The 57,228-nt window shown below is 69.8% G+C and carries 48 protein-coding genes and 1 tRNA gene (2 of these 49 running past the window's edge); 19 read left to right on the top strand and 30 right to left on the bottom strand.

The genetic code is table 11. The features are described 5' to 3' along the window. Positions 1-132: the final stretch of a hypothetical protein gene (locus NFR49_RS06910; protein ID WP_251158871.1), read on the top strand. It extends 372 nt beyond the left edge of the window; the window shows 132 of its 504 coding nt (coding positions 373-504); the start codon falls outside the window, past its left edge; its stop codon occupies positions 130-132. A gap of 95 nt (positions 133-227) precedes the next feature. On the opposite strand, the gene NFR49_RS06905 is transcribed toward NFR49_RS06910, so the two are convergent. The 4 genes from NFR49_RS06905 to NFR49_RS06890 form a co-directional block, all read right to left on the bottom strand. After that, complete coding sequence (locus tag NFR49_RS06905) at positions 228-2,111, bottom strand: BglG family transcription antiterminator (RefSeq protein WP_251158870.1); 1,884 nt, start codon at positions 2,109-2,111, stop codon at positions 228-230. Then, entirely contained in the window at positions 2,108-2,884 is a 777-nt protein-coding gene (locus NFR49_RS06900) for an exodeoxyribonuclease III (RefSeq protein ID WP_251158869.1), read from the bottom strand. Before NFR49_RS06900 ends, NFR49_RS06905 begins: the two co-directional genes overlap by 4 nt. Positions 2,885-3,015: 131 nt before the next feature. Beyond that, entirely contained in the window at positions 3,016-3,819 is an 804-nt protein-coding gene (locus NFR49_RS06895; RefSeq protein ID WP_251158868.1) for a PHP domain-containing protein, read from the bottom strand. Between the two features lie 35 nt (positions 3,820-3,854). Continuing rightward, positions 3,855-5,033 carry a pyridoxal phosphate-dependent aminotransferase gene (locus tag NFR49_RS06890; RefSeq protein WP_251158867.1) on the bottom strand — a complete coding sequence of 393 codons (1,179 nt, stop codon included), beginning with the start codon at positions 5,031-5,033 and terminating at the stop codon, positions 3,855-3,857. 218 nt (positions 5,034-5,251) lie between these two features. Between NFR49_RS06890 and NFR49_RS06885 the strand changes: the two genes are divergently transcribed. Next, complete coding sequence (locus NFR49_RS06885; RefSeq protein ID WP_251158866.1) at positions 5,252-6,364, top strand: glycerol dehydrogenase; 1,113 nt, start codon at positions 5,252-5,254, stop codon at positions 6,362-6,364. A 370-nt stretch (positions 6,365-6,734) separates the two neighbouring features. Next, positions 6,735-7,688, top strand: coding sequence for an NAD(P)-dependent oxidoreductase (locus tag NFR49_RS06880; protein ID WP_251158865.1), 954 nt, complete (start codon positions 6,735-6,737; stop codon positions 7,686-7,688). Between the two features lie 146 nt (positions 7,689-7,834). Here the strand turns inward: NFR49_RS06880 and ftsH are convergent, their stop codons facing one another. From ftsH to tilS, 3 genes are read right to left on the bottom strand one after another with little or no spacing between them, the layout of a single operon-like run. Beyond that, the gene (gene ftsH / locus NFR49_RS06875) at positions 7,835-9,973 is read right to left on the bottom strand and encodes an ATP-dependent zinc metalloprotease FtsH (protein WP_251158864.1); all 2,139 of its coding nucleotides are present in this window, start codon (positions 9,971-9,973) and stop codon (positions 7,835-7,837) included. Positions 9,974-10,027: 54 nt separating this feature from the next. Continuing rightward, positions 10,028-10,576, bottom strand: coding sequence for a hypoxanthine phosphoribosyltransferase (gene hpt / locus NFR49_RS06870; RefSeq protein ID WP_251158863.1), 549 nt, complete (start codon positions 10,574-10,576; stop codon positions 10,028-10,030). A gap of 26 nt (positions 10,577-10,602) precedes the next feature. After that, positions 10,603-12,105 carry a tRNA lysidine(34) synthetase TilS gene (gene tilS / locus NFR49_RS06865; protein WP_251158862.1) on the bottom strand — a complete coding sequence of 501 codons (1,503 nt, stop codon included), beginning with the start codon at positions 12,103-12,105 and terminating at the stop codon, positions 10,603-10,605. 93 nt (positions 12,106-12,198) lie between these two features. Here tilS and NFR49_RS06860 point away from each other — a divergent pair, with 93 nt between their 5' ends. Both NFR49_RS06860 and NFR49_RS06855 read left to right on the top strand, forming a co-directional pair. Further along, positions 12,199-13,005 (top strand): MBL fold metallo-hydrolase, encoded by an 807-nt coding sequence (locus NFR49_RS06860; protein ID WP_251158861.1) that lies wholly within the window; start codon positions 12,199-12,201, stop codon positions 13,003-13,005. A 90-nt stretch (positions 13,006-13,095) separates the two neighbouring features. Next, the gene (locus NFR49_RS06855) at positions 13,096-13,704 is read left to right on the top strand and encodes a hypothetical protein (RefSeq protein ID WP_251158860.1); all 609 of its coding nucleotides are present in this window, start codon (positions 13,096-13,098) and stop codon (positions 13,702-13,704) included. 126 nt (positions 13,705-13,830) lie between these two features. On the opposite strand, the gene NFR49_RS06850 is transcribed toward NFR49_RS06855, so the two are convergent. From NFR49_RS06850 to dnaK, 7 genes are all read right to left on the bottom strand, one after another. Then, entirely contained in the window at positions 13,831-14,040 is a 210-nt protein-coding gene (locus NFR49_RS06850) for a hypothetical protein (RefSeq protein WP_251158859.1), read from the bottom strand. Continuing rightward, positions 14,037-15,761, bottom strand: coding sequence for a PASTA domain-containing protein (locus NFR49_RS06845; protein ID WP_251158858.1), 1,725 nt, complete (start codon positions 15,759-15,761; stop codon positions 14,037-14,039). Before NFR49_RS06845 ends, NFR49_RS06850 begins: the two co-directional genes overlap by 4 nt. 222 nt (positions 15,762-15,983) lie before the next feature. Next, on the bottom strand, positions 15,984-18,644 hold the full coding sequence (clpB, locus tag NFR49_RS06840; RefSeq protein ID WP_251158857.1) for an ATP-dependent chaperone ClpB: 2,661 nt from the start codon (positions 18,642-18,644) through the stop codon (positions 15,984-15,986). A 71-nt stretch (positions 18,645-18,715) separates the two neighbouring features. Continuing rightward, positions 18,716-19,144: a heat shock protein transcriptional repressor HspR gene (locus NFR49_RS06835; protein ID WP_251158856.1), complete on the bottom strand. Its 429-nt coding sequence runs from the start codon at positions 19,142-19,144 to the stop codon at positions 18,716-18,718. A gap of 40 nt (positions 19,145-19,184) precedes the next feature. Further along, positions 19,185-20,180 (bottom strand): DnaJ C-terminal domain-containing protein, encoded by a 996-nt coding sequence (locus NFR49_RS06830; protein WP_251158855.1) that lies wholly within the window; start codon positions 20,178-20,180, stop codon positions 19,185-19,187. A gap of 151 nt (positions 20,181-20,331) precedes the next feature. After that, positions 20,332-20,979 (bottom strand): nucleotide exchange factor GrpE, encoded by a 648-nt coding sequence (locus tag NFR49_RS06825; RefSeq protein WP_251158854.1) that lies wholly within the window; start codon positions 20,977-20,979, stop codon positions 20,332-20,334. A gap of 74 nt (positions 20,980-21,053) precedes the next feature. Further along, on the bottom strand, positions 21,054-22,964 hold the full coding sequence (gene dnaK / locus NFR49_RS06820) for a molecular chaperone DnaK (RefSeq protein WP_265590449.1): 1,911 nt from the start codon (positions 22,962-22,964) through the stop codon (positions 21,054-21,056). A gap of 427 nt (positions 22,965-23,391) precedes the next feature. Here dnaK and NFR49_RS06815 point away from each other — a divergent pair, with 427 nt between their 5' ends. From NFR49_RS06815 to NFR49_RS06790, 6 genes are all read left to right on the top strand, one after another. Beyond that, the gene (locus NFR49_RS06815) at positions 23,392-23,580 is read left to right on the top strand and encodes an ATP-binding protein (protein ID WP_135977978.1); all 189 of its coding nucleotides are present in this window, start codon (positions 23,392-23,394) and stop codon (positions 23,578-23,580) included. 168 nt (positions 23,581-23,748) lie between these two features. Beyond that, the gene (locus NFR49_RS06810) at positions 23,749-24,336 is read left to right on the top strand and encodes a TetR/AcrR family transcriptional regulator (RefSeq protein ID WP_251158852.1); all 588 of its coding nucleotides are present in this window, start codon (positions 23,749-23,751) and stop codon (positions 24,334-24,336) included. Positions 24,337-24,348: 12 nt separating this feature from the next. Then, the gene (locus NFR49_RS06805; RefSeq protein WP_251158851.1) at positions 24,349-25,464 is read left to right on the top strand and encodes a DUF5692 family protein; all 1,116 of its coding nucleotides are present in this window, start codon (positions 24,349-24,351) and stop codon (positions 25,462-25,464) included. Between the two features lie 263 nt (positions 25,465-25,727). Then, positions 25,728-26,618, top strand: coding sequence for a MurR/RpiR family transcriptional regulator (locus NFR49_RS06800; RefSeq protein ID WP_251158850.1), 891 nt, complete (start codon positions 25,728-25,730; stop codon positions 26,616-26,618). Positions 26,619-26,759: 141 nt separating this feature from the next. Continuing rightward, positions 26,760-28,217 carry a 6-phospho-beta-glucosidase gene (locus tag NFR49_RS06795; protein ID WP_251158849.1) on the top strand — a complete coding sequence of 486 codons (1,458 nt, stop codon included), beginning with the start codon at positions 26,760-26,762 and terminating at the stop codon, positions 28,215-28,217. 36 nt (positions 28,218-28,253) lie between these two features. Continuing rightward, positions 28,254-30,170: a glucose PTS transporter subunit IIA gene (locus NFR49_RS06790; protein WP_251158848.1), complete on the top strand. Its 1,917-nt coding sequence runs from the start codon at positions 28,254-28,256 to the stop codon at positions 30,168-30,170. Positions 30,171-30,375: 205 nt separating this feature from the next. Here NFR49_RS06790 and NFR49_RS06785 read toward each other — a convergent pair whose 3' ends face one another. Continuing rightward, positions 30,376-31,647, bottom strand: coding sequence for an O-acetylhomoserine aminocarboxypropyltransferase/cysteine synthase family protein (locus tag NFR49_RS06785; protein ID WP_251158847.1), 1,272 nt, complete (start codon positions 31,645-31,647; stop codon positions 30,376-30,378). Positions 31,648-31,811: 164 nt separating this feature from the next. Further along, the gene (locus NFR49_RS06780) at positions 31,812-32,324 is read right to left on the bottom strand and encodes a DUF5067 domain-containing protein (protein ID WP_251158846.1); all 513 of its coding nucleotides are present in this window, start codon (positions 32,322-32,324) and stop codon (positions 31,812-31,814) included. Between the two features lie 356 nt (positions 32,325-32,680). Between NFR49_RS06780 and NFR49_RS06775 the strand changes: the two genes are divergently transcribed. Together NFR49_RS06775 and NFR49_RS06770 are read left to right on the top strand one after the other, a co-directional pair. Next, positions 32,681-33,118, top strand: coding sequence for an XRE family transcriptional regulator (locus NFR49_RS06775; RefSeq protein WP_251158845.1), 438 nt, complete (start codon positions 32,681-32,683; stop codon positions 33,116-33,118). A gap of 58 nt (positions 33,119-33,176) precedes the next feature. Continuing rightward, a complete protein-coding gene (locus NFR49_RS06770; RefSeq protein WP_251158844.1) occupies positions 33,177-34,382 on the top strand; it encodes a serine/threonine-protein kinase in 1,206 nt (401 codons plus the stop codon). A gap of 341 nt (positions 34,383-34,723) precedes the next feature. Here the strand turns inward: NFR49_RS06770 and NFR49_RS06765 are convergent, their stop codons facing one another. From NFR49_RS06765 to NFR49_RS06745, 5 genes are all read right to left on the bottom strand, one after another. Then, positions 34,724-36,496: a [FeFe] hydrogenase, group A gene (locus NFR49_RS06765; protein ID WP_251158843.1), complete on the bottom strand. Its 1,773-nt coding sequence runs from the start codon at positions 36,494-36,496 to the stop codon at positions 34,724-34,726. Beyond that, on the bottom strand, positions 36,490-38,313 hold the full coding sequence (locus NFR49_RS06760) for an NAD(P)-binding protein (RefSeq protein WP_251158842.1): 1,824 nt from the start codon (positions 38,311-38,313) through the stop codon (positions 36,490-36,492). Before NFR49_RS06760 ends, NFR49_RS06765 begins: the two co-directional genes overlap by 7 nt. A gap of 250 nt (positions 38,314-38,563) precedes the next feature. Further along, complete coding sequence (locus NFR49_RS06755) at positions 38,564-39,178, bottom strand: hypothetical protein (protein ID WP_251158841.1); 615 nt, start codon at positions 39,176-39,178, stop codon at positions 38,564-38,566. Between the two features lie 129 nt (positions 39,179-39,307). Next, positions 39,308-40,711, bottom strand: coding sequence for an asparagine--tRNA ligase (gene asnS / locus NFR49_RS06750; protein ID WP_251158840.1), 1,404 nt, complete (start codon positions 40,709-40,711; stop codon positions 39,308-39,310). A 152-nt stretch (positions 40,712-40,863) separates the two neighbouring features. Next, on the bottom strand, positions 40,864-41,886 hold the full coding sequence (locus NFR49_RS06745; RefSeq protein WP_251158839.1) for a Gfo/Idh/MocA family oxidoreductase: 1,023 nt from the start codon (positions 41,884-41,886) through the stop codon (positions 40,864-40,866). Positions 41,887-42,106: 220 nt separating this feature from the next. Between NFR49_RS06745 and NFR49_RS06740 the strand changes: the two genes are divergently transcribed. Beyond that, positions 42,107-42,592: a hypothetical protein gene (locus tag NFR49_RS06740; protein WP_251158838.1), complete on the top strand. Its 486-nt coding sequence runs from the start codon at positions 42,107-42,109 to the stop codon at positions 42,590-42,592. Between the two features lie 120 nt (positions 42,593-42,712). Then, positions 42,713-43,237, top strand: a complete 525-nt coding sequence (yfcE, locus tag NFR49_RS06735) for a phosphodiesterase (RefSeq protein ID WP_251158837.1) — start codon at positions 42,713-42,715, stop codon at positions 43,235-43,237. A 221-nt stretch (positions 43,238-43,458) separates the two neighbouring features. Here yfcE and NFR49_RS06730 read toward each other — a convergent pair whose 3' ends face one another. Both NFR49_RS06730 and NFR49_RS06725 read right to left on the bottom strand, forming a co-directional pair. Next, complete coding sequence (locus NFR49_RS06730; RefSeq protein ID WP_251158836.1) at positions 43,459-44,013, bottom strand: LemA family protein; 555 nt, start codon at positions 44,011-44,013, stop codon at positions 43,459-43,461. 59 nt (positions 44,014-44,072) lie between these two features. Next, positions 44,073-44,162: transfer RNA gene (locus tag NFR49_RS06725), tRNA-Ser, on the bottom strand. A gap of 52 nt (positions 44,163-44,214) precedes the next feature. Here NFR49_RS06725 and tadA point away from each other — a divergent pair. Continuing rightward, the gene (gene tadA, locus NFR49_RS06720; protein ID WP_275557145.1) at positions 44,215-44,769 is read left to right on the top strand and encodes a tRNA adenosine(34) deaminase TadA; all 555 of its coding nucleotides are present in this window, start codon (positions 44,215-44,217) and stop codon (positions 44,767-44,769) included. On the opposite strand, the gene NFR49_RS06715 is transcribed toward tadA, so the two are convergent. From NFR49_RS06715 to NFR49_RS06705, 3 genes are all read right to left on the bottom strand, one after another. Continuing rightward, positions 44,756-45,292, bottom strand: a complete 537-nt coding sequence (locus NFR49_RS06715) for a hypothetical protein (RefSeq protein WP_251158835.1) — start codon at positions 45,290-45,292, stop codon at positions 44,756-44,758. The genes tadA and NFR49_RS06715 overlap by 14 nt on opposite strands. Positions 45,293-45,736: 444 nt before the next feature. Next, positions 45,737-47,026 carry a class I SAM-dependent rRNA methyltransferase gene (locus tag NFR49_RS06710; protein WP_251158834.1) on the bottom strand — a complete coding sequence of 430 codons (1,290 nt, stop codon included), beginning with the start codon at positions 47,024-47,026 and terminating at the stop codon, positions 45,737-45,739. Positions 47,027-47,140: 114 nt separating this feature from the next. Next, complete coding sequence (locus NFR49_RS06705) at positions 47,141-48,412, bottom strand: DEAD/DEAH box helicase (protein ID WP_251158833.1); 1,272 nt, start codon at positions 48,410-48,412, stop codon at positions 47,141-47,143. A 165-nt stretch (positions 48,413-48,577) separates the two neighbouring features. Between NFR49_RS06705 and NFR49_RS06700 the strand changes: the two genes are divergently transcribed. After that, on the top strand, positions 48,578-49,552 hold the full coding sequence (locus tag NFR49_RS06700; RefSeq protein WP_251158832.1) for a homoserine O-succinyltransferase: 975 nt from the start codon (positions 48,578-48,580) through the stop codon (positions 49,550-49,552). A 244-nt stretch (positions 49,553-49,796) separates the two neighbouring features. Continuing rightward, the gene (locus tag NFR49_RS06695) at positions 49,797-50,234 is read left to right on the top strand and encodes a hypothetical protein (protein WP_251158831.1); all 438 of its coding nucleotides are present in this window, start codon (positions 49,797-49,799) and stop codon (positions 50,232-50,234) included. 147 nt (positions 50,235-50,381) lie between these two features. Here NFR49_RS06695 and NFR49_RS06690 read toward each other — a convergent pair whose 3' ends face one another. The 4 genes from NFR49_RS06690 to NFR49_RS06675 form a co-directional block, all read right to left on the bottom strand. Next, entirely contained in the window at positions 50,382-51,050 is a 669-nt protein-coding gene (locus tag NFR49_RS06690) for a transaldolase family protein (RefSeq protein WP_135977957.1), read from the bottom strand. A gap of 103 nt (positions 51,051-51,153) precedes the next feature. Beyond that, entirely contained in the window at positions 51,154-52,014 is an 861-nt protein-coding gene (locus NFR49_RS06685; RefSeq protein WP_251158830.1) for a radical SAM protein, read from the bottom strand. Next, complete coding sequence (locus tag NFR49_RS06680) at positions 52,004-54,298, bottom strand: formate C-acetyltransferase/glycerol dehydratase family glycyl radical enzyme (protein WP_251158829.1); 2,295 nt, start codon at positions 54,296-54,298, stop codon at positions 52,004-52,006. The genes NFR49_RS06685 and NFR49_RS06680 overlap by 11 nt, the downstream gene beginning before the upstream one ends. A 159-nt stretch (positions 54,299-54,457) precedes the next feature. Further along, positions 54,458-55,213, bottom strand: a complete 756-nt coding sequence (locus NFR49_RS06675; protein WP_251158828.1) for a DeoR/GlpR family DNA-binding transcription regulator — start codon at positions 55,211-55,213, stop codon at positions 54,458-54,460. A 330-nt stretch (positions 55,214-55,543) separates the two neighbouring features. On the opposite strand from NFR49_RS06675, the gene NFR49_RS06670 reads away from it, so the two are divergent. Beyond that, positions 55,544-57,228, top strand: partial view of a magnesium transporter MgtE N-terminal domain-containing protein gene (locus NFR49_RS06670; RefSeq protein WP_251158827.1) — the 5' portion only. Its footprint extends 145 nt past the window's final position; 1,685 of the gene's 1,830 nt are visible here — the first part of the coding sequence; its start codon is at positions 55,544-55,546; its stop codon lies off the right edge, out of view.

The raw sequence follows: 57,228 nt of genomic DNA, 5'->3' as shown, positions 1-57,228 counted from the left end.
ACCCTGGCGATGCAGGCCACCGGGCCTCTGGGCCTGGGCGCCATGACCCTGCTCAAGGGCATGCTCTGCGCCGCCGGCGGCGCCCTGGCCGGCTACCTCACTCTGTCCTTCTGCCAGCGCCACCGCGCCTAGCCGACACCGCGCCCAGCCATTGGGCACGCGCCCGCACAAGGGCCCCTTTCGCCGCGCGAAAGGGGCCCTTGCTGCGTATCGACCCGCCTTGGCGTCTACGCCCAGACCGCCCCCTCTTGGCGGGTGAGCGTGGAGAGGAACTCGTCGTCTGCCGGGGTCCCCAGGTCGGCGAACTCAGCGACGAGCTGCTTGAACCAACGGGTCTGCACCGTGAGCTGACCGCGCTCGGAGATCGGGAGCACCAGCACCGCCACGGACGGCCACTGCACCGCCCCCTGGGGGGCACCGGACACCGTATAGATGCGAATGCCGGCAGCCTTTACGTCGGGGCCGCACCAGCACCACACCAGCGTGCGTCCCTTGACGCACGAGAGTTCCCGCAAGAGCCAGCGGAACCGCTCCTCCCCCATGGCAAGGAGCCCCTCGGCGCAGAGGTCCTCATAGAGCGCCCCCACGAGCCCATGGGCGTCAGCCAATGCAGGCAGCGTTTTTCGGGCCCAGGGTGTGGGCGTGCGGCCGCGGCGCCAAAAGGGGATGGAGTCGATTATGGCGTCGACGTCGGCGCGGGAGACCGCCGGTGACACCGTGATGCTGGGATAGTCCACCGACAGCGGCTCAAAGGAGACGAGGAAGTCGAACCGCTCCAGGTCGGCGGCAGCGGGGCCGCCCGCAGCCTCGACCCTCTGCCCGTTGAGCACGTCGGCCACCTTGAGGCGCGGCGAAAGGCGCTCGATGCGGGCCGCCCCCCAGATGGCCAGGTCGATACCCGAGTTGACCACAAGGCCCACGCGCAACGAGCGCAGCGACCCCGTCGACTCGATGTAGTCGAGCAGCGCCAGCAAGAGGCGTCCATAGTCCGACCCGTAGAGGTCGGCGTCCACGAGCTCGGGCACCGAGCAGAGCACCGACGAGACGGCCGCGGCCGCATCCATGGCGTCGTATTTGACCGAGCACTCGTTGGGGTTGAGCGCCGAGAGCCCACAGGCGCGGCGCACGAGGCTGCTCTCGACGAGGACGGCCAGGGGCTTGATCAGGGCAGGGGACAGGGGCTCGCCAAAGGCGGCGGTCAAGGCCCGGTCCATGGCGCCCACGATGGTGCGCGCACGCTCGCTGGGCTCGGCCGCATCCAGGGCGGCAAGGCTCCACTGCCACGTGCAGCACCGCGCCATGTCCCAGAGCAGCGCCAGCTCGGCGTCGCTCACGGCAACGGCGCAGCGCCTCTCCAGCTTGGCACCGAGCTTTCGCAGGACCCCGTGGGGCGCCTGGCCGTGCGGCCACGACTCGATGACGTGGCCCAGGCGAATGCGCACCAGCATGAGGACCAGGTACACCGAGAGCTGCCAAGCGGCGTTGCCGGAAAACTCAAAACCCAGGGCATCCTGGAGGTCCTCCTCGCACTCCTCGATGGCGGCAAGGTCCTCCGCCGAGAGCCCGTCGGTGAGCATGGGCAGGATGTGGGAGCGCACGGCCGGAGGCGCCAGGGCGAAGAGAAGCGACATGACAAAGCCGCGAAGGGCCCATTCGTCGCCTTCCACGTCCACGGAACGCCCCTTGACCGACGCAAGGTGCCTCTTTCCCAAGACCCCGCGCCACCAGTGAAGGTCGCGCTGCACCTGCGTGGGCGTGCGGTAGAGGGCAGAGGCCAAGCTGCGGGAGCTATGGGGGCCCGGCGTGGCCACCATCAGCAGAATCTCCTGGCACAGGCGCTCGAAGCGTGGGTGCATGGACGTGTCGCTCTCACCCAGGAGGCGCAGCAGCGAGTCGTGCTCTCCCGGGACCACGGTGAGGCCGATGCCGGCGCCGCGCCTGGCGTCCACGGTGGTGCGCAGCCCCTCGCGGGCCATCGCGTCCCGCAGCACCCCCACGTCCGACCGTATCGTGCGCTCGGAGCAGCCCAGGTCATCCGCAAGCTCCACGGCCGTGAGATGACCCTCCGCATCCAAGAGCCTGCGAAGAAGCTCCCCCTGTCTCGCGTTCACGAACGACCCGGGGCGGAGAGGTCCAGCGTGAGCGTCACGGGGCAGTGGTCCGACCCCATGACCTGGGTGAGGCAGCTTGCCGCCGTGACCTTGTCCTTGAGGGCGTCGGACACCAGGAAGTAGTCCAGGCGCCAGCCGGCGTTGGTGCGGCGGGCGCGCTCGCGGTAGCTCCACCAGGTGTAGACGCCGGTCTCCGTGGGATGCAGGTAGCGGAAGGTGTCCACGAAGCCGGAGTCCAGCAGGCGGGTGAGGTCGTCTCGCTCGGCGTCGGTGAAGCCGGCGTGGCCGGCGTTCTTCTCGGGGTCGTCGATGTCGATGGGCTCGTGGGCCACGTTGAGGTCGCCGCACAGGATGACGGGCTTGTCCTTGGCCAAGCCGTCGAGGAAGGTCGTGAGGCGGGCGTCCCACTCCTCGCGGATGGGCAGGCGCTGGAGCCGGTCCTGTGAGTTTGGCGAGTAGACCGAGACGAACCAGTACTCCTCGAACTCGCAGGCGCAGACGCGGCCTTCCTCGTCGGCCACGGGCAGGCCCACCTTGCGGACCACCTGGAGCGGCTCCTCCTTGGAGAAGACCGCGGTGCCGCTGTAACCCTTCTTCTCGGCGTAGCTCCAGGCCTGGTGGTAGCCGGGGAGGTCGAGCTCCACCTGACCCTCCTGGCACTTGGTCTCCTGCACGCCGAAGACGTCGGCGTCCTCCTGGTCGAAGAACGCCATGAAGTCCTTGCGCAGGATGGCGCGGATGCCGTTGACGTTCCACGAGACGAACTTCTTCATGTGTGACCCCTTTGCGACGGTGGTCGGCGCTGCGTCGTGACGCTGGGTCTGTTCCCCCGGAGGCTCCTGGATTGCGGGCGGCGGCGCCAGGCCAAGAAGACGGCACAGGAGCCCGGGCACCGAGACCTGCCCTAGAGGCCCTCCACCGGGCCCACGGCGCGGGCAACGGCGTCGAGGAACGCCTCCGCCGAGCGCGTGGCCACGAGCTCCTGGGGGAAGTGGATCTCGTCCAGCATGGCCAAAGCCTTTGGGGCGCGGCCCACGTCGCAGGAGATGTGGGCGTCGGTGTTCACTGCCACCATGACGCCGGCCTCGGCGCAGGCGCAGGCGAGCTCGCGGCAGCGGCGGGGCACGGGGCCGTCGGCGAAGTCCATGCTGTGCTCGTTGATCTCCACCAGCTTGCCCTCGGCGCGGCAGTACTCGAGGACGGCCGCGGTGTCGAACGGCACGCCGGCGCGGCCCATGTGGCCGGCCATGAGCACCTTGGGGTGCGAGAGCGCCTTGAGGTAGAGCCCCGTGGTCTGGGCAACGGGGAGGCCGCGGAAGCGCGGCTCGTGGTGGATGGATGCGATGAGGTAGTCGCACGGGGAGGTGCAGTGGTCGAAGAGGCTCTGGGGCGCCACGGGCATCTCGGTTATGCCGCTCTCGAGCATGGCGTCCTGGCCAAAGAGGGTGCCGTCCACGTCGAGGATGTCCACCTCGGCGGCGCGGAGCAGCGTCACCCCGTGCCAGCGGCGGGGCCAGCAGGTCATGTTGAGGAAGTGCTGGTACTCGCGCACGTCTCCCGTGGCCGACACCATGGCCGAGAGGTGGTCGGCGATGCCGAGGAGCTCGAGGCCCGCCTCGGCGGCCGCGCGGACGTCCTCCTCCACCGTGGAGTAGGCGTGTCTGGAGAAGAGCGTGTGGGTGTGGGTGTCGCAGCGGTTCTGGAGCATGGGTTCCCCCGGGGTAGGCGCCGTGGCGTGACCCCTTAACGGTAACTCTTTGCCAGGGCCTCCCATGCCGGCATGGACCGCTCGATGGTGTCGCGCGAGACGCAGTAGCCCACGCGCACCCAACCGCTGCAGCCGAAGGAGTCGCTGGGCACGGGCAGCAGCTCGAACTCGCGGGCACGCTCGAAGAACGCCTGGGCGTCGGGCTCCAACGCCTTGACCCACAGGTAGAAGGCGCCCTGGGGCTCCACGTACCCATAGCCGAGGGCCTTGAGCCCCTCGCAGAGCAGGGCGCGGTTCTCGGCGTAGGCGGCCACGTCGGCCGGGACGTCCACGCAGTCCGCGATCACGCGTTGGAAGAGCGACGGGGCGCAGACGAAGCCCAGGGCGCGGGCGGCGCCGGCCACGGCGTCCACGAGCTCGTCGTGGTCGGGGTTGGTGTCGGGCACGAGCACCCAGCCGATGCGCTCGCCGGGCAGGGACAGGCTCTTGGAGTAGGAGTAGCACACGACGGTGCGGCCGTAGACGCCGGGCACCCAGGGGACCTCCGCCCCGTAGACGATCTCTCGGTAGGGCTCGTCGGACACGAGGTAGATGGAGGTGTCGAACGTGCGCTCGGCCTCCTCGAGGGCCATGGCCAGGCGCGTGAGCGACTCGGTGCCGTAGACCACGCCCACGGGGTTGTTGGGCGAGTTGATGACCACGGCCTTGGTGCGCGGCGTGAGGGCGGCGGCGACGGCGTCGACGTCGAGGTCGAAGGTGACCGGGTCGGCCGGCACCTCCACGCAGGTGGCGCCGGAGGTCTCGATCCACACGCGGTACTCGGGGAAGTACGGCGAGATGACGACGACCTCGTCGCCGGGGTTCACCACGGCCTTGAAGGTGCAGGAGAGCGAGGCGGCCGCGCCCACGGTCATGAAGACGTCACCGGGGCCGTAACCGGTGCCGAAGCGCCGGTTGAGGGAGGCGGCCACGGCCTCGCGGCAGGCGGGCAGGCCGGCGGCGGGGGTGTAGCCGTGGAGCTCCGTGGGCGGTAGGGCGAGGGCGCGCTCGATGGCCTCGTCGACCTGCGGCGGAGCCGGGACGCTGGGATTGCCGAGGGAGAAGTCGAAGACGTTCTCGGCGCCGATCTGGGCCGCGCGGGCCGCCCCCCAGGCGGCGATCTCGCGGATGGAGGACTTCTGGGCGCCGTAGGCGCGCATCTGCTCGTTGATCATGGTGCCCCCTCGGGGATGCGGCTCTCTCTTTGGAGGGATGCTACACCGCGGCCGTTGCGGGGCGGTAACGGGTGACGAGGGCCCCATCGGTCGGGCCTCGAACGGCCGCGGCCCCCTCACCCCTGGTGTAACGCCGAGAGCCCGTCCCCGGCCCGAAACACCAAACCGCTAAGCTAGCCTCCAGAGTAAATCCCCAGCGTGAGGGAGGTCCCAACCCCATGGCCAAGATCTACAACAGCCCCAGCAAGTACATCCAGGGCCCCGACGAGCTCGCCAACCTGGGCGGCTACGTGACGCCCCTCGGCTCCAAGGCCCTCGTCATCTGCTCCCCCAGCGGCAAGCGCCGCGTGGGCGACAAGATCGCCGGCGGCTTTGAAGCGGTCGATGCCGCCGTGGTCTTCGAGGACTTCAACGGCGAGTGCAGCAAGAGCGAGGTGGAGCGCATCCGCGGCGTCGTGGCTGGGCAGGGCTGCGACGTGGTCGTGGGCGTGGGCGGCGGCAAGGTGCTCGACACCGCCAAGGCCGTGGCCTTCTACGAGGACGCGCCCGTGGTGATCTGCCCCACCATCGCCTCCTCCGATGCGCCCTGCTCGGCCCTCTCGGTCCTCTACACCGACGACGGCGCCTTCGACGAGTACCTGTTCCTGCCCTCCAATCCCAACATCGTCCTCATGGACACCACGGTGATCGCGGCCTCGCCCGTGCGCCTCACGGTCTCCGGCATGGGCGACGCCCTGGCCACCTGGTTCGAGGCCAAGGCCTGCGTGGACGCCGACGCCGGCACCTGCGCCGGCGGCAAGTCCACCATGGCGGCCCTCGCCCTGGCCGAGCTCTGCTACCGGACCCTCATGGCCGACGGCGTGAAGGCCAAGGTGGCCCTCGAGGCCGGTGCCGCCACAAAGGCCGTGGAATCCATCGTGGAGGCCAACACGCTGCTCAGCGGCATCGGATTCGAGTCGTGCGGCCTCGCCTGCGCCCACGCCGTGCACAACGGCCTCACGCAGTTGCCCGAGACCCACGACATGTACCACGGCGAGAAGGTGGCCTTTGGCACCCTCGTGCAGCTGGTGCTGGAGGACGCTCCGTCCGAGGAGCTGGACGGGGTCATCGGCTTCTGCTGCGAGGTGGGCCTACCCGTGACCCTGGCGCAGATCGGCGTCACCGACGTCACGCCCGAGAAGGTCCGCGCCGTGGCCGAGGCCGCCTGCGCCCCCGGCGACACCATGGGCAACATGCCCTTCGAGGTGACCGTGGACATGGTGGAGAACGCCATCCTCGGCGCCGACGCCCTGGGCCGCTACGCCTTGGGCGAGGACTGCTGCTGCGAGTAGCCGGACGGGCCGGCTTAAATCGGCAGGCCGTGCTGGGGCTGGGCGGCGGATGCGTCACCCAGCCCCAGCACGGCCTTCCCAGAACCTGTTTTGGGAAGCGTTGGTTTCTCGGATGATGACAGAATCCTTCCCGGAAACGGTTCCGGGAAGGATTTTGTTCCCAGAAGCGGTATCGGGAAGGGATGGGTTCTCGTTTTATGGAATTGCCCCTTCCCAAAACCGTTTCTGGGAAGGGGCGGTCGCCGCGGCATCAATTAGGCAATAGGCGTAGTGACAGATGGCCCAGGCACCGCTGTCACGCGCCGTCAGCTCCCCGTTGATGCATTACGCAACCCGGTGCGTTAGGATGCATCAGACGAAAGGAGCCCCCGTGAACATCGCCCTGCTCGAACCCCTCTCCGTGCCGGAGAGGACCGTGGCCGAGCTCTCCTCCCCCCTCGTGGCCGCCGGCCACAGCTTCAAGGCCTTCCCCACCCGCACCACCGACCCCGACGAGCTGCGGGAACGGGCCGAGGGCGCCGACGTCGTCATCATCGCCAACACGCCGTTCCCGGCGTCGGTGGTCGACGCCCTGCCCAAGCTCAAGCTCGTGGACGTGGCCTTCACCGGCGTGGACCTCGTGGACACCGAGGCCTGCCGCACCCAGGGCGTCACCGTGTGCAACTGCGCCGGCTACTCCGACGCCGCGGTGGCCGAGCTCGTCATGGGCCTCACCGTGGACGTGCTGCGCCACGTGCCGTCGGGCCAGCGGGCCGTGCACGGCGGCGGCACCTCCGAGGGCCTCATGGGCACCGAGATCGCGGGCAAGACCGTGGGCGTCATCGGCACCGGCCGCATCGGCACCCGGGTGGCCCGGCTCTTCTCGGCCTTCGGGGCCAAGGTGCTGGGTTACGCCCGCCACCCCAACCCCGCCTGCATGGACGCCGGGGTGAGCTACCGGGGCCTCGACGCCCTGCTGGCCGAGTCCGACATCGTCACGCTGCACCTGCCGCTCACCGAGGCCACCCGCGGCTTCATCGACGCCGAGAAGATCGCCGCCATGAAGAAGGGCGCCGTGCTCGTGAACTGCGCCCGCGGACCCATCGTGGATGCGAAGGCGCTGGCCGACGCCCTCGTCTCGGGCCACCTGGGCGGCGCCGCCGTGGACGTGTTCGACCAGGAGCCGCCGTTGGACCCGTCGTGCCCGCTCCTCTCGGCGCCCCGCACGGTACTCACGCCCCACGTGGGCTACTACACCGCCGAGGCCATGGAGCGGCGCGCCAAGATCGCCTTCGCCAACGTGGCCGCGTTCTGCGAGGGCAACCCCCAGAACGTGGTGGCGTGACGGGGATCCGCTTCATAAATCCAGCAATGTGACAGAAGTGCCCGACCATTGGGACAAAAGTGTCCGGGTGATGGGACAGCGGAAGGGCGGGCGCGACCGGATCGGTTCCGGCCGCGCCCGCCCTCTTCGGTGACGCTGTGTGACGGCTAGTCCTCGGGGTCCTCGGGGCTCTTGGGGTCCTTGGGGTCGAGCTCGTGGTCGAGCTCCTCCTCGGACTCGTGGGCCTCCTCGCTGCCCAGCTCGTCCAAGCCGCCGTCGCCCGTGGCGTCGCCGGCGGGGGCAACCACGTGGCCCACCTCGGCGGCCTCCTCGTTGGCCTTCTCCTCGGGATGGGCCGCCAGGTACTCGTCCCAGGTGTCGTCGAGCAGGGCCTGCACGGCCTCGCCCTCCACGGTCTCGCGCTCCAGCAGCACGCCGGCCATGGTGCGGATCTGGTCCGCGTGCTCCTCGAGGATGGCCTTGGCCTTCTCGTGGGCCTGGCGCATGATGCGGCTCACCTCGCCGTCGATGCGCAGGGCGGTCTCGGGCGAGTAGTCCTGCTTGTCGGCGTAGTCGCGGCCCAGGAACACCTCGTGCTGGGCCTCGCCGAACACCTGGGTGCCCAGCACCTTGGACATGCCGTAGCGGGTGACCATCTGGCGGGCCAGCTTGGTGGCACGCTCGAGGTCGTTGGAGGCGCCGGTGGTGATGTCCTCGCAGAAGAGCTCCTCGGCGGTGCGGCCGCCCAGCAGCACGGCGATCTGCTCGAACATGGCGTTGCGGGTCTGGAGGAAGTGGTCCTCCTCGGGCAGGGACAGGGTGTAGCCCAAGGCCTGGCCGCGGGGCACGATCGTGATCTTGTGCACCGGGTCGGCGTTGGAGAGGTAGTGGCCCACCAGGGCGTGGCCCGCCTCGTGGAAGGCGATGGTGGTGCGCTCGAGCTCCGACACCACGCGGCTCTTGCGCTCGGGGCCGGCGATGACGCGCTCCATGGCCTCCTCGATCTCCTCCATGCCGATGGCGTCCTTGTCGCGCCGGGCGGCGAGGAGGGCGGCCTCGTTCATGAGGTTGGCGAGGTCGGCGCCGGTGAAGCCGGGGGTGAGCTTGGCGAGGGCGCCGTACTCAACGTCGGGCTCCAGGGGCTTGTTGGCGCTGTGCACCTGCAGGATCTTCTCGCGGCCCTTGACGTCGGGGCGGTCCACCGTGATCTGGCGGTCGAAGCGCCCGGGACGCAGCAGGGCCGGGTCGAGGACGTCGGGGCGGTTGGTGGCGGCGATGAGGATGACCGTGGCGTTGCCCTCGAATCCGTCCATCTCCACGAGGAGCTGGTTCAGGGTCTGCTCGCGCTCGTCGTGGCCGCCGCCCAGGCCGGCGCCGCGCTGACGGCCCACGGCGTCGATCTCGTCGATGAAGACGATGGCGGGCGCGGCGGCCTTGGCCTGCTTGAAGAGGTCGCGCACGCGGCTGGCGCCCACGCCCACGAACATCTCCACGAAGTCGGAGCCCGAGATGGAGAAGAAGGGCACCTGGGCCTCGCCGGCCACGGCCTTGGCGAGCAGCGTCTTGCCGGTGCCCGGAGGGCCCATGAGCAGCACGCCGTGGGGGATCTTGGCGCCCATGCGCTGGAAGCGCTCGGGGTTGACGAGGAAGTCACGGATCTCACGGATCTCGGCCACGGCCTCGTCGATGCCGGCCACGTCGGAGAACTTGACCGTGGGGCGGGTCTCCTCGGTGGTCTTGGCCTTGGTCTTGCCGAACTGCATGGCCCCGGAGTTCTGGCCCTGCATGCGGTTCATGAAGTAGAACATGAACACGATGATGATCACCGTGGGCAGGAGCGCGAAGAGGAAGTCCATGCCGGCCCCGGCGTCGCTCGTGTCGACGGTGAAGTCGGTGTCGGGGTGGGCGGCCATGAGCTCCTCGAGGGAGTCGGCCCCGGCGTAGGAGCTGGTGAACGAGACCAGGTCGGCGTCGCTCCCCACCTTGTCCTGCTCGGTCCAGTAGGTGCCCGTGACCGTGCCCGACGACGAGGACCAGGTGGCGGCCTTCACGCGGCCGGAGTCGACGGCGGCCACGAACTCGCTCGTGGACAGCCGCCCCCCGTTCTTGGGCGCGGCCTGCTGGCTCTGGCCTGCGGCGTCACCGGTGACCTGGGTCCCCTGGGGCTGGCCGGTGCCGCCCATGGACCAGAACAGGTAGGCCGCGCAGGCCACGAGGATGAGAACGTAGAGAAGGCTCGAGCGGGACGGGCCGGGCCCCTTGCCCGACGGCCCCGTGGGTCTTCCCGTGGGTTTTTGATCGGCCATGTGGTTACCCCCTGCCGGTCCGAAGGCCCCTCCCAGCTGTTGGGCGCGCTCGCCCTAGGAGTAGCACTCCGGCTTGAGAACTCCGATGTATGGAAGGTTGCGGTAGCGCTCCGCATAGTCCAGACCATACCCGACGATGAACTCGTTTGGCACGTGGGCGCCCACGAACCTGGGGACCACGGAGCAGTCACGGTCGTCGACGTCCTTGACGAGGAACGCGGCCACCTCCACGGAGGCGGGGCCGCGGGACTGCAGCATGTTGATGAGGTACGACAGGGTGAGGCCGGAGTCGAGGATGTCCTCGACGATGATGACGTGGCGGCCCTCGATGCGGGAGTCGAGGTCCTTGAGGATGCGCACGACGCCGGAGGACGACGTGGCGTCGCCGTAGCTGGAGACGGCCATGAAGTCGATGGTAAGCGGCGCCTTGATGGCCCGCATGACGTCGGCCATGACGACCACGGCGCCCTTGAGGACGCAGACGACCAGCGGGTTCTTGTCGGCGTACTCCTCGGTGATCTCGCGGCCCATCTTCTCCACGATGGCCGCGATGTCCTCCTCCGAGAAGACCACGCGCTCGATGTCGGGGTGCAGCTCTGCCATGACGGCTTCCTCTCCTCGATGCCTCCTCATGCGCCGTGCAGGTTCAATACTAACAGGGTCTTTGTGGCGGGCCCCACACGGCTGCGCTCGTCGGCCCGCACGCCGGCCACCCACACCACGGGGCCCGTGGCGCCGGTGCGCACCACCGGCACGGAGGGGCGGTCGCGGGCCGGCACCCGGGCGTCCTGGAGGAGGTCCGAGAGCCGCTTGGACTGGCCGTGCATGCCCAGGGGGCAGAGCACCTCGCCCGGCTGCGGCGACGCCACCCAGAGCCGGCCGCCCGTGGGCGACACGCCGGAGGCCTCGGCGTCGAGCATGGCCGAGGACGTGCCGCGCTCCGAAGCGAAGGTACGGGCGAGGCCGGGCGGGTCGTCGGCGCCCGAGACGGCCACGAGCGACGCCGTGAGGGTGCGGCCGTCGCCGAGGTCGAGGGTGCCCGGGACGTCGAGCCACGCGCCGCGGAGCACGGCGCCCCCCTCTCGGCCGCGGATGCGAAGCAGCCCGTACTGCACCGAGACATCCACGCCGAGGGGTGCCGTGAACGACCCCTCCCCCGCCGCCACGAGCGACAGCACCCGGGCGATGTGGCGGGCCTCCAGCCGGGCGCCCGGCGCCACCTCGAGCAGGGCCATGCGCACCACGCGGCGGGCGACGGCCACGTCCATGGCGGCGAGGCGGCCGGCGTCCAGGGTGCGGGCGCCGGGGTCCGCGCGGCGGCAGACGTCGCGGAGGGCCCGGGCGGCCACGGAGGTCATGAAGGAGTCCTCGTCGGCCATGAGGTCGCACGAGGTGGCCACGGCCTCCACGAGGCGGGGGTTGCGCTCGGCCGCAGCGGGCACCACGACGTGGCGCACGTAGTTGCGCAGGTAGCGGGTGTCGGCGTTGGTGGCGTCCTCGCGCCAGACCACGCCGTGCATGCGCAGGTAGTCGCAGAGGTCGTCGTGGGTGCGGTCCAGGAGCGGGCGCACGATGCGGTTGCGGCGCCGGGGGATGGACGAGAGCCCCGACGGGCCGGCGCCCTTGAGCGCGTTCATGAAGAAGGTCTCGCAGCGGTCGTCGGCCGTGTGGCCGGTGAGGATGCGCGCGGCCGAGCGGGGGCAGCCCACCTCGGCGCAGAGGCGGTTGGCGAGCCCCGTGGCCTCCTCGTAGCGCACCTGGCGCGCCACGGACTCGAACGACTCGCCCGGCGTGGCGTCGGCGAGCGCGGGCACGTCCACGAACCGCACCGTGCACGGGATGCCGTGGCGGGCCGCGAGGTCGGCCACGAACTCGGCGTCCTCCTCGGCGTCGATGCCGCGGAGGCCGTGGTTCACGTGGAGCACGTGCAGGCGCTCGCGGGCGATGGGGGCGCAGCCGCGGCCGTCGTCGACGTCGAGGCTCGAGGTGGCCGCCATGAGGAGCAGGGCGCAGGAGTCCGCCCCGCCGGAGACCATGAGCACCACTGGGGCGCGCAGGGCGGGGTCGCCGGCGGGGGCGGGGCGCGAGAAGCGCACGGTGCCGGTGCCGTAGCGCTTGGCGACGCTGGTCATGGGTTCCTCCTCGGGCGGACGCGGGACGCGGGGACAGCATTGAAGTGTAGTCTTGTGGAGCCCGAGACACCGTCCCGCCCGCGAGGAGGCCCCATGGAACGCCTGCTGACCCTGCACGTCCTGGCCTCCGGGTCCAAGGGCAACGCCTACCTGGTCGAGGGGCCCGACGGCTCCCTGCTGGTGGACGACGGCCTCTCGCGCAGGGAGCTCCTGCGCCGCGGGACCGAGCTGGGCGTGGACGTGGGGGCTGCCTCCGCCTGCGTGGTGACCCACGAGCACGGCGACCACGTGCGCGGCCTGGCCGTGTGGTGCCGCCACTGGCACGGGCGCCTGGTCGCGAGCGAGGGCACGGCCGCGGCGCGCCCGGCCATGGAGGCCCTGCCCTTCGAGACCGTCGTGCCCGGCGAGGGCTTCTCGGTGGCGGGGCTGGAGGTCTCGACGTTTCCCACGAGCCACGACGTGCGCCAGCCCATGGGCGTGACGGTGCGCTGCGGCGGCGACGCCGTGGGCATCTGCACCGACACCGGCGTGCTGACCCCCGAGGCCGCCCGCGCCCTGACCGCCGTGCGCATCCTCGCCCTGGAGTCCAACCACGACGAGGCCATGCTCCGGGGCGGGCCCTACCCCGCCTACCTCAAGGCCCGCGTGGCCGGCGAGCGCGGGCACCTCTCCAACGCCCAGGCGGCAGCGGCGCTGCCGTCCCTGGTCACCGCCGAGACCGAGGCCGTGGTGGCCATGCACCTCTCACAGGAGAACAACCGGCCCTCCGTGGCCGTGCGGTGCCTGGCGGCTGCGGTGGGCGCCGAGCCGCTGGACGCGCTGGGAGTGCATGCCGCCACGCCCGACGGCCGCCTGCGGGTGCTCGCGGCGGCGCAGGACGCGCCCGTGTCGGTTTTCTAGCGGGTGCCGGGAGGGGCGTCGCCCGCGGCGGGGCTCTTCTAGAATGACGTGAACACACCAAGCCGAGCGGCACCGGGGACGGGAGCGACCATGGCAGAGCACGAGCGGACCGAGCGACCCACCACGGGGCCCGCCATCCCCAACCTGGGGCGCACCCAGCGCGTCACCGGCCTCGACCTGCCGGACTTCGACGACGAGCCGCCCACCGTCTCGGCCCCCACGCCGGAGGACGACCTCTCGGCCGTGGACCCCGCCTTCGAGGGCGGCCTCGACCACCGCTCCCCCGACCCCGAGCTCGCCCGTCCGGCCAACGCCACCCCGCGCCACGCCGCCCCGGCGCCGTCCACGGGCCGCGGCCGCGAAGCCTTCGTGCGCGAGCCGGTGCCCCACGTGACCCAGCCCGCGGTGGACCTCATGAACGAGGACGACACCGAGGGCGCCATCGACTACACCCACGAGTCGGGCTTTACCACGCGCCGCGGCCCCGTGCTCTCCGGCGCCGGGTACCGCCGCAGCCGCGCCGACGAGAAGCGCTTCAAGAAGGACCTCAGGTACGGCCAGTACCTGAGCGTGCCCAAGGGCCGGCGCGACCTCTTCTCCTCCAAGCGCCAGATGCAGCGACGCCGCGTGACCATGGCCCTGGTGGCCGCGATCGCCCTCGCAGTGGTGGCGCTGGTCGTGTGGCTGGTCGTCCGCTAGGACACCGGCGCGACGGCGCGTGACAGCGGGGCCCGGCCCATCTGTCACTTATCTTATTTTACTATTGATGAACCCCGTGCCCATGGGAACCGGCGCGCCACGGCCCCTCTCAAAGGAGACGGGCCGTCACGCCCAAGGGTCCTCCTCCCAGAGGGGCTCCGGCTCTGGCCGACGGTCGCTCCAAGGGTCGTAGCCGTCGTCGTCCTCGTTCTCCGCACGGCAGAACTCCCGGTCGCGGCGCTCGGGCCCGCGGTGCCCGGACTCGCCCCGCCGCCGGTCGCCGCCCGGCGCACCGGCCGTCCCCGGCACGGCCGCGCTCCCGTGGCCCGCCGTCATCGCCCGGCCTCCCCCACGATGTAGGACGCCGCCAGGTTGGCCATGGAGTCGCCGTAGTGGCCCAGGTCCACCGACTCCTTCTTGAGGTTGCCCTCCAGCGCCTCGGTGGGTGCCGCGCACACGGCGGCCTGCACCGCGTCGCCCTGGCGCCACACCACCACGGCCCACACGGTGTCGCCCGAGGTGCCGGCCTTGGCCACGAAGTCGGGGGCGTCGTCCATCTTGGGCGTCACGGTCTGCGGCGTGGCCACCGTCGTGGTGCCCGACGAGGCCTTGAGGCCGCACGCGTTCATGAGCGCGTTGACGCACGACTGGTCCACCTTGAGGGTGCCGGCGTCGGCGGGGGCGCTCTCCTGCGTGACCTGCAGGCGCACGCCGTCGACGGAGGCGCCGGCGGCCAGGGCGTCCGTGGCCCAGAACTGGAAGCCCTCGTAGCGGGCGAAGGGGTTGGGCCCCACCACGACCTCGGGGTCGGCCGCGGGACCGGTCCACGTCATGGTGGCGGCGTTGTCCTTGGAGGCGCCGTAGCGTATGGAGTAGCCGCGGTCGCGCAGGTAGGTGGAGAGATCCTGCGGCCGGCAGGAGAGGTACTCGGTCACGGCGTAGGGCGTGGAGGGGTACGGCGAGCTCACGTTGAGCGTCACCGTGGCGCCCTGCTTGAGGGTGGCGCCGGCGCCGGGGTCGGTGGACACCACGGTGCCCGACTCCTCGTCGGAGGCCACGAGCACCTCCTTGGGCGTGAGCCCGGCCCGCGCCACGGCCTCATGGGCCTCCTCGCTCGAGAGACCCGCGACGTCGGGCACGGTGTAGGGCTGGGCCACCACGAGGGTCACGACATCGTTCTCGGTCACCACGGTGCCGGCGGCAGGCGACGCCGAGATGACCGTGCCCTCCTCGCTGTCGGAGTTCTCGTACTCGATGCGCAGGCGCGCGATGCCCCGCTTCTCCAGGGCCTGCTTGGCGTCGTCGAGGTTCATGCCCTCCACGTCGGGGACGGAGCGCTCCACGCCCACGCCCAGCGCTACCACGGTGCCGGGGTCCACGCGGCGGCCGGGGGCCGGGTCCTGCTCCACGACCTTGCCCACGTTGCCGTCGGAGACCACGTCGGACGTCGCCACCGAGAAGCCCCCGTCCTGCAGGAGCTGTGTGGCCTGGGCCTGGTCCATGCCCACGGTGTCGGGCAGGGTGCGGCCGCCCCAGAGCTCCATGCGCCAGGTGATGAAGGCCGCGAGCAGCGCCAGGGCGGCGAGAAACACGGCGACGGCCGAGACGAGCCCGAGCCGGGACGAGCGCCCCTTGGCGGCGGCGGGCTCCGGGGGCACGGGGAAGACCGGGCCGGTCTCGCCGGGGAAGGCGCCCGTGGCGGCGGGGTCGAACGGGTCGTGGCCTGCGTCGTCGGCGGCCCCGCCGAAGTCCCGCGGACGGGCCTGCTCGCGGGTGGCGTCGAGGCCGTCCGGCACCGGGGCCGGCTCGGCCTTGGGGATGGGCTCCGTGGGCGGGACGTCGGCGGCATCGGGGGTGCAGGCAGCCGGGACGGCGTCGGCCCTGGCGGCGTCGGGCTCGGGGGCCGAGGGCGCCTCCCGGGGCGCACCCGTCAGGTCGCCGGCGTCGCCCTTATCGGCCGGGGCGTCGTCGACGGGCGCCGGGGTCACCGGGCGCCCGCACTCGGGACAGAACTTGGCGTTGTCAGGCAGCCCGTGGCCGCAGCCGTCGCAGATCATGCAGTCCTCCAGCCGACTCCGTGCGGCACGCGCATTGAAGAATCCGGGGCAATTATCCCGCTAACGGCCCTGCCGCGGTAGCCCGGCACGGGACCGCCCGAGGGCCTCAACCCCTTCATTCCCGTTCCGGGGCCCCAGCACCGTCTGCCCCGCAGCACGGGAGGAGGGGCCCGCGCCACCGGGCACGGACCCCTCCTCAGCAGGTCGATGCGGTCAGGAACGCTACTCCTGGATGTGCACGTCGTCGGGCTCCACGGCCTCCTCGACGTCGACCTCCGCCTCCCCGGGCACGGCGTCGTCGAGCTTGGCGTGGAAGCCGTTGGCCTCGTCCACGTCCACGCACACGGTGTCGCCCTCGCGCACGCGGCCGTTGATGACGAGCGTGGCCACGTTGTCCACGACCTGGCGCTGGATGAGGCGCTTGAGCGGGCGGGCGCCGAAGACCGGGTCGAGGCCCTCGAGGGCCAGGGCCTGGACGGCGGCCGGGGTCAGGCGCAGCTTGATGCGCTGGTTGGCCAGGCGGTCGCGCACGTCGGCGAGCTGGATGTCCACGATCTTCTCGATGTCGTCGAGCATGAGGGCGTGGAAGACCACGACGTCGTCGATGCGGTTGAGGAACTCGGGCTTGAACGTGGCGCGCAGGGCCTCGTTGACCTGCTCGGTGACCTCCTCCGGGTGGGCGATGGCGTTGGCGCTCGCGATGTACTGGGAGCCCACGTTGCTCGTCATGATGATGATCGTGTTCTTGAAGCTCACCACGCGGCCCTGGCCGTCGGTGAGACGGCCGTCGTCGAGCACCTGCAGCAGGATGTTGAAGACGTCGGGGTTGGCCTTCTCCATCTCGTCGAGCAGGATGACCGAGTAGGGGCGCCTGCGGACGGCCTCGGTGAGCTGGCCGCCCTCGTCGTAGCCCACGTATCCCGGAGGGGCGCCGATGAGGCGCTGGACGCTGAACTTCTCCATGTACTCGGACATGTCGATGCGCACCAGGGCGTGCTCGTCGTCGAAGAGGTACTCGGCGAGGGCCTTGGCGAGCTCGGTCTTGCCCACGCCGGTGGGCCCGAGGAAGAAGAAGCTGCCGATGGGGCGGTCGGGGTCGGACAGGCCGGCGCGGCTGCGGCGCACGGCGGCGGCCACGGCCTTGACGGCATCGTCCTGGCCGATGACGCGGCGGTGCAGCTCCTCCTCGAGGTTCTGCAGCTTGTCCATCTCGCCCTGCATCATCTTGGTCACAGGCACGCCGGTCCAGCTGGAGACCACGTCGGCGATCTCGCCGGTGGTGACCTCCTCCTTGAGCATGCCGTCGTCGGTCTTGTCCTCGAGGAGCTTCTCGGCCTCGTCGTACTGGCGCTGGAGCTCGGGGATGGTGGCGTAGCGCAGCTCGGAGGCGCGGGCGAGGTCGCCGGAGCGCGTGGCGCGCTCCTCCTCGCTGTGGGCCTCGTCGATCTGGCGCTTGAGGTCCTGCACGCGGTCGATGGCGCCCTTCTCGTTCTGCCAGGCGGCCTTCACGCCGTCCAGCTTCTCGCGCATGCCGGCCATCTCGCGGCGCAGCTGCTCCAGGCGGTCCTTGGAGACGGCGTCCTCCTCCTTCATGAGGGCCTGCTCCTCGATCTGCATCTGGGTCATCTGGCGGTCGAGGGCGTCGATCTCGGCCGGCATGGAGTCGAGCTCCATGCGCAGGCGGCTGGCCGCCTCGTCGACGAGGTCGATGGCCTTGTCGGGCAGGAAGCGGTCGGAGATGTAGCGGTTGGAGAGGTCGGCGGCCGAGACGAGGGCGGCGTCCGTGATGCGCACGCCGTGGTGCATCTCGTACTTCTCCTTGAGGCCGCGGAGGATGGAGATGGTGTCCTCCACCGTGGGCTCGGAGACGAGCACGGTCTGGAAGCGGCGGGCCAGGGCGGCGTCCTTCTCGATGTACTTGCGGTACTCGTCGAGGGTGGTGGCACCGATGGCGCGCAGCTCGCCGCGGGCGAGGGCCGGCTTGAGGATGTTGCCGGCGTCCATGGAGCCCTCGGTGGCCCCGGCACCCACGATGGTGTGCAGCTCGTCGATGAACAGGATCACCTGGCCGTCGGACTTCTGCACCTCCTTGACCACGCTCTTGAGGCGCTCCTCGAACTCGCCGCGGTACTTGGCGCCGGCGACGAGGGCGCTCATGTCGAGCTCGACGATGTCCTTGTCCTTGAGGGTGGAGGGCACGTCGCCGGCCACGATGCGCTCGGCCAGGCCCTCGACGATGGCGGTCTTGCCCACACCGGGCTCGCCGATGAGGACGGGGTTGTTCTTGGTGCGGCGCGAGAGCACCTGGACGGTGCGGCGGATCTCCTCCACGCGGCCGATCACCGGGTCGAGCTTGCCCATGCGGGCGAGCTCGGTGACGTTGCGGCCGTAGCGCTCGAGGGCCTCGAACTCCGGCTTGGCGTCGGCGCTCGTGACGTGCTCGTCGCCGCGGAGCTCCTCGTAGGCGGCCTGGACGCGCTTGGCGGTGAGGCCGGCGCCGTTGAGGATGGAGCCGGCGGCACCCTTGTCCTCGCAGAGGGCCACGAGCAGGTGCTCGGTGGTCACATAGGAGTCGCCCATCTTGGCGGCGAGCTTCTCGGCCTCGTCGAAGACCTTCACGAGGCCGCGCGAGAGCCCCATCTGCGACAGGCCCGAGCCGGAGACCTTGGGCTCCTTGGCGATGGCGTCGTCGGCCTGGTGCTCGAGGGAGCGGGGGTTGGCGCCGATCTTCTCGATGATGGAGTCGAGGTTGCGCTCGCCTGAGGCCAGGAGCGCCTTGAGCAGGTGCACCGGCTCGCAGGCGCTCGCGTCGACGTCGGTCGCGATGCCGAGGGCCGTCTGGAGGGCCTCGGCCGCGGTGACGGCGAGCTTGTTGACGTTCATGCGATACCTCCCATTACACGTATCGATGGGGTTCTGTGGGGGCTTCTGCCCCCGAACCCGGGTCTTTTGAATCAGTCGCCCACGTTGCCCTGAAGAAATCCACGGAGGACCTGCTCGGGCCCTTTGCCGTCGTAGGGGGCGAGGGCGGTTATGCGGACCTGGGTGCGGAACTCGCTGACCTGGTCCTCCAGTTCGCGGACGCGCGCCCGCAGCTGGTCGATCTCGTCGTCCCGGGCCTCGGCGCGCTCGCGCATCTCGAGGATGCGCACCACGCCGGCCAGGTTGATGCCCTCGTCGGTGAGCCTGCCGATGAGGTGCAGCCGGTCGATGTCCGCCTGGCTGTACAGCCTGGTGTTGCCCCGGGAGCGGCCGGGGCTGACGAGGCCCTTCTGCTCGTAGACCCTGAGGGTCTGCGGGTGCATGCCGGTGAGCTCGGCGGCCACCGAGATCATGTAGAGGGGCTTGGTGCGGTTGGCCTTGGGGCCCTGCGGTTCTTTCATCGTTGCCTCCTCCAGAGATTCGAGGCCTGCCCGGAGGCCGCTACTTGGACTTGGACGCCTTGGCAGCGTCCTTGACGAGCTTCTCTATGTCGCGGCGGTAGTCGTGGTGGTCGGCGGCCTGGGCCTCCTCGAGCGCGGCGCGCTCCTCCTTGGAGAGGCGCGTGGGCACCTCCACCTTCACCGTCACGTACAGGGCACCCTTGGCACCCTTCTTCTTGACGTTGGGCGCGCCCAGGTCCTTGAAGCGGAAGACCTTGCCGTCCTGGGTGGCCTTGGGCACCTTGAGGCGCACGGTCTTGCCCTCGGGGGTGGGGATCTCCACCGTGGCGCCGAGGGCGGCCTCGTAGATGGAGATGGGCAGGTCCATGCGGACGTCGGCGCCGTCGCGCTTGAAGACGGGGTGCTCGGCCACACGGGTGGTGATCACAAGGTCGCCGCGCTCGCCGCCGTTGCGCCCGAACTCGCCGCGCTTGCGGTAGCGCAGCTTGCCGCCGTTGACGGCGCCGGCCGGGATCTTGACCGTGAGGCTCTGCTCCTCGCCCGTGGACGGGATGCGGTAGGTGACTTTGCGCTGGGCGCCCGTGAGGGCCTCCTCGAAGGTCACGTCGATGGACATGGTGAGGTCCCCGCCCTTTTGGACGCGGTTGCCGGGGTTGCCCCCGCCGAAGATCGACGAGAAGTCGAAGCCGCCGAAGCCGCCGTCGTCCTGGGCCGAGGCGGCGCCGCCGCCGAAGCCGCTGAAGATGTCGGAGAAGTCGAAGCCGCCGTCCGTGTAGGTGTAGGCCCGGCCGCGGCCGCCGTCGCCGCCGAAGTCGGCGCCGGGGATGCCCCCGAACATCAGGACCTGGTCGTACTCCTTGCGCTTCTCGGGGTCGGAGAGCGTCTCGTACGCCTCGGAGATCTCCTTGAACTTCTGCTCGTCTCCACCGGCGTCGGGATGGTGCTTCTGAGCCAGCTTGCGGAAGGATTTCTTGATCTCGTCGGCCGACGCGTCGCGGGAGACGCCCAGCACGTCGTAGAAGTTCTTCTTAGGCATCGAGTTCGCACCCCCTTTCTTTGGGTTCTCGCGAAAGCGCGCCCGGGACGTTGCTCGGCCCGGGCGCGCTTGGTTCGGGTTGTTCCGTCACCGGGGCATGTACCCCCGATGGCCGTGCGGGTGCCGTGGCGACCCGCGCGTCAAGCGGGTCCTAGGCGGTTTCCCCGCCGTCGTCGGCGGGGGCCGGGCGCTTGGGGCCGCCCATGGTCACGGAGACCATGGCCGGGCGGATCACCTTGCCGCCCATGGCGTACCCGCGCCGCAGCACCTGGGCCACGGAGTCGTCGTAGGCCTCGGCGTCCTGCACCTGGCCCACGGCCTGCTCGCGCAAGGGGTCGAAGGCCTCGCCGGGGCGGTCGATGACCTCGACGCCCTCGCGCTCGAGGACGCCCACGATCTTGGCGTGGACGTTGGCGATGCCGGCGCCCAGCTCCTTCACCTGGGCGTCGTCGATGCCCTGGGCGTGCTCCACGGCGCGCTCGAGGTCGTCGATGGCCGGGAGCAGGCTCTCCACGAGCTTCTCGGTGGCGCGGGCGCGCTCGGCCACGCGCTCCGCGGCCGTGCGCTTGCGGTAGTTGTCCCAGTCGGCCTGCAGTCGGGCCACGCGGGCCGCGGCGTCGGCCGCCTCGGTCTGGGCCTTCTGGACCTCGTCCCGGGCGTCGGCCAGCTGCTTCTGCAGCTCGTCGCGGTCGGCGCGCATCTTGTCGGCGTCCTTGGCGAGGTCGTCCTTGGCGGCCTGCTCGCCGGCACGGATGGCAGCCTCGACCATCTCGGGGTCGAGCTCCTCGTTCTGATCCACGGTTGTCGCCTCCTCCAAAGGGACGTCCCGGGGCGCGGGGCCCCGGGACGGGTCGTGCGGCGTGTCAGGGCCTCTTACTTCTCGTCCTCGTCATCGACGACCTCGTAGTCGGCGTCGACCACGTCGTCGTCGGAGGAGCCGGCGTCCTGGGCGGCGCCGTCCTGGGCGCTGGAGTAGACGACCTCGGCCAGCTTGTGGCCGACCTCCTGGAGCTTGTCGCCGGCGGCCTTGATGGCGTCGATGTCCTGACCCTCGAGGGCCTTCTTGGCCTCCTCGACGGCGGCGTCGGCCTCGGACTTCATGTCGGCGGGCACCTTGTCGCCGAGGTCCTTCAGGGTCTCCTCGGTGGAGTAGGCCAGGCTGTCGACCTGGTTGCGGACCTCGATGTCGGCCTTGCGCTGCTTGTCCTCCTCGGCGTTGGCCTCGGCGTCCTTGACCATGCGGTCGACTTCCTCGTCGGACAGGGCGGTGGAGCCGGAGATGGTGATCTGCTGCTCCTTGCCGGTGCCGAGGTCCTTGGCGGAGACCTTCACGATGCCGTTGGCGTCGATGTCGAAGGTGACCTCGATCTTCGGGGTGCCGCGGCGGGCGGCCGGGATGCCGGTGAGCTGGAAGCGGCCGAGGCTCTTGTTGTCGGCGGCGAACTCGCGCTCGCCCTGGAGCACGTTGATCTCGACGGAGGTCTGGTTGTCGGCGGCCGTGGAGTAGATCTCGGTCTTGGAGGTCGGGATCGTGGTGTTGCGGTCGATCATCTTGGTCATGACGCCGCCCATGGTCTCGACGCCGAGGGACAGCGGGGTGACGTCCAGCAGCAGGATGCCGTCGACGTCGCCGGTGAGCACGCCGCCCTGGACGGCGGCGCCGTCGGCCACGACCTCGTCGGGGTTCACGGACATGTTCGGCTTCTTGCCGGTGATCTTCTGCACGAGCTCCTGCACGGCGGGCATGCGGGTGGAGCCGCCCACGAGGATGACCTCGTCGATGTCGGAGATGTTGAGGCCGGCGTCCTTGAGGGCCTTGGTCACAGGCTCCTTGCAGCGGTCGAGCAGGTCGCGGGTGAGGCGCTCGAACTCGGCGCGGGTGAGCGTGTAGTCGAGGTGCTTGGGCGCGTTGTCGACCGAGGTGATGAAGGGCAGGTTGATGGTGGCCTGCTGGGCGCTGGAGAGCTCCTTCTTGGCGTTCTCGGCGGCCTCCTTCAGGCGCTGCAGGGCCATGGGGTCCTTGCGGAGGTCGACGCCCTCCTCCTTCTGGAACTTGTCGGCGGCCCAGTCGATGATGCGCTGGTCCCAGTCGTCGCCGCCCAGGTGGTTGTCGCCGTTGGTGGCGAGGACCTCGGTCACACCGTCGGCGAGCTCGAGCAGGGAGACGTCGAAGGTGCCGCCGCCCAGGTCGAAGACCAGGATCTTCTGGTCGCCGTCGGCCTTCTCGAGGCCGTAGGCGAGGGCGGCCGCGGTGGGCTCGTTGACGATGCGCTTGACCTCGAGGCCGGCGATCTTGCCGGCGTCCTTGGTGGCCTGGCGCTGGGCGTCGTTGAAGTAGGCGGGGACGGTGATGACGGCCTCGGTGATGGTCTCGCCGAGGTACTTCTCGGCGTCGGCCTTCATCTTGGCGAGGGTCATGGCGCTGATCTGCTCGGGGGTGTAGTCGGTGCCCTCGATGTCGATGACCACGCGGCCGTCCTTGCCCGGCTTCACGGTGTAGGGGACGGTCTTGATCTCGCTCTGGACCTCGTCGAACTTGCGGCCCATGAAGCGCTTGACGGAGAAGACGGTGTTCTGCGGGTTGGTGACGGCGCGGTTCTTGGCCGCCTTGCCCACGAGACGCTCGCCGTCGGGCTGGAACGACACCACGGACGGGGTGGTGCGGTCGCCCTCGGCGTTCACGATGATGGTGGGCTCGCCGCCCTCCAGGACCGCCATGGCGGAGTTGGTGGTGCCGAGGTCGATGCCCAGAATCTTGTTTGCCATAACTGGCCTTCCTTTCATGCCTGCCTCGTGGTGCAGGGCCCTGTGGCGGCCGAGGGGGCCGTCAATGCCGGCGTTACACTGGTGAGGCTTATATCCTTTGCGGAACATACTACACATAATCTAAGTCTGGGCAACATATATTTTCTGGTTCTCCACAACTCAGAGTGCCGGAGCATGCGCAGGTGGCCTCATGGAGCCTTATCACCGCTGGTGGGAGCCGCTAACAGGGGACTGGCAACCGTGAACGCGTTGTGTGGGGAGCAAATACCTGTAGACAGGTGGTATATAAACCATGTACCTGCAACTTTGGCTAACTTTTTGGCGGTGGACACGCTGCGGAAAAGTCCAGAACCTGTTCTTGCAAAGCCCGCCATTCTTGCTATATTCACTTCACACGGGGCCCGCGCGCGCCGCGGGCCGACTACCCCGACGATCGGAGAGAACCATGGCCCATCCTGTTATCGATGCCGACGAGTGCATCTGCTGCGGCGTGTGCGTCGACACCTGCCCCACCGACACCCTCGAGCTCGGCGACGAGTGCGCCGTCGTGGCCAACGAGGACAACTGCATCGCCTGCGGCCAGTGCATGGAGGCCTGCCCCACCGGTGCCATCACCGAGATCGTCGAGGACTAGCCCTCCCGACGGCATCCAGCCCCACCAGACGCCCCCGGACGCCCAGCGCACCCGGGGGCGTTTCTTGTGGGAGACCTCGCCGAAGGCCAGTTGACGAATTGTCGGATCTGTATATTGACAGCGTGTCAAACAGAGTCCTAGGCTGATGTCGATTTGAAAGGGGAGTCCATGGGCCAGCAAAGGGATAGGGGGCGCGACCGGCGACGGGAGGAACTCCTCTGCGCCGCCCGCGACCTCTACCAGGAGAAGGGGCTGGCCCACACCTCCGTCCAGGACATCACCGACCGCGTTGGCGTCACGCGCTCGCTTTTCTATCATTACTTCAGCGACAAGGACGCCGTGACCTCCGCGGTGCTCGACGACTACGTGGATGACTACGTGGAGGCCCTCTCCTACTGGAACGAGCGGCGCCGGAAGGGAGACGTGGACGAGGCCCTCCTCTCGGTGGTGCGGCTCGTGCGCAACGCCATCCTCGAGAAGGACTCGTTCCGGTCCGACCTCAACTCCACCGAGAACACCTCGCTCTACCTCGGTTTCATCCATCGGGTGGTCGACCACACCGCCCACTACCTCATAGACACCACCGTGAAGGACTACGGGAGCCTCCACACCATAGAGACCGACCACCTCTACGAGACCCTCTACATGCTCATCACCGGTGTCATCGGGCTCCTGCGCAACAACCCCGCCGTCGACGACGAGACGGCGGCCGACATCGTCGCGCAGACGCTCCATATAGACAGGTCCCACGATTAAGGGAGGAAGCGAATGTTGTTTTCCGTGTACGGGCCGAACGCGCTCTACCAATGGCTGGGGCTGTTCATGGTCCTGGGGGCCCTCATCGGCCTCAACGAGTTCGCCCGGAGGAGCAAGACCGGCGGCATCGTCATGTTCTTCGGCGTGTGCGGCGTCATGACGGTCTACTGCCTGGCCGTCGAGATCGGCGCGGCCATGGGCGCCGAGTGGGCGCTCAACAACCCCACGCACACCGACATGAACAGCTGGTTCCACTACGCCAAGGTCTACGCGGCCACGGCGGGGTGCATCGGCTTCATGATGCTCAAGTACGGCTGGGGCAAGATCGGCCGCTCCCACTGGTTCAAGGCATTCCCCTTCATCATCGTGGCCATCAACATTCTTATCGCCGTGGTGAGCGACTTCGAGAGCGCCTTCCGCGCCTTCGGCACCACGTGGGTCTCCACCGAGGGCGTGACCCTCTACGGCGGCTGGCACAACGTCTTCAACGGCATCGCCGGCCTCATCAACATCTTCTGCATGACCGGCTGGTTTGGCATCTACATCTCCAAGAAGCGCCAGGACATGCTGTGGCCCGACATGACGTGGGTGTTCATCATCGCCTACGACCTGTGGAACTTCTGCTACACCTACAACAACCTGCCCACCCACTCCTGGTACTGCGGCGTGGCCCTGCTGTTTGCCCCGACCATCGCCGGCCTGTGGTGGAACAAGGGCGGCTGGATCCAGAACCGCGCCTTCACCCTCTCCATCTGGTGCATGTTCGCCCAGATGGTCCCGATGTTCACCAACGACTCCGTCTTCGCGGCCGACTCCGTGAACAACCCCAACGTGAACCTCGTCGTCTCGATCGTGGCCCTCGCCGCCAACGTCGCGGCCCTCGCCTACATCCTCTACCGCGCCAAGAAGCTCGGCGTGAACCCCTACAAGCAGGAGGTCTTCGTGGGGACCAAGGACTTCCGCGAGGCCATGGAGCGCCGCGCCAGCACCGAGTACCTGCTCGAGACCGAGCCCAAGAGCGCCACGCCCGCCGAGATCGCCGAGATGGTGGCCTACAACTCCCTGCCCGCCGAGGGCACCCCGGGCTTCGTCTACGTGGCCGAGGAGAACGTCACCCGACAGGGCTAGCACCCTCACGGCAAGGAACCACCGGACGGTGTCGCACCACCGCCCCCAGGCCCGTCGACGGCACCGGCCGTCGGCGGGCCTTTCCATGGGCGCCCGGCGTGACAGCGGTGCCTGGACCATCTGCCACTTCGCCTATTACGTGATTTATGGTGGGACAAAAGTGCCCGACCATTGGGACAAAAGTGTCCGGGTGGTAGGACAGGGGCTATGCTGGGGGCACGACGCAGCACGATGACCGGCGCACATCTGCCGAGAGGGGCACCATGGACGTCTTCCAGTCGCTTCGCCAGAGCCGCGAGCTCACGGAGAACGAGCGCATGATCGCCGGCTACGTGCTCGACCACCCCGAGGAGGTGGCCCGCATGAGCTCCCGCGAGCTCGCACGGCGCACCTACACCAACCCCACGGCGGTGCTGCGCTTCTCCCGGAAGCTCGGGTTCGACAACTTCAACGACTTCAAGGTCAACATCGTGAGCGACCTCAAGCGCGCCCGCATGGACGGCGTGCGCGTGCGGCCCACGGACGCCCCCGTGGCCGTCTGCGACAAGATGGCCCATCTCAACGCCCGCATCGTCGAGGAGACCAAGCGCAAGCTCTCCATGCGCACCCTCCGGCAGGTGGCCTCCCTCATCGAGGGGGCTGCCGCCGTCGACTTCTTCGCCACGGACCTCAACGCGGCCGTGGCCTCCTACGCCACCCACATCCTCTGCCTCACCGGCAAGCTCTGCTGCGTCCTGGACACCCTCGACCGCTCCGTCTACTCGGCCCTGGTCGCCCCGGCCGACCACGTGGCCTTCCTGGTGAGCAAGTCGGGCATGGACCGGACGCTGCTCGAGGTGGCAGACGTCCTCAAGGGGCGCCGCGTGCCCACGGTGGCCATCACGGCCTCCCCCAACGCCCCTCTGGCCGGCCGCTGCGACCACGTCTTGGAGGCCTTCTACTTCACCCGCAGCGAGCGGTTCGGCGAGATGGTCTTCGGCACGTCGTGCAAGTACCTCTACGACACGCTCTTCGCCATGGTCTACGCCGGGAGCACGGAGCGCGTGGAGGCCCTGGCCCGCTCCTACGACGCCCTCTACTACGACCGCCTCGACCGCAGCGGCGTGCCCGGGGGCTCCCTGCCCTATTACGACGACTCCGAGCTCCCCGACTGACGCATCGTCACGGCCTCATCCAAAATTAAGGGACCACTTCCGTAACAATGCGTCCTTCCGCGCCGCGCGGGCCCGGGAGCCCTCCCCGCCTCCGTAGTCTTCGGGTTGTACAGACGAGACCCGCAGACAAAGGAGGCACAGATGCTGCGAGACGGGTTCCTCTGGGGCGGCGCCGTGGCCGCCCACCAGGTGGAGGGCGCCTTCGACGAGGGCGGCCGGGGCCTCTCGGTGGCCGACGTCATGACCGCCGGCTCCGCGACCGAGCCCCGCCGCATCACCGACGGCGTGCTCACCGGCGAGCGCTACCCCAACCACAAGGGCATCGACTTCTACCACCGCTACGAGGAGGACCTCGACCTCTTCGCCGAGATGGGCTTCACGTGCCTGCGCACGTCCATCTCCTGGAGCCGCATCTTCCCCGAGGGCGACGAGGCCGAGCCCTGCGAGGAGGGGCTGGCCTTCTACGACCGCCTCTTCGACGCCATGCTCGCCCGCGGCATCGAGCCGGTGGTGACCCTCTCGCACTTCGAGATGCCCCTCGGCCTCGTGCGCCGCTACGGCGGCTGGACCGACCGCAGGCTCATCGACCTGTTCCTGCGCTTCGCCGAGACGTGCTTTGCGCGCTACGCGCCCAAGGTGCGCTGGTGGATGACCTTCAACGAGATCAACAACCAGTTCAACACCGCCAACCCCATCTTCGCCTGGACCAACTCCGGCGTGGTGCTCTCCGAGCACGACGACCCCGAGCGCACCATGTACCAGGTGGCCCACTACCAGTTCGTGGCCAGCGCCCTGGCCGTGGCGGCCGCGCACCGCGTGGACCCCGGCCTCAAGGTGGGCTGCATGGTGGCGGCCGACTTCACCTACCCCTACAGCTGCAACCCCTCCGACGTCCTCATGGCCCAGGACGCCTGCCACTCCACGTACTTCTTCACCGACGTCATGTGCCGCGGCGCCTACCCCCACTACGCCCGGCGCCGGTTCGAGCGCGAGGGCTGGGAGCTCGACGTCACCGGGGACGACCTCGCCGCCCTCGCCGCGGGCACCGTGGACTACATCGGCTTCTCCTACTACATGAGCAACACCGTGCGGTTCGACCATGTGGGCGACATCTCCGAGTCCACCGCCCACTCCGACGAGCACATGGTGGACAACCCCTACCTCCCGCAGTCCGACTGGGGCTGGACCATCGACCCGCAGGGCCTCCGCTACGCCCTGCGCTGCTTCGACGAGCGCTACGGGCTGCCGCAGTTCGTGGTGGAGAACGGCATCGGGCTCTTCGAGGAGCTCGACCGCGACGCCGTGGAGGCCGGCGGCTGGGCCGTGGAGGACGACGAGCGCATCGAGTTCCTCGCCGGCCACATCCGCGAGATGGAGCAGGCCGTGGACGTCGACGGCGTGGACCTCGTGGGTTACACCCCCTGGGGCTGCATCGACCTCGTGAGCTTCACCACCGGCGAGTACGCCAAGCGCTACGGGTTCGTCTACGTGGACACCAACGACGACGGCAGCGGCACCGGCGACCGCTTCAAGAAGAAGAGCTTCGACTGGTTCAAGCGGGTCATCGCCACCAACGGCGCCGACCTGGGCGACCGATAGACCGACGGAAAACCGAGACCCCAGAAGGAGGGACCAATGAAGTACGAGAAGGAAGGCCGCGAGATCCTGGAGCTCGTGGGCGGCGGCGAGAACGTGCGCTCGCTCGTGCACTGCGCCACCCGCCTGCGCTTCGAGCTCGCCGACGAGGACGTGGCCGACGACGACCGCATCTCCGCGCTGCCCTACGTCCTCAAGGTGATCCGCAGCGGCGGCCAGTACCAGGTGGTCATCGGCCCCGCCGTGCACGACTACTACCTGGCCGTGCTCGACGCCGCCGGCATGAGCCCCGACGACACGCCCGCCGAGAAGGGGGGCGGCGCCAAGCAGAGCCCCATGGACGCCCTGCTCAAGGTGGTCTCCGGCGCGTTCTCGCCCATCATCCCGCTCATGGCGGGCGCCGGCATGATCAAGGCCGTGCTCACCCTGCTCACCACCCTCGGCCTGCTCTCCGACGCGAGCAGCACCTACGCCGTGCTCGCGGCCGCCGGCAACGCCTGCTTCTACTTCCTGCCGGTGTTCCTGGGCTACACCATCTCCAACCAGCTGGGCGCCAACCCCTTCGTGGGTGCCGCGGTGGGCGCCGCCCTGCTCGACCCCAACTTCGAGGCGCTCGTGGGCGTCGAGGGGACCGACTTCCTGGGGCTCCCGCTGCAGGCCGTCGCCTACGGCTCCACGGTGTTCCCCATCTTCATCGCCGCGCCCATCTACAGCCTTATCGACCGCGGGCTGCGCAAGGTGGTGCCCCAGGCCGTCCAGCTGTTCCTGGTGCCCATGCTCTGCCTGATGGTGGTCGTGCCCTTCACGGCCCTCGTCTTCGGGCCGTTCGGCAACAACGTGGGCGACGCCGTGGCCGCCGCCGTGAACTGGCTCTTCGAGAGCAGCACCTTCGTGGCCGGCCTCGTCTTGGGCGCCGTGTACCCGTTCCTCACCGTGCTCGGCCTGCACTGGGGCTTCACCCCCATCACCCTGCAGAACCTCGAGGTCTCCGGCGGCGACTTCATCGAGGGTGCGGCCGTGTGCGCCGTGTGGGCCCAGATCGGCATCGCCCTGGGCTGCTTCATCCGCGCCAAGCGCGGATCCAAGATCCGCGACATCGCCGGCCCCACCGCCATCACCGGCTTCTTCGCCGGCGTGACCGAGCCCATCCTCTACTCCATCATCATGGAGCACAAGCGCCTCATGGCCATCGTGGCCGTCTCCGGCGGCCTCGGCGGCGCCTGGAACGGCTTCGTGGGCGCCACCATGGACGCCTACGTGTTCCACAACATCTTCTCCATCGCCACCCTGTCCTACGGCCCCATGCCCCTATGCGTGGTGGGCATGGCCATCTCCGCCGTGGCCGGGTGCGTGCTCACCGTCCTGTTCGGCTTCACCGAGGAGGACGCCCCCGCCCTCGAGCCCGCCGCCACCCACGACGCCGCGGCGCTGGTCTCCAACCCCGACCCCGATGCCGGCGAGCCCGCCATCGTGACCGGCCTCTCCAGCCCGGCCGACGCCGTCACCGTCTCCGTGGTGTCGCCCGCCCAGGGCCGGGCCATCCCGCTCTCCGAGGTCCACGACGACCTTTTCGCCAGCGGTGCCATGGGCAGGGGCGCCGCGGTGGTCCCCGAGTCCGACATGATCTGCGCCCCCTGCGACGCCACCGTGACCATGGTGTTCGACACCAAGCACGCCATCGGCCTCACCACCCCGGAGGGCGTGGAGCTGCTCGTGCACATCGGCATCGACACCGTGAAGCTGGGCGGCGAGGGCTTCAGCGCCAAGGTGGCCGTGGGCGACACGGTCAAGGCCGGCGACCCGATGATGGCCATCGACCGCGAGCTCATCGCCTCCCGCGGCTTCTCGCTGGACACCCCCGTGCTGGTCATGAACTCCGACAGGGTGCGCGCCGTGAACCCGGCCGCCCCCGGGCAGGTGGAGTGCGGGGCGCCGCTCATGGACATCGAGCTGTAGCAGGGCCCTCCCGGACCGAGGCCCGGGACCTTGCACCAGCGGAAGCGACCCGAGGGGGCCTGTGCATCGCCGGATGCGCAGGCCCCCTCTCAAGCGTGACAGCGGTGCCTGGACCATCTGCCACTTCGCCTATTACGTTGTTGATGGTGGGACAAAAGTGCCCGACCATTGGGACAAAAGTGTCCGGGTGGTGGGACAGGGGGCGTCAGGCGATGGCGGCCAGGGCCTGCTCCAGGTCGGAGATGATGGCCTCGGGGCTCTCCAGGCCGCAGGACAGGCGCACGAGGCCCGGCCCCACGCCCGCGGCGGCGAGCTGGTCGTCGGTGAGCTGGCGGTGGGTGGAGCTCGCCGGGTGCAGGGCGCAGGTCTGGGAGTCGGCCACGTGCACCTCGATGCGCACCATCTCCAGGGCGTCGAGCAGCGCCGCGGCACGCTCGCGGCCGCCGGAGAGCACGAACGAGATGACCCCGCAGCAGCCGCTCGGCAGGTACTTTCCGGCGAGGTCGTGGTCGGGGCTCGACTCCAGCCCCGGGTAGCTCACCGACTCCACCTCGGGACGGCCCTCGAGCCAGCGGGCCACGGCCAGGGCGTTGGAGCCGTGCTGGGCCATGCGCAGGGGCAGGGTCTCCAGGGTCTCGTTGAGGATGAACGCGTTGGTGGCCGGCGGGTAGCAGCCGAGGTCGCGCATGAGCTGCACGCGGGCCTTCACGATGTAGGCCGAGTCGCCGAAGTCGCGGGTGTAGACGGTGCCGTGGTAGCTCTCGTCGGGCTCGGTGAGGCCCGGGAAGCGGCCGGAGGCCTCCCAGTCGAACCGCCCGGAGTCCACGACGACGCCGCCCACGGTCATGGCATGGCCGTCGATGTACTTGGTGGTGGAGTGGGTGACGATATCGGCACCCCAGTCCATGGGCCGGCAGAGCACCGGCGTGGGGAAGGTGTTGTCCACGATCAGGGGCAGGCCGGCCCGATGGGCGGCCGCGGCGAAGGTCTCGATGTCGAGCACGTCGAGGGCCGGGTTGGCCACGGTCTCGCCGAAGACCGCCTTGGTGGTTCCGTCCACGGCGGAGAGGATCTCGTCCTCGGTGGCGCGGGGCCCCACGTAGCGGGTCTCGATGCCAAAGCGCCTGAGCGTGACCGAGAAGAGGTTCACCGTGCCGCCGTAGATGGCGCTCGACGCCACGATGGAGTCGCCGGCCGAGGCCACGTTGAGCACGGCGATGAGGTTGGCGGCCTGGCCCGAACTCGTGAGCAGGGCACCGACGCCGCCCTCGAGGGCGGCGATCTTGCGCTCCACGGCGTCGCACGTGGGATTGGCGATGCGCGAGTAGAAGAAGCCCTCCTCCGAGAGGTCGAAGAGCCGCGCCACCTGCTCGCAGGAGGCGTAGGGGTAGGTGGTGCTCAGCGCGATGGGCAGCGTGCGCGGCTGCCCGTTGCCGGCCTGGTAGCCGGCGTGGATGCACTCGGTGTTGAAGTCCATGGGCCCTCCTCGGTCTGCTTCTTAAAAGCTACCAAGGTGGCGGCCGGGGCGTCGGGCGGCGGCCGCCCTTTTCACAGGGGTGAAAACGGGGCGCCGGGACGGACGGCGGCCCCGCAGGTCGGACGACCCACGGGGCCGCACGGCTCACGGGCTCGGACGGTGCCCTAGGAGAGGTCGAAGGTCTTCTCGGCGAGGACGGTCCCGTCGAGGTTGAAGAGCTCGGTGACCTCCACCTCCACGGGGGAGGTGGTGTTGGCCAGCTCGTAGACGCCGTCGACGGTGATGGACGACCCCGTCTTCACCTTGCTCATGGAGTTGCCGTAGTTCGCGGGGCTTTCCGCGGGCATGGCGATCTCCTGCTCCACGCCGTCCTGGTAGACGGTGACGCGGGTGGCGGTGCCGAAGGCCTCGGCCTCGTCGGAGTTATTCGTGAAGGTGAAGGTGATGCAGACGGCGTCGCCGCCGTCGTAGGTCTTCACGACCTGGGCGCTGTCGATGGTGACCTGGTACGGGGCGTCCTCGGCGGGCTCGGCCTGCTGGGCCTGTTCCTGGGACCCCTGGCCGCTGTCGGGGTCGGAGGCGCCCGACCCGGTGTCCGAGCCGCCTCCGCAGGCCCCCAGGGACAGGGTGAGCAGGCAGGCGCAGGCCGCGGCGCCGAGCTTCCTTGCATGGGTCATGATTCGCTCCTTACCGATGGGCCCGGTGGGACGGCACGGGTCGCCCCGCCCCGCCGGACGGCATCCTTGATTAAGCATGTTTTCAGACAAACGGCATTCTAGGAAACGCCGCCCAGGGGCCGCATTAGCTGGTAGCTAATGCGTGCGACGATGAAAGGTGATAGGTTCCATAGGCCTCATGAATGCACGAAAACGATGTCCGACGGGGGATGGGAAGGCCGCGTGCCGCCAGGGGACAGGCCCCTCGACACCGGCGTTTCTCGACGGTAGGGCCTATGGGCCGCCCCCGCCATCCCCCACATGTCCCATATGTGATACCATCTCAATGGTTAAGTTTCATAGATATTGGAGCGACCATGGCGCACACCACGGAGAACCTCATGGCCCGTCTGGAGGAGGCCTGCACGCTGGACGGGTACCTGGCCGAGCTCAAGGCGTCGGGAAAGCAGGCGCCCGCCACCCTGGCCGCCTACCTCGACACCCTCCTGGCAGCCCAGCCTCTCACGAGGCCCGAGGTCATCCGCGAGGCCGGGCTCAACGCCACCTTCGGCTACCAGGTGTTCCAGGGCACCCGCCGCATCACCCGCAACAACGCGCTGCTGCTCTCCCGCGCGCTCGGCTGCACGCTCACCCAGACCCAACGGCTGCTCGCGCTGGCCAACCAGGGGCGGCTCACGCCCCAGGATCCCCGCGACGCCGTCGTGATCTGGTGCATCCGGCACGGGCTCTCCTGCCAGCGCACCGACGAGGAGCTCTACCGCCGCGGGATGGGGACGCTCTCCCCCGCCCGGTGAGGCGCCCAACGCCGAACGCCCGCACCCCCGCAACCGCCCCCTGCCGATGAAGGCCCCCATGGACACACCCATCGTGAGACCCATCCCACCGCTGACACGGCTCAAGGATCTGGCACGACGCTCCGAGCACGACGCCACCCTGCTGGTGAGTGACGGCGCCGACCGGGTGTTCGTGCAGAAGCTCGTCCCCGCGGAGACGGCCAACCCGGAGGTGTGGGACGCCCTCTCCCGGACGTCCCACCCGGCCCTGGTGAGGGTGTGGCAGGTGGACCGGGAGCCCTGGGGCCTCTCCGTGCTCATGGACTACGTGCCGGGCCCCACCCTCGAGCAGGTCGTGGAGGCCCAGGGCGCCCTCGCCCCCAAGGACGTCGTCCCGCTGATCGGCCAGGTGGCCCAAGGGGCGGCCGAGCTCCACAGGCTGGGCATCGTACACCGGGACCTCTCCTGCGCGAACGTCGTCGTAGGCCCCCTCGGCGCCTGCATCATCGACGCGGGCATCGCCCGGCGCCCGGGTCCCGATGCCAAGCGCCACGACACCGTCGTGCTGGGCACGCGGGGCTTCGCGGCCCCCGAGCAGTACGGGTTTGCCGAGACGGACCCCCGCACGGACGTGTACGCCCTGGGCAGGCTCGCCGCCTTCCTGCTCACCGGGCTGTCGCCCGCATCGCCCATCTGCGAGGAGGCCCTCGAGGACCCCGCGGTGGTGCCCCCGCCCCTGCGCCGGGTCATCGAGCGGGCGTGCGCCCTCTCCCCCGCCGACCGTCCGGCCACCGCCCTCGATTTCGCCCGGGACCTGGAGCGCGCCGTCGGCGAGGGCTCCGCCGAGGCGCGCCGGCCCGAACGCCCGACGGCCTCTCCCGCAGGTCACGACGGGCCGGCAGGCCGGCCTACAGCGCAGGGTACGGCGACGCGCCCCTCGTCCGCAGGGACGCCCCGAGGGGCCGGCGTCCCTCCCGCCTGGCGTCGGCGCCTGGCCACCGCCGCCACCGTGGTAGGGGCGCTGTTCTGCGCGCTCATGGCCTGCGGCCTCCTCATGACCCCGTCGCGCCCCGGGATGGGCAAGCCGCTCTGGGACTTCCAGTGCCTCTCCATCGGCGTGTGCATGGGCCTGGTGCCGGGCCTTCTCACCCGGCGGTTCCTCAGGGGCGAGCGGCGCTTCTCGACCGCCCGGCACCCCGCCGTTCTCTGGGCCGCCCTTCTCGGGGCCTGCTTTGTGGCGACGCTGCTGCTGGTGGGCGTCTCGTCCGCATTGTTCGAGGGGTGAGGGCGCACCCGGACCCCGGCAACCCCGGCACCTACCGCAGCCACCGCATCCCCGGCACCTACCGCACCTGAACGCGGTTGAGGGCGACTCCGGACACGAAACGGGCCCGGAAGTCGCCCTCCATTGCATTCAGGTGCGCAAAATCCGCCCCCAGACACGTTCAGGTGCCGAAGGGGGTGTCCTCAACCGCGTTCAGGTGCGGAGGGGGGGTGCGGGAGGAGGGGGTGCGGGTGCGCGGTACGGGCGCGGGGTGCGGGTGCGGAGGGGTGCCGAAGAGGAAGCGGCCCTCGCACCGGGATGCGGGGGCCGCTGCTCGGCCGTCGTGCCTGTGCCTGTGGGGCCTACGCCTCGTTGGGCATCTTCCACGCGTGGTGGTCGGTGTGGAGCAGCTCGTGGGAGCGGTGGCTCAGCGGCTCGCCGAAGTAATCGCGGTAGGCGGCCTGCACCTGCGGGTTCTCGTGGGACTTCCGCAGGGGCATGGCGCGGTCCAGGCCCCAGAGCACGTCGCCGCGCTCGTCGGCCAGCTCGCAGCCGTCGTGGATGGGCTGTCCGCCGCCGCCTGCGCAGCCGCCGGGACAGGCCATGACCTCCACGAAGTGGTAGCTCGCCTCACCCGCCTCCACGGCCTCGATGAGCCGCTTGGCGTTGGCCAGGCCGCTCACCACGGCCACCGACAGGGGCACGCCGCCCATGTCGAACACGGCCTCCTTCCAGCCGTCCATGCCGCGGACGTCCGAGAAGGCGTCGGCGTCGGCCTCCTCGCCCGTGGTGATGGCGTGGGCCGTGCGCAGGGCCGCCTCCATGACGCCGCCGGTGGCGCCGAAGATCACGCCGGCGCCGGTGAAGGTGCCCAGGGGTTGGTCGAGCTCGCCCTCGGGCAGCGACGCCACATCGATGCAGGCGGCCCGGAACATGCGGCCCATCTCGCGGGTGGTGAGCGAGACATCCACGTCGGGGTCGCCACAGGCGTCGTTCATGGGCCCGTAGGCCACCTCGGCCTTCTTGGCCAGGCACGGCATGACCTCCACGGAGAAAATCCTGTGGGGGTCGAGCCCGGCGTTCTCGGCGAACCAGCTCTTGGTGACGGCACCGAACATCTGCCCCGGCGACTTGGCCGTGGACAGCTGGTCCACGAGCTCCGGGTGGTGGGCCTTGGCGTAGCGCACCCAGCCGGGGCAGCAGCTCGTGAACATGGGGAAGCGCGGGGCGTCCGGGTGGTCCGGCCCCAGCTCAAGCGCCTCGGCCACCTTGGCGAGGAGCTCGCTGCCCTCCTCCATGATGGTGAGGTCGGCGCTCCAACTGGTGTCAAAGACGTAGTCGACGCCGAGCTCGCGCAGCGCGGCGGCCATGCGCTCGATGGTGGCCTCCCCGTGGGAGAGGCCGAGCGACTCGCCCCAGGCCGCGCGCACGGCCGGGGCCACCTGCACCACCACGGTGGTGTCGGGGTCGGCGATGGCATCGAAGACGCGCTCGGTGTCGTCGCGCTCGCGCAGGGCGCCCGTGGGGCAGTGGGTCACGCACTGGCCGCAGAGGGTGCAGTCGGTCTGCTCGATGGGGGCGCCGCCGGCCACGCCCACGCAGGTGTGGCTGCTGCGGTTGGTGAGGTCCCACACGCCCGTGTTCTGCACCTTGTCGCAAACCTGGATGCAGCGCAGGCAGTGGATGCACTTGTCGGCATCGCGGATGAGCGGGAAGTCCTGGTTCCACGGGGTGCAGGTGAGCTCCTTCCTGTAGGGGAGCTCCGAGATGCCGAACTGGTTGGCCAGCGACTGCAGCGAGCAGTTGCCCGAGCGTACGCAGCTCGTGCAGGTGGAGTCGTGGCGGGAGAGCAGGAACTCCAGGTTGGCCTTGCGGGCGGCGCGCACGCGGGGGCTGTTGGTGCGCACGGTCATGCCGTCGAGGGCCACGTTGTTGCAGGAGGCCACGAGCTGCTCGGTGCCCTCGATCTCGACCAGGCAGACGCGGCAGGCGCCGATCTCGTTGAGGTCCTTGAGGTAGCAGAGCGTGGGCACCTGGGCGCCGGCGGTCTGGGCGGCCTCGAGGATGGTGGAGCCGTCGGGCACCTCCACCGCACGGCCGTCGACGGTCACGGTCACGGTCTTGGTCCCTACCATTGGTCGATCCTCCCTCCACGGAACGCGCCGAAGCCGAAGTGGTCGCAGCGCAGGCAGCGCCCGGCCTCCTGGTGGGCCTCCTCGGCCGTGAGGCCGTGCTCCACCAGGTCGAAGTCGGCGATGCGGTCGCTCGCCTCGCGCTCGGTCATCTCGCAGCGGGCGCAGCTGGTCTTGCCCTTGAACTGCACGTGGGGCAGCTCGACGTCGAAGCCCACGGTGTGGTTGAAGCCGAGGTAGTTGTCGATGTTGCCCGCGGCCACCTTGCCGGCGTTGACGGCGCGGATGACCGTGGCCGGGCCGCTCTGGCAGTCGCCGCCGGCGAACACGCCGGGGAAGCCCTCGATGGAGCCGTCCTCGGCGGCCTGGATGCGGCCCCACTTGCAGGGGATGCCCTGCTCGGCGAAGGTGTCGCTCTGGATGGCCTGGCCGATGGCCACGGCCACGACGTCGCAGGGGACGAGCACCTCGGACGCCTCGGCGGCGCGGGGCGCGGGGCGGCCGCGCTTGAGGCCGCCGATGATCTGGGGCTGCACCACCACGCCGGCCACATGGCCGGAGGCGTCGCACTCGATGCGCACGGGCGCGTTGAGCTCGAGGAGCTCGCAGCCCTCGGCCTGGGCGCCGGCGATCTCCTCGTCCTGTGCCGTCATGTCGGCCACGCGGCGGCGGTAGACGATGGTGACCTTCTCGGCGCCGCAGCGCACGGCGGAGCGGGCCACGTCCATGGCCACGTTGCCGCCGCCGATGACGGCCACGCGCTTGCCGGTGAAGTCGGGCGCCTCGCCGTCGCCCACGGCCCGGAGCATCTCCACGGCGCTGATCACGCCCGGGGAGTCCTCGCCGGGAAGGCCCAGGCGGTTGTCGCCGTGGGCGCCGATGGCCAGGTAGACCGCGTCGAAACCGTCGCGCAGGGGGCGCAGGTCGTCGATGGGGCACTCGAGCTCCACCTTGATGCCGCAGTCGAGGATCCACTGGATCTCGCCGTCGAGCAGGTCGTGGGGCAGGCGGTAGTTGGGGATGCCGTAGCGCAGCATGCCGCCCAGGTGCTTGCGGGCCTCGAAGATGGTGACGTCGTGGCCCATGATGGCCAGGTAGTAGGCCGCCGAGAGACCAGCGGGGCCGCCGCCCACCACGGCCACGCGCTTGCCGGTGGCGGGCGCGGTCCAGGGGCGGTAGTCGCTCTCCATGTGGTCCACGGCGAAGCGCTTGAGGCCGCGGATGTTCATGGGGTCGTCCACCATGCCGCGGCGGCAGTACATCTCGCAGGGATGCTCGCACACGTAGCCGCACACGAGGGGAAGCGGGTTGTCCTTGCGGATGAGGCGCACGGCGTCGGTGTAGCGGCCGGCCTCCACGAGGCTGATGTAGCCGGGGATGTCCACGCCGGCCGGACAGCCGGAGACGCAGGGCACGAGCTCGGACTGCTTGAAGCCGCAGACGTGGTTCTCCACGTGGCTCCTGAAGTCGTCGGCGAAGCCCTGGACGGCCGTGAGGGCCATGGCCCCGGCCTCGTAGCCGATGGCGCAGTCGGCCGACAGGTAGATGCTGCGCGCGGTGCGCTCGATGAGGTCGAGGGTCGCCGGGGTGGCGCGGTTCTCGAGCACCTCGTCGAACAGGTCGTGCAACGCGTTGAGGCCCACGCGGCAAGGGGTGCACTTGCCGCAGCTCTGGGTCGCGCACATGGCGATGTAGGCGGCGGTGAACTCGACGGGGCACGGGGCCAGCGAGCTCACCGACAGCCGCCCTTCGAGGGCGCGGTGCAGGCCGTCCATGACGGTCTGGGCCTCGCTCCTCTCCATGACGTGCAGTCGTGCCATTCCTGCTCCTCTCTCAGGGTGTGTGCGACTGACATTTCAGTAGCACGCACCATCATAGACCAAGCGAGCCTGAAAGCATCGATGGGGCAGGGTGCGCGTGACAGGGGCGCCCGGTGTGACAGAGGTGCCTGGCCAATCTGTCACTTCACCTATCAAAAGAATGATGGAGCCCGCGGCGGTCCGAGCGGCAAGGTGGGACAAAAGTGCCCGAGTGATGGGACAAAAGTGTCCGGGTGGTGGGACAGGGGCGTCAGGAGGCGTGGGGCCCCAGGCGGTCGAGGAGCCGCTGCAGCGGCGAGGGGCGCCAGCCCTCCCCGTGGCCCGGGCGTGGCGCCTCGTGAAGGGCCTCCGCCACGGCGGGGTCGGTGAGGCGCAGGACCAGGGCGTAGGTGTAGCCGGCGGAGCCGGAGAGGGCCCAGACGTACCAGCTCAGGCCCGATGTGAGCAGCAGGAACGAGAAGATGTCGCGCGCGACGTCGGAGGCGAGGTCGTCCAGCACCTCGTCCCAGGGGAGCACCCCGTCGAGGGCCGCGTGGAACGCGACGCCGCACACGAAGACCAGCAGCCATCCGAGCGCGTAGCTCCAGCCGCGGCGCACCTCCACGGTGCGGCGGCCGCGGCGGTCACGGTCGCCGGTGCGCCGCACGCGCACGTGGGTGGTCTGGAACCAGCCGATGGCCATGCCCACGGGCACCGCCAGGAAGACCCACGGCCACTGGGCGGGGTCGTGGACGAGCGTGACCACGGCCATGACGAGGGAGTACGTGGGGATGCCCACCTGGGCGAGGCGAGACGCCGGCTTGTACCCGAACGACTCGGACACCACGTAGAGGACGCCTATGACGAGGACGACGAGGAAGAGCACGGTGCCTCCTGGGACGACGCGGCCGGCGGGAGGTACCTACCCCCATACGGGGGCGCCGACCCGCCACAGGACGGGTCGGCGCCGGGGCGTCCAGGGATCGCGGGACAGAGGGCCGGGGCCCCGTGGGGCCTAGAAGTCGGCGTTGCCCACGGTGCGGGGGTGCGGCAGGACGTCGCGGATGTTGTCGATGCCGGTGAGGTACATCACCAGGCGCTCGAAACCCAGGCCGAAGCCCGCGTGCTCGCAGGTGCCGTAGCGGCGGAGGTCCAGGTAGTAGCGGTACTGCTCGGGGTCCATGCCCAGCTCCTCGATGCGGGCCTGGAGCAGCTCCAGGCGCTCCTCGCGCTGGGAGCCGCCGATGATCTCGCCGATGCCCGGCACGAGGCAGTCCACCGCGGCCACGGTCCTGCCGTCGTCGTTGGCGCGCATGTAGAAGGCCTTGATCTCGCGCGGGTAGTCGGTGACGAAGGTCGGGCGGCGGAAGTGCTCCTCGGTGAGGTAGCGCTCGTGCTCGGTCTGGAGGTCGATGCCCCAGCTCACCGGGTACTCGAACGCATGGCCGGCGGCCTGGGCCTCCTCGAGGATGCGCACGGCCTCGGTGTAGGTGACCCGGGCGAAGTCGGAGGAGGCCACGTGCTCCAGGCGCTCGCGCAGGCCCTTGTCCACGAACTTGTTGAACATCTCCATCTCGTCGGGGCAGGAGTCCACGACCTCGCGGATGACGTGCTTGAGCATGGCCTCGGCCACCTCCATGTCGCCCTCGAGGTCGCAGAAGGCCATCTCCGGCTCGATCATCCAGAACTCGGCGGCATGGCGGCGGGTGTTGGAGTTCTCGGCACGGAAGGTGGGGCCGAAGGTGTAGACGTCGCCGAAGCTCATGGCAAAGTTCTCGGCCTGGAGCTGGCCCGACACCGTGAGGTTGGTGGCCTTGCCGAAGAAGTCCTGGCTCCAGTCGACCTCGCCCGACTCCGTGCGGGGCGGGTTGTCCACGTCGAGGGTGGTGACGCGGAACATCTCGCCGGCGCCCTCGGCGTCGCTGGCCGTGATGATGGGGGTGGTCACGTACACGAAGCCGCGCTCCTGGAAGAAGCGGTGGATGGCGAAGGCCGCCACGGAGCGCACGCGGAACACGGCGCGGAACAGGTTGGTGCGGCTGCGCAGGTGCTGGTGGGTGCGGAGGAACTCGCGGGTGGCGCGCTTCTTCTGCATGGGGTAGTCGGGCGCGCTCTCGCCCAGCACGGTGATGGAGGTGGCCTTGAGCTCGAAGGGCTGCGGGCGGTCAGGGGTGAGGGCAACGACGCCGCTGACGAGCAGGGCCGAGCCGGTGCCGCATGCCGCGACCTCGGCATAGTTGTCCACCTCGCCCACGTTCATGACCACCTGGAGGTCCTTGAAGCAGCTGCCGTCGTTGAGGGTGACGAAGCCGAAGTTCTTCATGTCGCGCACCGAGCGGGTCCACCCGGCCACGGTGACGTCGTGGTCGGCGAAGGCTTGGGGGTCGGCGTAGATCCGGGCGATGGTGGTCCTCTTCATGGGCGGCCTTTCTGGCGTGACGTGCGGGTTTCACGGCCCCCATTGTAGGACGGCGCCGCACGGCGGGCCGGCGCGCGTGCGGCGGGCGGCGCGGGCCCGTCTGGGCCGGGGACGGCGCCGGAGGCCGGCGGCGGGCAGCCCCCGCGAGCCCCCTACTCCCCCACGCGCACGGGGCGCCCCTCGCGGAGCGACCGGATGGCGCTCTCCACCAGCACGAGGGCCATCTTGCCGTCGTGGCCCGTGACCTCGGGCTCCGTGCCGTCGTGGACGCAGCGCACGAAGGCGGCGTCCTCCTCCATGTAGGCCGCCGAGAAGAGCGTGCGCCACGTGGGCATGGAGTCCTCCACCAGCTGGCCGTCGCCGCGGGCGAGCACCACGCTGTTGGCCTGCTGCGTGCCCACGGACAGGTGGCCCGTGGTTCCGAGCACCTCCGCGCGGGCGTCATAGCCGTAGCGCACGTACTGGGAGCCCTCCACCATGCCGAGCACGCCGTTCTCGAACTCGAGGAGGCAGGCGGCGGTGTCGTAGTAGTCGGGGTACTCGTCGGCCACCTCGGGGCTGCGGAAGTTGTGGCCCACGGCGTGCACCCACGCGACCTCGGAGCCGGCGAGCCAGCGCAGGGTGTCGAAGTCGTGGCTGTTGACCTCGGCGAGGGGGCCGCCGCTGCGGGAGACGTCGTACATCCAGCCCTGGGGCTCGCTGGGGCCGTGGGTGAGCGACTTCACGAGGGTGGGCTCGCCCGCCTCGCCGGCGTCCAGCAGCTCCTTCATGCGGCGGAAGCCCGGGTCGAACCGCCGCATGAAGCCGATCTGCAGCTTGACCCCGGCGGCCTCGCACGCGGCGATCATCTCGTCGCACTGCGCGGGGCTCGCGGCCATGGGCTTCTCGCAGAGCACGTGCTTGCCGGCCGCGGCGGCGGCCAGCACGACGTCGCGGTGGGCGTCCGTGGGCGTGACCACCACGACGGCGTCCACGGCCGGGTCCTCCAGGGCGTCCTCGTAGCGCTCGTAGCATGCGGGGTAGCCGAGCTCCTCCGCGGCCTCGCGCAGGCGGTCGGGCGCCGGGTCGCAGATGACAGCCAGGCGGGCGCCCGAGACGGAGCCCTTGAACGAGTGGGCGTGGATCATGCCGGCGCGGCCGCAGCCGATGACGCAGATCCCGAGGGCGCGGTCCATGGGGGCTCCTTTCGCACGGGGGTCGAGGCGGGGTGCCTGCGATATGTCCCTTAATAATGGCACGGCGGTACCATAGGCAGACGGTTTTCAGACAATCCGCGGACCGGGCGTCCGGCGCCGACGGGATAAAGGGGGGTTCCTTGCCGATGGCTGAATGCCGGGCCGGGTACACAACGCACGTCTGCTACGACCGAACGGGCCCCGTGCAAAAGGAGTCGCCATGAACGCCCAAGTCACCCGCAACCGCATCAACGAGCGGCTGCTCACCATCATCGCCTTCATCTTCGCCGCCGCCTACGTGCTGTACTGCGCCATCTTCTGGGGCGGCCAGATCGCGGGCGGCAACGACGTGGCCGTCCTGGCCGTCTACATCCTCATGCCGCACCTGATCGCCACCGCGGTGGCCTTCGTCCTCACCGCCCTGGCCCTGTTCCTGGGCAAGAGCTGGTGGAACCTGGCCGCCGGCATCGTCTACATCGTGGCCATCTGCTGCTTCCCGGCCTACTGGTTCTTCCTCGTCGTGCCCTGCGTGCTGTCGTTCTTCGCCTTCTGGCACATGCACCGGCAGGAGAAGGCGGCCGCCCCGCAGTTCCAGGGCGCGCTCGACCAGAAGCTCGACGCCCAGTCCGTGGACTCCCCCAACAAGGCCATGGAGGAGCTCGTGGACGAGGCGGACGCCCGGGCCGAGGCCGGATCCGACAAGTAGCGCGGGGCCGTGGCCCTTCCTGCGACCGATGGGGTGCCGAGAAGCGACGGGCTTCTCGGCACCTTTTTTGTGACGGCCGGGTGCGACAATGGGGTCAGCCACCGCGACCTAGGAGCGTCCATGAAGTACCTTATCGCCAGCGACATCCACGGCTCCGCCTACTGGTGCGGCCGCCTGATGGAGCGCGTCGAGGCCGAGCGGCCCGACAAGATCCTGATCCTCGGCGACGTCCTCTACCACGGACCGCGTAACGCGCTGCCCCGCGACTACGACCCCAAGGGCGTCATCGCCATGCTCAACCCCCTCGCGCCCGCCATCGTGGCCGTGCGCGGCAACTGCGAGGCCGAGGTGGACCAGATGGTCCTCGACTTCCCCTGCATGGCCGACTACGCCGAGGTCGTCGACCCGGGCGGCCGCACCCTCTGGCTCACCCACGGCCACCTGTGGAACCCCGGCAACCTGCCGCCACTGCAGCCGGGCAGCGCCTTCCTCTACGGCCACACCCACGTGAAGGTGCTCGAGGAGGTCGAGGGCGGCGTCACGGTCTTCAACCCCGGCAGCGTGTCGATCCCCAAGGACGGCAGCCACTCCTTTGGCATCTACGAGGACGGCCGGTTCCGCTTCGAGCTGCTCGAGGAGAGGTAGGGAGCGGGCGGACCCTCGTTCGGTGAGTGGGCACAGGCCGCTCGGTGAGCGCTTTTCCGCACACGGAAGCTTCGGTGAGCGGCCGATCCGCTCACCGAAGGGGCCGACGCCACCCACTGAAGAGCCACCTGCCTGCGCCAGCCCCGCAGCCGCATGAGAACCAAGAGAAAAGGGCCCCTCCGCGGAGGGGCCCTTCGTCATACAGGGATGTGGCGGCGATCCTAGAACCTGACCTCGGGGGCATCGCGCACGGAGTCGTCCGCGACGTTGAAGCCGTCCTTGGCCGTGAAGTGGCCGACGCCCGCCACGAGGTTGCCGGGGAAGGTCTGGATGGCCGTGTTGTAGAGGTAGACGCAGTCGTTGTACGACTGGCGCGCGTAGACGATGCGGTTCTCGGTCTCGTCCAGCTGCTGCTGGAGGTTGATGAAGTTGGCCGACGCCTTGAGGTCGGGGTAGCCCTCGGCCACGGCGAAGAGCCGGCGGAGGGCACCGGTGAGCATGTCGCTCGCCTCCATGGCGGCCTGCGGGTCGGGGGCGGCCGCCACGGCGGCGCGGGCCTCGGTAACGGCCTCGAAGGTGCCGCTCTCGTGCTTGGCGTAGCCCTTGACGGCCTCGACGAGGTTGGGGATGAGGTCGTTGCGGCGCTGCAGGTTGGCGTCGATGTTCTGCCAGGCGTTGTCCACGCGGTTGCGCTTCTGGACGATGCCGTTGTAGATGGAGATGCAGGCGACCACCAGCACGACCACGATGACGAGGATGACGATGACGGCGACCATGGTTGCTCCTTCCGGAGGGTGACGACGGGCCCACGTCGCGGCCCGGCGGAACTCGTACCTGGCGGGGAGAGGGGGATTCGAACCCCCGGGACGTTTGCGCGCCCGGCGGTTTTCAAGACCGCTGCATTCGACCGCTCTGCCATCTCCCCGGGTCCTGTTATCCTACCGCATATCCCCAAGATTCAAACCGAAAGGCGGCCGGTGGACGTTTCTGCAGCTCAGGCCCAAGACGAGAGGTTCATGGCCTTGGCCTTGGGCGAGGCGGCGAAGGCCGCCGAGGAGGGCGAGGTGCCCATCGGCGCCGTGGTGGTGTGCGACGGCGAGGTCGTGGCGGCGGCCCACAACCGCCGCGAGACCGACCGCGACCCCAGCGCCCACGCGGAGTTCTCGGCCATGGTGGCCGCCGCGCAGGCCCTGGACCGCTGGCGGCTCACCGGCTGCACCGTGTACGTGACCCTGGAGCCCTGCCTCATGTGCGCCGGCCTCATGGTGAACGCGCGGGTGGACCGCTGCGTCTTTGGCGCCCCCGACCCCAAGGGCGGGGCCGTGGGGACCCTCTACGACGTGAGCGGCGATGCGCGCCTCAACCACGCGTTCGAGGTCCGTGGCGGCGTGCTGGAGGAGGAATGCGCCGGGATGCTGCGGGAGTTCTTCCGCGCACGGCGGCGGGCGGCGAAGGAGGCGCGGCGGGCCGCGGCAAAGGCTGCAAGCGCGCCCGTCTCGGGGACCACGCCCCCGGAGACTACCTCCCCATGATCAACTTCCACACCGCGACGGCCCCGAGCACCGCCACGGAGGCCCAGAACACCGCCGACGCCCCCACGATCAGCCCATAGCCCAGCGGCGTGGTCTCGAGCAGCGCCCCATACCGCGGGGCCGCCACGGAGTCGCGCAGGGCCACGCAGGTCCACCCGGCCCCCACGGCGACGGCGGCGGCCACCACGGAGTTGGCCCACCCGACAAGGCGGCGCCACCCCGCAACCGCGGCAAAGGAGAAGACCGTGGACAGGACGGCGACCCCCACTCCCGACCCAAAGAATGCCTGGGCGACCTGAAGGCCCATGTCGGCGGAGGCCGCTTGGGCCGCAAGGACCACCGCCATCCAACCCACGACGGAACACGACAGCGCCAGGGCGCAGGCCGCGACCAGCGGGGACAGGCACAGAAGGGCGGCCAGCGGGACGGCGGCGGCGCAGGCCCCGCCCACCAGGCACCAGCCCACGGCCGCCACGGACCACTCCCCCGCCTGGGCCACGGCCGCCGGAAGCCTCGGCCCCAACCAAACGGCCCCCAGAGGAATCGACAGCAGGACCAAAGACGCCCCCGCCGTCCCCACCGCAACGCTCCGCATCACGCGTCCCATGGCCGCCTCCCAGCATCGCCCGGTCGTCATGGCCGGCATCATCTCATATTTTATTTATTTCCACAATATGGAATCAAACCGGGCGGCGGCCTTGCCGAGGGGCCCGGGGGGTGGGCCCCAGGCCCCCGGGGCACCCAAACCCCCCGGGCACCTGAAAGCAATTGAGGGCGACCCTCTCGGCACCTGAATGCGATTGGGGGCGGATTCCGCTCGCCTGAACGCGGTTGAGGGCGACTTCCGGCGGTTCTGCCTACAGGGAGTCGCCCTCAACCGCGTTCAGGTGGAGAGAGGAGGGGTGCCGAGGGGGGTGGCGAGAGGAGGCCGGCGATGGGGCGGCGGCGGAGGTGACCCCCGCCTCCCTTACACCACCTGGAAGATCAGGAAGTCCAGGTAGTGGGTCTCGGGGATGCCCCAGACGATGGGGTGGTCGGGAGCCTGCTGGCGCTCCTCCACCTGGCGGAGCTGCACGTTGGCGTCGTGGGCCGCCTGGGCGACGGCGGCCTTGAGGCGGTCGGCGTCCATGAAGTGCGAGCAGCTGCACGTGGCCAGGTAGCCGCCGCGGGGCAGCAGGCGCAGGGCCTGGTTGTTGATCTCGCGGTAGCCACGGGCCGCGGCCGACACGTTCCTGCGGCTCTTGGTGAAGGCCGGCGGGTCCAAAACGATGAGGTCGAAGGGCCCGCCCTCCTCGGTGCGGCGGCGCTTGTCAGCGATGAGGGCGTCCAGGTACTCGAAGACGTTCGCACAGGTGAAGCCCATGACGTCCTCGAGGCCGTTCAGGCGGGCGTTGGCGGCGGCCAGGTCGCACGCCGTCTGCGAGATGTCCACGCAGCGCACGAAAGCCGCCCCTCCCGCAGCCGCGTTGAGGCCGAACGGCCCCACATGGGAGAAGCAGTCGAGCACGCGGCGGGCGCGGGCGATGTCGCGGACCGCGCGGCGGTTGTACTTCTGGTCGAGGAAGAAGCCCGTCTTCTGGGAGTGCACGAGGTCCAGGGCGTAGGCGACGCCGTTCTCGCGCGCCACCACGGAGGGCTCGCCGGGGTCGTCGGCGCCGGGCTCGGGCCACCAGCCTGTGTAGGACGGCAGGCCCTCCTTGGCGCGGCTGGCGACGTCGTTGCGCTCGTAGATGCCGCGAATGGCCTGGCCACGGCCGCGAAGGGTGTCGAGGAGCGCGGGGTACACCGTGGGGCGGAGGCGCTCCATGCCCACGGTGCCCACCTGCGAGACGAGCACATCCTCGTAGCGGTCCACCGTGAGGCCCGGGAAGCCGTCCGCCTCGGAGAAGACCACGCGGCAGCAGTTGGTGTCGGGCTCGCAGCCGGGGAGGGCCCGGGCACCCATGACGCACTCGCGGTAGTCCCAGGCCCAGGCGGCCTTGCGGCGCCAGAAGGCGTCGTCCACGCGGTCGTTGGCGTTGCGGGTTACCAGCCGCACGCGGATCTTGCTCTGCTCGGAGAGCAGGCCCGTGCCCAGGTAGGTACCCTTCTCCTCGCGCACGTCCACCACGCAGCCGTTGGTGGCCGCCTCCCCGGTGGCCGGCGACGGCTCCAGGGAGCGGACCTCGCCCTCGAAGACCCAGGGGTGTCCCGCCGAGATTGCCCGGGCGGCCTTCTTGGTGACGACCGCCTGGGGGTACGGGCGCAGCTGCTTCATGGTTCCTCCGGGGTCGCGGGCCGCACGCGGCGGGCACCGCGGGCAGGATAATCAGACTCTCAATAGGAGAAGTGACAGATGGGCCAGGCACCACTGTCACATCCGGCGTGGCCGCTACGAGTGGCGGCCGAACCGCCCGCCCGAGGGGCCGCGCCCGCGGGAGCGGGAGCCCGAGAACATCGTGCGGCGGGGCTTCACCGTGGAGCGGCGGGGGTTGGGCACGATGCGGCCGGCGGCGTAGTCGAAGCCCTCGAGGTCGGCCACCGGCACGAGCTTCTTGGTGAAGTACTCGATCTCGCGCAGGGGGCTGATCTCGTCGGGCGCCACGAAGGTGTAGGCGTGGCCCGTGGCGCCGGCGCGGCCCGTGCGGCCGATGCGGTGCACGTAGTCCTCGGGGTCCAGGGGCACGTCGTAGTTGACCACGGCGTCGATGCCCGAGACGTCGATGCCGCGGCTCATGACGTCGGTGGCCACGAGGATGCGCACCCTGCCGTCGCGGAAGTGCTCGAGGGCGCGCTCGCGGGCCTTCTGGGGGCGGTCGGCATGCATGACGTCCACCTTGAAGCCGGCGTTCTTGAGGGAGCGCTCCAGCTGGTCAACCCGCGCCTTGGTGCGGCAGAACACGAGCACCCGCTCGAAGTCGTCGCGGCGCACGAGCTCCTCCAGAAGCGGCGTCTTCTGGCCCTGGACCACGGGCATGAGGGCCTCCTCCACCGTGGCGGCCGTCTCGCCCACCCGGGCGATCTCGATGACGTCGGGGTCGTGGAGCAGCGCGTTCACCGTGGACGAGATGGACGGCGGGAGGGTGGCCGAGAACAGCAGCGTCTGCTTCTCCTCGGGCAGCGCGTGGATGATGCGGCGGACGCTGGGCCAGAAGCCCATGTCGAGCATGCGGTCGGCCTCGTCGAGGACGAGCACCTCCACGGCGTCGAGGTCCACGAGCCTGCGCTCCATGAGGTCGATGAGGCGGCCGGGGGTGGCCACGAGCAGGTCGCAGCCCTTCTCGAGCTTCTTGAGCTGGCTCTCGAACCGCGCGCCGCCCATGACGATGACGGCGTGCTGGCCGGTCTTGCCGCACACCACCGAGGCGACGTCCTCGATCTGCTGGGCCAGCTCGCGCGTGGGGGTGACCACGAGGGCCTGGGGCGCCGTGGCGCCGGCGGGGCGCCCGGCGGCGCGGGCGCTCTCGGCGATGCGTTGGAGCACCGGCAGCACGAAGGCGGCCGTCTTGCCCGTGCCCGTCTGCGCGGAGGCCACCACGTCGTGGCCCTGCAGGACGCAGGGGATGGCGTCGGCCTGGACGGGGGTGGGCTGGGTGAAACCGAGGGCATCGACGCCCGAGAGGATCTGCTCTGTGAGCCCGAGCTCGGCAAATGAAGTAGACATGCCTCCTAGTATGGGCCAAACCGCCCCGCAGCGGGACGGCGACGGCCCATCCGGCGCGGCGCGGTGCCGGGAGCGGCGCCGTCGGGGCCTCCGGCACCCCCGCGCGGGGTCCAGCACCTGCTAGCATGGACCTCTGTCAACGAACGTTCAGCCGGAGGGGTCGCCATGCCCATCAAAGTCGCCGACGGCCTGCCCGCCAAGGAGATCCTGCGGCAGGAGCGCATCTTCGCCCTGGAGGAGGAGGTCGCCTCCAACCAGGACATCCGCCCGTTGCGCGTGGTCATCCTCAACCTCATGCCCACCAAGGTGGAGACGGAGACCCAGATCCTGCGGCTCATCTCCAAGAGCCCGCTGCAGGTAGACGTCGACTTCATGCGCGTCTCCAGCCACGAGTCCACCCATGTGAGCCAGGACCACCTGGTGAAGTTCTACGAGACGTTCGACGCCTTCCACGACGGCTACTACGACGGCCTCGTGATCACCGGCGCGCCCGTGGAGCAGATGGCCTTCGAGGACGTGGACTACTGGGACGAGCTCTGCGAGATCATGGATTGGGCCCAGACCCACGTGTTCTCCACCATGTACCTGTGCTGGGGCGCCATGGCCGGCCTCTACCACCTGCACGGCGTGCCCAAGCGGCTGCTGGGGGCCAAGCTCTTCGGCGTGTTCCCGCAGCGCCTGTGCGACGAGTACAACTTCCTCACCAACGGGTTCGACGAGGTGCACAACATGCCCCACTCGCGCCACGCCACGAGCGACCCCAACGCCATCGAGGCCGACCCGTCGCTGCAGGTGCTCTCCCGCGGCTTCACGAGCGGCCCGGCCCTCGTGGCCACGCCGCACTTCTTCGAGGTGTACGTGCTCGGGCACTTCGAGTACGGCCGCGACACCCTGGCCGGCGAGTACTGGCGCGACTTCAAGGCGGGGCTGCCCATCCAGCTGCCGGAGAACTACTTCCCCGACGACGACCCGGAGCGCCAGCCGATCTTCACCTGGCGCGCCCACGCCAACCTGCTGTGGCGCAACTGGCTCAACTACGTCTATCAGATGACGCCCTACGAGCTGGAGACGATGCCTGCGGTCAAGGCCCAACTGGCCGAGCAGGCCGCAGCCGAGCACGGCGTGCCCGCCAAGCTGTGACCCCGGCACCCAATAATTCGCCTGAAAGCCGCTGGGGGCACGCAACACGTGCCCCCAGCGGCTTTCAGGCATAGCGTAAAACCCTCAACGCCATTACTGACGAGCTCTTTGACTGGTTCAGCTTTGAGCTGATGAATCCGAGCATTGGTTCTCTTATTTTTAACCCATCATTTTTTACCGCCGAGAAGGGAACGGCATGAATCGCAGGACTTACCAAGCGGGCACATTCTTCTCGAGGTGAGGAATGCAACTACTCCGTATTCAGCACTTGGCCCACTTGAGTGCCGCCCTATGCCTGCTTGTCACCGCAACGGCAGGTTGCCTGACGGCCTGTTCCCAAAACCGGCAGCCCACGACCGCCGCCGAGCCCACAGAAACCCGGCCCCCCTCCCAAGGCAACGACACGGCAAACGGTGGCTTTTGGTATCAGGACCTAGCCGTCACCTACCTTGGGCCGAGCAGCAAGGCCAACGGAGCCGACCCGACCGTCTCCCTCGCCATCGAATCCCCGGCCCCCGACGGCGAGCTTCCTGCCACCGTCGACGCCGTCGCCCGCGTTTCGTTCGACGGCTTTGAGCCCGGCCAGCACCTGTCCGTCGACCTGTCGTATGGACCGGTCTCCCCCGGACCCGACCAGCCGTGCGTCTATTCGGTGTGGCGCGTCACCCCTACGCCTGCATAACCCGCCCGCACGGCGCATCTCCGTACCTGACGCACGGTCGAGGGGCCCCGACGCTTCGGCGCGTCGGGGCCCCTCGACATCAAACCCTTGTGGGACACAAGTGCCCGACCATTGGGACAGAAGTGTCCGACCGGTGGGACAGAGCGGCTAGGCCAGCAGGGTCTTGCGGCCGTAGGCGGCGTCCCAGTTGCGGGTGAACTCGTCCACGGCCATGGGGGTGCTGGGGATGTCGAGCATGTTCCAGGCCACGTCCACGGGGACGGTCACGGCCTCGATGCCGTTCTCGAGCAGCTCGTTGACCTGCTCCACGTTCTTGAACGAGGCGGCCACGATGCGGGTGTCCATGCGGGCCTGGTCGAGCATGGCCTGCAGGCGCACGACCTCGCCCACGCCGTCGCCCAGGTTGCACATGCGGTTGACGTAGGGAGCCAGGTAGTCGGCGCCGTTCTTGGCAGCCATGAAGCCCTGGCTGGCGGAGTAGATGGCGGTGGCCAGGACGCCCAGGCCCTCGGCCTTGCAGGCCTTGATGGCGCGCATGCCCTCGTGGGTCACCGGGATCTTGACGTAGGTGTTCTCGGGGCGCAGGGCGCAGATGTAGCGGGCCTCGGCCATGATGCCGTCGAAGTCCGTGGAGACCACCTGGATGAACAGCTTCTGCTCGGGTGCCAGCACCTCGAGCATGCCGTCGCGGACCTCCTCGAAGGTCTTGCCGCTCCGGGTGATGATGGTGGGGTTGGTGGTCACGCCGTCGACGGTGTAGACCTCGTTGAGCTCGCGGATGGCGTCGATGTCGGCGGTGTCGAGGATGAGTTCCATGGTCTTCCCTTTCTGGTCCCGGCCTGGGTTTTCTACGCTGGCCTTATGATAGCTGTTTACGAACGAAACGATTACCTGCTACGAACAGATATATGTACCGGCCTCACTCCCCACGGACGCGGGCGTCCAGGCCGCGGGCGCGGGCCTCGTCGACCACCCAGGCGACGTCGGCCTCGGAGAGCTGTGGGACGTCCCCCATGGCGTAGTCGAGCCCCAGGGAGTCGTACTTGGCACTGCCGAGCTGGTGGAACGGCAGCACGTCCACGCGGGTGAGACCGGCGGCCCCCACAGCGTCGAGGTTGGCGGCCACGTTCTCCGGAGAGTCCGTGTGGCCGGGGACGATGGGCATCCGGGCCACGACGTCGGCGCCGAGCCCCCGGAGGGCCGCCAGGTTGCGGTCGCGCACCTCCGGGTCGATGCGGCAGATTCCGAGAGAGCGGTCGCGGTCGGCCACCTTGAAGTCCACGAGCCAGCGGTCGCACACGGCGGCCAGTCCCGCGGGGTCCGCCATGGGCAGGGCCAGGGTGGTCTCGACGGCGGTCCCGAGGCCCTCGGCCTTGGCCCGCCCGAGGAGCGCCTGCACGAAGGGCTGCCAGAGCAGCGCCTCGCCGCCGGAGACCGTGAGCCCTCCCCCGCTCTCCTCGTAGAAGGCCGCGTCGCGCAGCACCCGGTCCATGACGTCGTCCACGGAGAGCTCCTCGCCGAGGAGCGTCTTGGCGCCGGTGGGGCAGTCCTCGGGCGCCGTGGCGCAGAGGCCGCCCGGCTCGCGGCGGGAGCACCCCATGCACAGCCGCTCCTTGAAGGAGACCTCCGGGGCGGCCGAGAGGTTCTCGGGGTTGCAGCACCACGGGCACGTGAAGGGGCAGCCCTTGAGGAACACGGTGGTGCGGATGCCGCCGCCGTCGTGGAGCGAGTAGCGCTGCACGTTGGTGACGCAGGCCGTCTGCCCGGCCCTAGAGGACATGCTCGCTCCGGTTGATGATGTCGTCCTGGATGCCGCGGGCGAGCTCCACGAACATGGCCGAGTAGCCGGCCACGCGCACCACGAGGTCACCGTGGTCCTCGGGGTGCTCCTGGGCGTCGAGGAGCGTGGCCCTGTCCACCACGTTGAACTGGATGTGCTGGACCTTGAGTCGGTTGAAGGCGCGCAGGTAGGCGCAGAGCCTCTCAACGCCGTCGTCGCCGGCCAGCGTGGCGGGCGAGAACTTCACGTTCAGGAGGCTGCCGTTGGAGTCGAGGGTGTTGTCGAGCTTGGCCACGGAGCGCAGCGACGCGGTGGGGCCCTCCTTGTCGCGGCCCACCATGGGCGAGAGGCCGCCGTCGGCCAGCTGCTCGTGGGCGCGGCGGCCGTCGGGGGTGGCGCCGCAGGCCTCGCCCAGCGGGATGTGGGCCGAGACGGTGTAGCTGCCGGGCTGGAAGCGGCCGCCGCGGGGGTTGCCGTACCGCACGACCTCGTGGCCGTAGTGGGAGAGCAGCCGGCTGCCGATGAGGTCGACCTCGTCGACGTCGTTGCCGTACTTGGCGAAGCGGTTGACGAAGCGCCGGCGCCAGACCTCGTCGCCCTCGCCGGACCAGTCGCGGTCGAGCATGGCGTAGAGGTCGCCCCAGGAGAGCAGGCCCTGCTCGATGACGGCCTGCTTCATGACCAGCAGGGAGTCGGCCAGGTTGGCGGTGCCCACGCCCTGCACGCCGGAGGGGTTGTAGCGCGCGCCGCCGGCGGTGATGTCGGCGCCCTTCTCCATGGCGTCGCGGACGGCGCAGGACAAAAGCGGGGTGGGGCTGGTCTCTCGGTGGGCGAGGTCGCAGACGTTGCACCCCTCCACCATGAGGGCCACGTAGCGGTCGATGACGGCCTCCACGGCGGAGACGAGCCCCTCGAAGGTGTCGAAGCCCTCCGGGTGCTCGGCCAGGGCGATCTCCATGCAGCGCACCATGTTGAACATCGAGATGTCGTGCAGGCCGTACATGCGGCCGGGGATGGACAGCTCCACGCAGCCCACCACGCCGTAGTCGCGGGCGTCCTCGAGGGAGACGCCGCGGTTGACGAACGACAGGATGTTGGCGTCGTCGGAGAAGACCTGCGGCATGCCGTCGCCCAGGCGGATCACCTCGGCGGCGGTGCGGAGCAGGCGCGCCGGGGCGGTGGAGTGGATGCGCAGCGAGAGGTTGGGCTGGGGCAGGCGGGTGTCGTTCTGCACGTCCAGCAGCAGCTCGGAGAGCTCGTTGGAGCAGTCGCGGCCGGTCTCGTCGACGCCGCCCACCACGATGTTGAAGCCGGAGGGGAAGCCGGCGAAGAACTTGGCGCTCTCGGTGCTGCGCACGAACACGACGGTGTTGCACTTGAGGTAGAAGTCCTGGATGAGCTCGCGGATGAACGCGGGGTCGGCGCCGGCATCGCGGGAGGCGCGGTAGAGGGGCCAGAGGTACTGGTCCACGCGGCCCAGCGAGATGGAGCTGGCGTTGGACTCGTGCTCGAACACGAGCTCGGCGAGCCACAGCGCCTGCAGGCCCTCGTAGAAGTCGCGGGCCGGGCCCTCGGCCAGGTGGTCGAGCATGGCGGCCATGCGGGAGAGCTCCCCGGCGCGGGCGGGCCCGGCCGTGGCGGCCAGGGTGCGGCAGGCCTCGGCGTAGCGGCGGATGTAGGCCACGGTGCCCTCGAGCACGATCACGGCCGCCTGGTAGAACCCGTTCCCCGGCTCGGCGGCCAGGTGCCCGCGGGCCTCGGCGAGGAGCGCGCCCCAGCCGCGGGTGATGACGGCCTCGAAGTCCGGGATGATGTGACCCTGGCCCTTGTCGGTCTGGGCCACGGCGAACACACGGGTCCTCTGGGCCTCCACCACCTCGGCGGGCACGTGGGCGCGGTACCAGTCGTTGAGGCTGCGGCCGCGCCAGAAGGGATAGAGGACGTCGCGGTAGTAGGCCTTGTCCTCCTCGGTGATGGAGAAGCGGTCCTGCGGGCGGGTGCCGAACTCGTCGAGCTCGTCGAGGATCCAGTAGGGGCTCATCTCTGGCGAGACCACGCCGGCGCGGGGCACGCGGGTGCGGTTGCCGGCGAGCAGGTCGCGGTCGTCGATCACGATCTCATGGTTCTCCAGCAGGTGGACGAGGGCGCGGGCGCGGCGCAGGATGGCGGGCTGGCCCTCGGTCTCGCCGTAGCTCTCCATGTAGAGGGTGGCGCGCTCGAGGTCGATGGGGCGCTCCTGTGCGAAGAGGCTGTCCTTGATGGCCTGGGTGCGCTGGGTGAGCATGGCGTCCTCCCTGATGGGGTTATTACTTGCTCTTACTTTATCCTATTCTGTCGTGGTATCTACAAGAACAAGACAGACTGAATGACTCCACAGCACCTCCACCGATGGAGGCCCCCATCTGGGGGCCGGGTCCGGCAACGGGCCCGCATCCGGCGCCGCTCAGAGCACCGTCGCCCCGGCCTCCTCCAGCGACTCCACCAGGGCCGGGGTCGCGGGGGCCGTGATCACCGCGGTGAAGTCGCGGACGTTGCCGTAGGCGTACGTGCCCCAGGCGCCGAACTTCTCGGCATCGGCCACCAGGTAAGCCTCGCGCGAGCGCTCGAGGGCGCACCGCTTCACGATGCCGTCGTCGGCGTCGAACGTGAGGACGTCGCCCGACGCCGCGTCCACGCCCAGCGCGGCGATGAACGCGCGGTCGAACCGCAGCGGCCCCAGCGCCTCCACGGTGCGCGCCCCCACAAAGCCGTTGAGCTCCCTGTTGACCGTGCCACCGGTGCCCACGGCCGTGACCAGCGGGTTCGCGGCGAGGATCTGGAGGATGTCGATCATGGTCGACACCACCTGGCAGCGGGTGTCCCCGGCCGCCAGGAGCTGCGCCAGGTAGTGGTTGGTGGACGAGACGTCGAGGAACACCGTGTCGCCGGGCTCGATGAGGCCGTAGGCCCGCTCGGCGATGGCGCGCTTGGCGTCCGCGTTGATGTCCACGCGGTTGAGCACCACGCGCTCGAGGGGCGCCTCCGGGCGGATGGCGCCGCCGTAGACCTTCTTGGCACGCCCCTCCTCCACCAGCTGCTTGAGGTCCTTGCGGATGCAGTCCTCGCTCACGTCGAAGCGCGCCGCGAGGTCGGCCACGGCCACGCGGCCCTGCTCGGCGATGAGGTCGGCGATGGCGTTCTGCCGCTCCTGAAGAAACACCGGGCACCCCCTTTGTCGTTGTTCACGTATTGTTTTGTCCGACTTTATCGTATTTGGACCGCAGCGACCCGAACTCCCGCAAACGATGGGCCCGGGGTGGGAAAACCGGCCTCTGGCCCGCGGCCGGGGCGGCTATACTACGAACCGTCTGCGCCGGCGACGGGCCGGCAGCCTCACTACATGAGAAGGGACATCGATGAAACCCCGACCTCGCAGTCGATGACCCCTCCCGCGTGACTCCGAGACCGTTCGGACACCGGGCGAGGGGTGTCCGGCCGCCCACGGGCGGCACCGTGACAGGGCGAGACCCTGGACCACGAAGGAGCACGCATGATCTACCTGTCCCAGATGCTGGGCCTTCCCGTCGTCGACTCCGAGGGCGAGCAGGTCGGCACCGTCAACGACCTGGGCATCGCCACCGGCGAGGTCTTCCCCCGGGTCACCTCCCTGGCCTTCGTGGGTCCGGGCAAGACGCCGTTCATGATCAGCTGGCGCAAGTACGTGGAGGACTTCGACGGCGACGCCGTGCGCCTCAAGGTCCCCGCCACCGACATCCGCTTCTCCTACCTGCAGCCCGAGGAGGTCCTCATCAACCGGGACCTCATGAACAAGCAGATCGTGGACACCCGCGGCCTGCGCGTGGTGCGCGTGAACGACCTCAAGCTCTCCGACTCCGGCTCGTCCCAGCTGCGCCTCCTCGGCGCCGAGGTGGGCGCCCGCGGCGTGCTGCGCGGCCTCTCCCCGCGCCTGGAGTCTCTGGCGGTCAAGGTGGGGCGTGTCTTCGGCCACGAGCTCCCCGAGAGGATCATCGCCTGGAGCTACATGGACCTCCTCGACCGCGAGCTCTCCGACGTGCAGCTCAACGTGAGCCACAAGACCCTCGACGACATGCACCCCGCCGATATCGCCGACATCCTCGAGCAGCTCGACCCGCGCCTCCGCGGCCAGGTCTTCGCCCAGCTCGACGACGTCCAGGCGGCCGAGGCCATGGCCGAGCTCGACGACGACGAGATGGCCGCCGAGATCATGGACGAGATGAACGCGGCCGACGCGTCCCGCATGCTCTCGGAGATGGACCCCGACGACGCGGCCGAGCTCGTGAGCGAGCTCGACTACGAGCGCGCCGAGACGCTCCTGCGCCTCATGGGCGTGAAGGAGGAGCGGGCCATCCGCCAGCTCCTGGGCTACCGGGAGGACACCGCCGGACGCATCATGACCTCGGAGTTCATCGACCTGAGGCCCTCCGCCACGGTGGCCGACGCCATCGGGGCCATCCGCACCGTGGACGAGGACGAGATCGAGACGGTCAACTACATCTACGTGACCGACGACGACCGCCGCCTCCTGGGCGTGCTGTCCCTGCGCACCCTGCTCATCGAGCCCATGGGCGCGACCCTCTCCTCCATCATGGAGACCGACGTCATCTGCGCCGACCCCGACGACGACCAGGAGGACGTGGCCGAGGCGATCTCCAAGTACAACCTGCTGGCCATCCCCGTGGTCACCGACGAGCGCCGCATCGTGGGCATCGTCACGGTGGACGACGCCCTCGACGTCCTCGAGGAGGAGCACGAGGAGGACCTGCAGCTCGCCGGCGGCCGCACCGACTCCGACCCCGACCGGCCCACCCACGACCTCCGGTGGCTCCTGGGCAGCCAGCTCTGGTTCTTCTTCTGGGTGGTGGGCGCCGCCGTGATGAGCGCCGTGGGGAGCGCCCTGGGCCTCGGCGCCGGCACCCTGGCCGCCGCGGTGGCCCTGCCGGTGTGCCTGCTCATGGCCGACGACATGGTGGGCTACGTGGTGGGCTTCTTCATCGAGTTCGACCCCGACGACGAGGACGCCCCTTCCAGCGGCGCCTTCGTCGTGCGCGGCGTGGCCATCGCCTGCGTCTACCTCGCCCTCGTGGTGCTGGCCGCCGCCGGGTTCGCCGAGATCGTGCCCGAGACGCCGGTCACCCAGGCCCTCGTCGACGGCTTCTGGGCCGCCGCCGCGGCGGCCCTGGTGAGCTACGGGTC

This window comes from Caniella muris (assembly GCF_943193035.1).
Lineage (GTDB): Bacteria > Actinomycetota > Coriobacteriia > Coriobacteriales > Atopobiaceae > Granulimonas > Granulimonas faecalis.
This window is presented reverse-complemented; position numbering and strand designations above follow the sequence as displayed.

Coding starts and splice junctions, on each gene's coding strand:
- NFR49_RS06900 (WP_251158869.1), bottom strand. CDS start 2,884: ATGAAGAAGTTCGTCTCGTGGAACGTCAACGGCATCCGCGCCATCCTG.
- NFR49_RS06895 (WP_251158868.1), bottom strand. CDS start 3,819: ATGCTCCAGAACCGCTGCGACACCCACACCCACACGCTCTTCTCCAGA.
- NFR49_RS06890 (WP_251158867.1), bottom strand. CDS start 5,033: ATGATCAACGAGCAGATGCGCGCCTACGGCGCCCAGAAGTCCTCCATC.
- NFR49_RS06885 (WP_251158866.1), top strand. CDS start 5,252: ATGGCCAAGATCTACAACAGCCCCAGCAAGTACATCCAGGGCCCCGAC.
- ftsH (WP_251158864.1), bottom strand. CDS start 9,973: ATGGCCGATCAAAAACCCACGGGAAGACCCACGGGGCCGTCGGGCAAG.
- hpt (WP_251158863.1), bottom strand. CDS start 10,576: ATGGCAGAGCTGCACCCCGACATCGAGCGCGTGGTCTTCTCGGAGGAG.
- tilS (WP_251158862.1), bottom strand. CDS start 12,105: ATGACCAGCGTCGCCAAGCGCTACGGCACCGGCACCGTGCGCTTCTCG.
- NFR49_RS06860 (WP_251158861.1), top strand. CDS start 12,199: ATGGAACGCCTGCTGACCCTGCACGTCCTGGCCTCCGGGTCCAAGGGC.
- NFR49_RS06855 (WP_251158860.1), top strand. CDS start 13,096: ATGGCAGAGCACGAGCGGACCGAGCGACCCACCACGGGGCCCGCCATC.
- NFR49_RS06850 (WP_251158859.1), bottom strand. CDS start 14,040: ATGACGGCGGGCCACGGGAGCGCGGCCGTGCCGGGGACGGCCGGTGCG.
- NFR49_RS06845 (WP_251158858.1), bottom strand. CDS start 15,761: ATGATCTGCGACGGCTGCGGCCACGGGCTGCCTGACAACGCCAAGTTC.
- clpB (WP_251158857.1), bottom strand. CDS start 18,644: ATGAACGTCAACAAGCTCGCCGTCACCGCGGCCGAGGCCCTCCAGACG.
- NFR49_RS06835 (WP_251158856.1), bottom strand. CDS start 19,144: ATGAAAGAACCGCAGGGCCCCAAGGCCAACCGCACCAAGCCCCTCTAC.
- NFR49_RS06830 (WP_251158855.1), bottom strand. CDS start 20,180: ATGCCTAAGAAGAACTTCTACGACGTGCTGGGCGTCTCCCGCGACGCG.
- dnaK (WP_265590449.1), bottom strand. CDS start 22,964: ATGAAAGGAAGGCCAGTTATGGCAAACAAGATTCTGGGCATCGACCTC.
- NFR49_RS06815 (WP_135977978.1), top strand. CDS start 23,392: ATGGCCCATCCTGTTATCGATGCCGACGAGTGCATCTGCTGCGGCGTG.
- NFR49_RS06810 (WP_251158852.1), top strand. CDS start 23,749: ATGGGCCAGCAAAGGGATAGGGGGCGCGACCGGCGACGGGAGGAACTC.
- NFR49_RS06805 (WP_251158851.1), top strand. CDS start 24,349: ATGTTGTTTTCCGTGTACGGGCCGAACGCGCTCTACCAATGGCTGGGG.
- NFR49_RS06800 (WP_251158850.1), top strand. CDS start 25,728: ATGGACGTCTTCCAGTCGCTTCGCCAGAGCCGCGAGCTCACGGAGAAC.
- NFR49_RS06795 (WP_251158849.1), top strand. CDS start 26,760: ATGCTGCGAGACGGGTTCCTCTGGGGCGGCGCCGTGGCCGCCCACCAG.
- NFR49_RS06790 (WP_251158848.1), top strand. CDS start 28,254: ATGAAGTACGAGAAGGAAGGCCGCGAGATCCTGGAGCTCGTGGGCGGC.
- NFR49_RS06785 (WP_251158847.1), bottom strand. CDS start 31,647: ATGGACTTCAACACCGAGTGCATCCACGCCGGCTACCAGGCCGGCAAC.
- NFR49_RS06780 (WP_251158846.1), bottom strand. CDS start 32,324: ATGACCCATGCAAGGAAGCTCGGCGCCGCGGCCTGCGCCTGCCTGCTC.
- NFR49_RS06775 (WP_251158845.1), top strand. CDS start 32,681: ATGGCGCACACCACGGAGAACCTCATGGCCCGTCTGGAGGAGGCCTGC.
- NFR49_RS06770 (WP_251158844.1), top strand. CDS start 33,177: ATGGACACACCCATCGTGAGACCCATCCCACCGCTGACACGGCTCAAG.
- NFR49_RS06765 (WP_251158843.1), bottom strand. CDS start 36,496: ATGGTAGGGACCAAGACCGTGACCGTGACCGTCGACGGCCGTGCGGTG.
- NFR49_RS06760 (WP_251158842.1), bottom strand. CDS start 38,313: ATGGCACGACTGCACGTCATGGAGAGGAGCGAGGCCCAGACCGTCATG.
- asnS (WP_251158840.1), bottom strand. CDS start 40,711: ATGAAGAGGACCACCATCGCCCGGATCTACGCCGACCCCCAAGCCTTC.
- NFR49_RS06745 (WP_251158839.1), bottom strand. CDS start 41,886: ATGGACCGCGCCCTCGGGATCTGCGTCATCGGCTGCGGCCGCGCCGGC.
- NFR49_RS06740 (WP_251158838.1), top strand. CDS start 42,107: ATGAACGCCCAAGTCACCCGCAACCGCATCAACGAGCGGCTGCTCACC.
- yfcE (WP_251158837.1), top strand. CDS start 42,713: ATGAAGTACCTTATCGCCAGCGACATCCACGGCTCCGCCTACTGGTGC.
- NFR49_RS06730 (WP_251158836.1), bottom strand. CDS start 44,013: ATGGTCGCCGTCATCGTCATCCTCGTCATCGTGGTCGTGCTGGTGGTC.
- NFR49_RS06710 (WP_251158834.1), bottom strand. CDS start 47,026: ATGAAGCAGCTGCGCCCGTACCCCCAGGCGGTCGTCACCAAGAAGGCC.
- NFR49_RS06705 (WP_251158833.1), bottom strand. CDS start 48,412: ATGTCTACTTCATTTGCCGAGCTCGGGCTCACAGAGCAGATCCTCTCG.
- NFR49_RS06700 (WP_251158832.1), top strand. CDS start 48,578: ATGCCCATCAAAGTCGCCGACGGCCTGCCCGCCAAGGAGATCCTGCGG.
- NFR49_RS06695 (WP_251158831.1), top strand. CDS start 49,797: ATGCAACTACTCCGTATTCAGCACTTGGCCCACTTGAGTGCCGCCCTA.
- NFR49_RS06690 (WP_135977957.1), bottom strand. CDS start 51,050: ATGGAACTCATCCTCGACACCGCCGACATCGACGCCATCCGCGAGCTC.
- NFR49_RS06685 (WP_251158830.1), bottom strand. CDS start 52,014: ATGTCCTCTAGGGCCGGGCAGACGGCCTGCGTCACCAACGTGCAGCGC.
- NFR49_RS06680 (WP_251158829.1), bottom strand. CDS start 54,298: ATGCTCACCCAGCGCACCCAGGCCATCAAGGACAGCCTCTTCGCACAG.